Genomic DNA, 55,779 nt, shown 5'->3' with positions numbered 1-55,779 from the left:
GTTGTCATTGATGGGCCACCTCCGGTGATGGATGTTGGTGGGACAAGTGGCAGCGACCAGAAGCGATCCACGAGGAGTTCGACATGAGCGATGCCGCGCCCCCTCCGGTCACCATGCCTACCCGGCGCCAGCGTCCCCTCGATCCTCCGCAGGAGCTGGAGAAGTGGCGTGAGGAGGCCCCGGTCCGCAGGATGCGGTACGCCGACGGCCACCTCGGCTGGCTGGTGACCGGCTACGCGGCGGCCCGTGCCGTGATGGGCGACGGCCGCTTCAGCACGCGGCCCGAGCTCCACCATCCGACGACGCCGCAGATCGGACAGCACCAGGCCATGCGCCGACCGCCCGCGTTCTTCGTACGCCTGGACCCGCCCGAGCACACCCGCTACCGCAAGCTGCTGACCGGCCAGTTCACCGTGCGCCGCATGAAACTGCTGGAACCGCGGATCGCCGAGATCACGGCCTCCACGCTCGACGCGATGCTGCGTACCGGCCCACCCGCCGAGTTGGTGCGTGACTTCGCGTTGCCGATCCCCGCCCTGGTGATCTGTGAGTTGCTCGGCGTCCCGTACGCCGACCGCGAGAGCTTCCAGCGGCAGTCGGCGACGATCGTAGCGTTGGATGTCAGCACTGAGCAGAAGCAGCAGGCGATGAACGAGCTGAACGCCTACGTGCGCGCTCTGGTGGCCGACAAGCGGGCCCGCCCGGGCGACGACCTGATCAGCGGCCTGTCGTCCGGCGGGGAGCTCACCGAGGAGGAGCTGTCCGGCGTGGCCATGCTGCTGCTCCTGGCCGGACACGAGACGACGGCCAACATGCTCGCCCTGGGCACGTTCACCCTGCTCGGCAGTCCCGACCAGCTCTCCGCGCTGCGCCGCGACCCCGCCCTGGTGCCGGGCGCGGTGGAAGAACTGCTGCGCTATCTCACAGTGGTCGACTTCATGATCCGGACGGCGCTGGAGGACGTGGATCTCGGCGGTCACACGATCAAGGCAGGTGAGACGGTGACGGTTTCCCTACCCGCGGCCAACCGAGACCCGCTGCGGTTCGCCGATCCCGGGATCATGGACATCGCCCGGGACGCGACAGGCCATCTGACGTTCGGACACGGCATCCACCAGTGCCTCGGCCAGCAACTCGCCCGCAACGAAATGCGCATCGCCCTGCCCGCGCTGCTCGACCGACTGCCCGGGCTGCGCCTGGCGGTGCCTGCCGAGGAGGTGCCCATGCGGTCCGACATGCTGGTCTACGGCGTACACAAGCTTCCGGTGGCCTGGTAGCAGGCGCGGTCAAGGAAGTGGTCGTCCTTGACGGCCCGGAGTAGCGTGATTGCATGGAACAGCGAATCACTCTGATCACGCTGGGGGTCTCCGATCTCGCTCGCGCCAAGGGCTTTTACGAGGCCCTCGGCTGGCGGGGGCAAGAAGTCGAGGAGACCGTCTTCTTTCAGGCCGGCGGCCTGGGACTGATCCTGTGGGGCCGCGACAAGCTTGCGAAGGACTGCGGTCTGGAGCCTGGGCCGGCGGGCGGTTTCAGCGGGATCGCTCTGGCACACAACGTACGGTCCGATGCGGAGGTCGATGCTCTGCTGGCGGCAGTGGAGCGGGCTGGTGGAACCATCACCAAGCCCGCGGCCGTCAACGCCATCGGGTTCTACTCCGGTGCCTTCGTCGATCCGGACGGCCACGCCTGGGAGATCGCACACAACCCCGGGATCCCCCTCGCCGAGGACGGTTCGATCACCCTTCCTGACTTCCGCAGCCTCTAGAGATCTTCGATCGGCCGCGGGCCGGCCGGCACGATGTTCGAGCGCCGGGTTTCACCCGGCCTCGGATTTGGTGAGGTCGTCGTCCGAGTCGTATTCGTACGCTACGCGGACGGTCCCGTTGGAGATCCGGACATTCACCTCCACCTTCAACGGGAACCCACCTCTCTTGTGCGCCAGAAATGCTTCGTCGCCGGCGCCGCTCAACCGCCTGAGGACGTCGTCGCGCTCATGGACTCGGTAGGTCATCGCGAAGTCCGATGCCGCTTCATCGTCCTTGTCGGACAGCCCCTTGCACACATTCGGCGCCAGCTGAAGCGGGCAGCCGGTGGAGTCGACGGGCGACCTCTCGGACTGCAGCGCCGGCCGCCTCGCCGCCCAACCGCGAAGCCGTGGCCTCCTGCTCAGCACTGGAACGGAACCGGTCTCCACCTTGGTCGGTGAGCTCGGATCCGGTCCCGGGAGTTGAACGGTGTGGGTCTCAAAGGTCGAGGGACCGGCAGGTCCCGAGCGCCCAGAGGCCACGACCTGCAACCGCTTCCGTGCCTGCAAGCCGCCCCTCCACCGCGTAGTAGAGCGTCGCTCCGAGCGACCAGAGGTCCGACGCGGGTGCGGCCTTCGCGCCGCTCATCCGCTCTGGTGCGACGTACCCGAGGGTGCCGACCAACGAGCCGTCTTGAGTCAGTCCCCGGGTGGCCCCAATGATCCGGAGGCCGCCACCTCCTCGTCCAGCGATCTCCCCTCCACCAGGTGCATCACGATCCACGGCCGGCCGTCCTCTTCGAGCACATCGTGGACCGGCACGATCCCGGGGTGGTGCAGACCAGCGACGGCGCGTGCCTCCACCATCGCCCGCTCCCGCAGCGCCTCTCGCTCCGACGCGCTCAGGCTGGGGTTCGGGGTGCGGGAGGGGTAGCCGACGTCGCCGATCTGGTAGTGCCAGTTGGTGATGCCGAACCAGGTCATCCGGATCTCGCGGGGCATGCCGGGACGCGGACGATAGCTGTCGTCCGCCTGGGCGGGGGTCGCGGTCAGGGCGGCGACCATCGCGGTCACGGGCAGGCCGGCCAGGACGGCGCGGCGGGGGATGTCGTACATGGTGTGCCTCTCTTGCGAGAACCGGGGGGTTGCGGCGGGCATGAGGGGTCGGCGGCGCGGGCTCGCAGAGCCGGGCCGCAAGTGGGTAAGAAGGGTCAGCCGGCCTTGACGGCCAGGGCCTGCGCGAGCTCGACGATCTGCTCGGCGGTGTCGTCGCCTCCGAGCAGTTGGCGGACGTCGTGGTCGACGCGCGAGTCCGCCAGCGTACGGACGATGCGGTCGAGGTCGGACTGCGGCGCCAGGTGCGCATCGACGGGGGCGTCCCCGGCCGAGGTGTTGACCACGACCAGGGGTTCGGCCCGGCGCCGGGCCTCCTCGATGCCGGCGTGCAGGGCCGCCTCGCCCTCGGCGGTGGGAACGTAGCCGACCAGGACTGTCACGAGGGCCTCCGGACGAATCGCTTGATCAACGGCCAGGCCAGCAGGATGAGGATGACGGCGTAGACCGTGTAGGAGACGGGCCCGCCGAGCAGGCCCGACAGGTCTCCCCCGGACAGTTGCAGGGAGCGGCGGCCCTGGAGTTCGGCGCGGGGGCCGAGGATGACGCCGACGATCAGCGGCAGCACCGGCAGCCCGAAGCGGCGCATCCCGAACCCGAGCAGCCCGAGCACCAGCAGCAGGATCAGGTCGAACGGCTGGGCGTTGACCGCGTAGGCGCCCATGGAGGCGAAGAACAGGATGCCCGCGTACAGGTAGGGGCGGGGGATGCGCAGCAGCCTCGCCCACGCGGGCGCGAGGGGCAGGTTGAGGACGAGCAGCAGCAGGTTGCCCACGAACAGGCTGGCGATCAGCGTCCACACCAGGGTCGGCTGGCGTTCGAACAGCAGAGGGCCGGGCTGGATGCCGTACGACTCGAACGCCGCCAGCATCACGGCGGACACGGCCGTGGCGGGCAGGCCGATGGCCAGCATCGGCACCAGGGTGCCGGCGGCGGAGGCGTTGTTGGCGGCCTCCGGTCCGGCGACGCCTTCGATGGCGCCGTTGCCGAACTCCTCAGGCCGTTCGGCGAGCCGTTTCTCGGTGGCGTACGACAGGAAGGTGGGGATCTCGGCGCCGCCGGCGGGCAGGGCGCCGAAGGGGAAGCCGAGGGCGGTGCCGCGCAGCCAGGGCTTCCAGGAACGCCGCCAGTCCTCTGCGCCCATCCATGGCCGGCCGACCGGTACGATGGGGGCGGCCTTGCGGCGCAGGTGCGGCCACCCACAGCGCCTCGCCGACGGCGAAGATGCCGACGGCGACGACGACCACGTCGACGCCGTCGGCCAGTTGCGGGATGCCGAGGGTGAGCCGCTGCTGGCCGGTCACCCCGTCGATGCCGATCGTGCCGATGACCAGCCCGGCCAGCAGGTGGCGAGGGTGCCGGCGACGAACGAGCCGATGGCCGCGGTGGCCAGGGCCTGGGCGGCCCGTCCGGCTTTGGCCATCTTGTTGCCCTCGATCGAGGTGATGACCGAGGAGGACTCGCCGGGGGTGTTGAGCAGGATGGAGGTGGTCGAGCCGCCGTACATGCCGCCGTAGAAAATGCCCGCGAACAGGATGAACGCCTGGGTGGGGTCCATCCCGTACGTGATCGGCAGCAGCAGGGCGACGGTCATGGCGGGGCCGATGCCGGGCAGCACGCCGACGGCGGTGCCGGCGATCACGCCGATGAGGGCCACCAGGAGATTGCCCGGGGAGACGACGTTGGCGAACCCGTCGAGCAGGAGGCGCAGGTTGTCCATCACAAGATCCCCTGCAGCACGCCGGCGGGCAGGTTGACGCCCAGGCCGATCGCGAACGCGTAGAAAGTGATCAGCGCGAGCGTGCCGGCGATCAGCAGGCCGCGCACGTGGTGCCGGTTGCCCAGGGCGAAGGCCGATCCCCAGAACAGGATGGTGCCGCTGATCACCCAGCCCAGCCAGTCGATGAGGGCGGCGTTCAGCAGGAAGGCGCCGATCAGCAGCAGCACGGTGCGCCAGTCGATGCGGGTGGTCAAGTCGACGTCCTCGCCTGCCTCCGGCTCGCCGCGGCCGCCGCGGGCGACGTCGATGCCGTACGCGACGGCGACCGCGAGCAGGCACGCGCCCAGCAGGATCGGCACCGGGCGGGGGCCGATGGGGTCGTTGCTGCTGGTCAGATGGGTGATGCGGAGGGCATCGGCGATCACCAGCGCGCCGGTCAGGGCCAGGAGGGCGCAGACGCCGTACTGGGCGCGATCCCGGATCATGCCAGCCCGAGTTCGGACAGGATCGCCGCGACGCTCTTGTCCTGTTCGGCGAGGTAGGCGGTGAACTGGTCGCCGGGCAGGAAGGCGTCGGTCCAGCCGCGCTTGGTCAGCTCGCTCTTCCACTCCTGCGAGTCGTGCATCCGGGTGATGGCCTCGATCCAGGTCTTCTTGTCGGCGTCGCCGATGCCGGGGGGTGCCACGATGCCGCGCCAGTTGCTGAAGACCCGGTCGATGCCGGACGCCTTGAGCGTGGGCACGTCCTTGACCACGTCGATCGGCTCCGCGCTGGTCACCGCGAGGATGCGTACGGTGCCGGCCTCGACCTGGTCGAGGAACTCGCCGTAGCCGCTCGCCCCGAACCCGATCTTGTTGCCGAGGATCGCGGGCAGCAGCTCGCCGCCGCCGTCGTAGGAGACGAAGTTCACCTGCTTGGGGTCGATGCCGACGGCCTTGGCCAGCTGCATCGGCAGCAGGTGATCGGGGCCGCCCGGGGAGGAGCCGCCGCCGACGGTGACCTTCTTGGGGTCCTTCTTCCACGCCGTCACCAGGTCGCCGATCGTCCGGTACGGCGAGTCCTTGGAGACCACGATCGCGCCGGCTTCCTCGATGAGCTTGGCGATCGGCGTGGTCTGGGTGAGCGTGGCCGTGGATTTGGAGGCGTAGGAGGCGCCGACGACGCCCAGGCCCATGAGCATGGCCAGTTTGCCGTTGCCCTTTTCGTTGATCGTGCGTTGCAGGCCGACCGTGCCGCCAGCGCCGGGCAGGTTGAACACCTGCACCCCTGAGGCGATCTTCGTGTCTTCCATGACCTTGGCGGCCGTACGGGCGGTGGTGTCGTAGCCGCCGCCGGGGGTGTTGGGCACCATGCTGCGCAGCCCGCTGACGGGTTCACCGGCCGCGCTCGCGCTCGTGCTCGTGCCTGTTTGCTTGGCCGCGGTCGCTCCGCAGGCGCTGACCACGAGCATGGACAGCGCCGCCAGAGCGCCGAGGAGGGCGGTGATCCGATTTCTCACAGTGGTCTCTTTCGCATTGACAGGTGCAGCGCCATGATTATGCGAACCCGGCCGACAGGCCGTCTGCCTTGTGTGACCAGCGGAGATTGTGTTCTTTGTGTTCGCCGTCTACGGGGCGGCCATGCCGCGGGGATCGTAGGGGCTGCATCTGTGCGGCGGCCTATGCGTCCGATCGGTAAGTGTGCTGCTCCCATCCCGCAGGCCCGCGCCGTCCGGGACCGGCTTCCACGCCGCGCGCCCGGACGGAGAGACCTCGCGGCGCGAAAGCGGCAGGGAGTGCATCTGGAGGAGTTCACAAGCTGGGATGCCGGCCGCCAGTGGACAGCGGAACGGCTGCGATCAGCGTCCTCGCGGTTCCGCCATCAGCGCGCGCGCGGGTGGCGAGCATCGCCGTCATACATCGAGCAGTACTGAGTCATCATGCAGTCGACGGCCTCGTCGGCCTTGCGGCGAGGAGGAGCTTGATCATGGCCTCGCGCATCGCCGTTCTGGACGGCGAATCGCTGGTCGTCGGCCTGGCCGAGCAGGCGCAGCGTGCCCAGCAGGCGTTGGGCCACACCGCGGATGCTGGTGTCCAGCGCCGACGCGTTCACAGCATGAGCGGCCCGCAGGCGTTCTGCCGCTTTCGTCGCCGCCCCTGACCATGGGATCGGCGCCTTCCACGCCCTGCGCGAGGCACTCCTTGGCAACCCCTGCGTAATCCCCAGCACGCAGATACGTGCGAGTGGTCACGTGGGAGCGATCTGCTTCCCGAACTGCCGCTTGACTCTTCCTTCGCCATGTGTCGGCGAATGCCGATTAGTCGGAACAAGCGTCGTGGCATGTCTCGCGACACGCAAAAAACGCCAAAATCTTTATTCGACGAAACCCTCCTTTAAAGGTGTCGGATTTGACGTGTTGTTTGAGTTCATTGAGGTGAATGAGATAATCCTTGTGGGTATGTACGCTTCTGTCTGAATGCCTATCCAGATATGGGCATTGGATTTCGCGTCGATTTATCCATGAATGGAAACGAGAGCACGTGAATACTGAAATTCGGCAATTGCCGACGTCGCCCCGCACGCGTATCGCGAAGCTAGCTCTGGCCGCTGCGGCCACCGGCCTCATGCTCGTTCCGCTGAGCCAGGCAGTGGCGAGCGCGAGCACCGCCTCCCTCCAGCCCAACACCGGCCACGCCTCCTGCTCGCACGACCAGTGGGGCGTATGCGATGTCCTCTGGTGGGGCCGCGACGACAAGTCCGAGGACGACAAGAAGTTCGACCACGACAAGTTCGACCACGACAAGTTCGACCACGACAAGTTCGACCACGACAAGTTCGACCACGACAAGTTCGAGCACGACAAGAAGTTCAAGCGCGACAAGAAGTGGGAGCACGACAAGAAGTTCAAGCATGACCGGTTCGAGCACGACAAGAAGTGGGAGCACGACGAGTCCGAGCACGACAAGAAGTTCGACCGCGACAAGAAGTCCGATCGTTTCAAGGTCGACCACGTCAAGATCGACCACCTCAAGCTCGACCGCGACAAGAAGTTCGAGCACGACAAGAAGTGGGAGCACGACGAGTCGGAGCGCGACAAGAAGTGGGAGCACGACGAGTCCGACCACGACAAGAAGTTCGAGCACGACAAGAAGTTCGAGCACGACAAGAAGTTCGAGCACGACAAGAAGTGGGAGCACGACGAGTCCGGCCACCACGGTTGGTAGCCGTAGTGCACGGGTCGGACTAGGGTGAGAAGGCCCGCCAGGGGATGAGTTCGGCGACAACGCCCTCCCCGGAGGCCGAGGGCATCTCTTGGCACTGTGATCGGTGATTGAGCCGAAATCGCTCTCGGCCGCTCGAAAAAGCAGATGACAAATGCCGTGGCAAATTATTTTGCCCCGGCATTTGTCGCTTGACGTCATTCGACGTCAGCCGGAGTGCGGAGTACCAGCCCCCGCGACGACAACAGTGAGAGCGACTGATGGCGTGGCACAGCGCCAGGACCTCTGCGGCGTTCCCCCCGCGTCGAGCCTTGATGATGGCTGCCCTCAGATCGTTGAGGCGCTGAAACGAGAGCGGAGCCTCTGTCTCTTCCGCCGATGGGACGGCCACTTACCATCGGGTTGGTCCGCCAGTCGCCGCCGAACAATTCGAAGCCATCCGTCACATCGAGATGGCACTCCCCCGGCCGCCCCACCAAGCAGTCGGAAGCCGCCGAGACAGACTGGCCTGGCGGGAACGGATTGAGAATAATCATGGCCCGGGCAGTGCTGGAGGCAGGCGCCGCCTGGCGCGCCCAGGCGCGGCGCGCCACCGTACGCCCCGCGCCGCCGTCCCGCTCTGCGCGTGCGGCCTTGGGGCCGTTCTCGCGCGAGCGCAGTTGTAACCGAGCTTCAGGAGCAGGATCGCAGATATCGGTGACAACGAGAACCACCAAGAGCCGCGTGCAATCCATTCGCCCCGGCCGAAGAAGAAGACCGTGCGGCATCCGCGAAATGCTCAGCCTTAGCGACAGGCGTTGCAATCGTCGCACAAGGTTTTGATCCAGACTCGATCCCTGCCCTGACCGGGATTGCCGCAGTACTCACAGATCCTCGCCGACTCCTCTTCAGCAGCGCGTACGAGGAGTGTCGCCGCGTCGTCCTCCTGCTTGTACCGTTCCTGCTCGTGTGGTTCGGGCCACATGTCGCCCCCTTGGTGCAGGTGACGCAACAGGCCGGTTAGGAGGTAGATGCGCAAGGTGCCGTACTTCTCCTTGACCTGCTGGACGCTGTAGCTGGGGCTTACGGCCAACAGTTCCTCGTGCAGGCGTAGCAGCAACGGATGCCAGCCCGGTCCGATGCCGTCAAGGTGGGCGGGGATCTGATCCGACATGACTTCATGATCTGATGCAGCGGATCGGCTGTCGACAGGGCCAAGGGCCTAAACGTCCCCCGGCGACCCGGGGCCGCGCGAATGGCTCCCGAATCATCAACCCCGTCGCATTCCGACCGATGACATGTTCCGGATCTTTCTTTCCCTCTCCGAGCCGCAGATGGCAAGGCGAGAACCCAAGAGGCCCTCCATCCGTGTTCAGTGAGCCCGTTGCTGCCGCCTTCAACGGTGCTGCGCCGTCAGGGGCAGTCCTCGGCATAGTCGTGACCGCGCGGACAGCGAGGGTCCCAATGAACGCCGTAGTGCATTAGCGAGGTGGCCAGATCGGGGTGAGCGGCGGCCCACACGTCGTCGAAGAAGAACCACTGTCGGTAACCGAAGAAGTCATCCATATGGATCGACATCTGCGCCACGTGCTCACCTTGCCGGATGAGCGTGCGGTCCGGATCACGGCCGTTGGAGGGTTCGAACCCTTCCAACAAACGCAGAGCGGTCTCGTTCGCCTGCGGGTGAGCGTCACACGCCTCGGGTATCTCCTCTTCGAAGCTCGGCCACCGGTTGCAGCGCTCCAAGGCAGGCCTGATCTCGCTCTCGTCCCGGGCCACCAGCGCACGCAGGTGAAGCAACTCGCATGGCCACTCGTCGAGCCTTGCGTCGGCCGCTCGCAGAGCCTCGGCAAGCTGCGGTAGCCGTACACCGGGAAACGACTGCGGCGGGCAGTGTCCGATGCTGTCACTGCTCGCGTAGAAGGTCAGCACGACCGCGTAGGTCACTCCCTCGCCACCCTGCGGTGTGGATGTGAGAGCCTCGACTGGCACTGGCGGGATGAACACCTGGTCGGCAGAGGCGGCGTGAAGGCTCTCGGGTAACTCCCAGCCCTCGTGCAGGAGGTAAGCCCAGCGGTCAGGCTCGGACGCCACGAGAGCATCGTCGACAAAGAAATACGCCAGGTCGACCTCGTCATCATCGGTGAGCACCCGCACGCTGTGCTCGTCGACCCGCAACTCCTGCTCGACATAGAGGTGCTTCTCCAGCAGCTCGCGCAGCTCCCGCATGTTCTCGGGAGCGGGTAGGCCGGCCTCGAAGATCGTGTTGAGTCCGTAGACGTCTGCTCCGAGTTCACGCTCGATCCACTCGTAGGCGTCGCCTGCTCCAGCGTCATCCCACACCCTGCGGAACCAATCGAGGACCGTGGCATCGGGAAAGTGCCGCACCAGCTTGCCAAGCGGCCCTTCGTAGAAGCTGCGGTAGATGAAGAAGACCATGGCGCCAACCATCCCAAGTGCCGCCGACAAAACACGCTGAGGGTCGCGGATCGCCTGCGCGCAGATCATCGTTCCTGCCTGGCCGAATCGTCCCGTGGGCTTGTCCTCACCCAAACCGCATTAGCAGCTCGAATCTTGCCCGTCCCGATTGGTTCAACCGGAACCAACAGGCGCGGCTGATCTATCGGGAACGGCGTTGGAGGGCCCTGGATTGCAACTAGACCTGCAACTAAGCCGAGGATGCATGCCGTTTCAGAGGGTGGTCGCCTCTCATTCATGGTGATCAGGTCACCCGGCTTAAGATCGTGATCGACGACGGAATGACCAGCTTGCTGCGACGGTCTCGGCGAGGTGGTCCGTGTGCAGGGTCGTTGGATCCAGCTCGCCGAAAAGCGTGATCATGATGAGATCTGCTGCTGCGAAGATTTCCAGCTCATGAGGCGACGAATGGCCGCGGTGATTCTCCTGGTGACCGCATCCACGGTGACTGCGGGGCCGGCCGTACGGGCCGATGCCGTGATCGATCCGGCCGATGCTATTCAGCGCCAGCTCGTCCCGGGCCATGGGGTGAAGATCGTCCAGCGCGCCCGGACGAACTGGTTCGGCAGTTGGTTTGTCCACAAGCCGGTGAGCGGCGTCGTAGGGTTCGGCAAGGGCAAGATCGTGGCTACAGACCTGACGAACTTCAACCTGGGACGCCACGGTACCCGCAACATCTGCATCGGAAAGCGCGGCTACCAGTTGTACGCCGAGCCCGACCCCGACCGGCCGCTGCCGCCGGGCAAGAGTTGGGTCACGTACGAGTGGCCGTGCCAGCTCGTTCTGAAGTCCGGCCACCATGTCAGCCTCAGCGACCCGGCCACGCTCAGAGCAGTGTTGGCCACCACCGCGCGCAAGCGGCCCGCCGGGGTCTACGACGGTGTGCGCACCACCCTCTACGAGGGCACCATCACCTTCGCGCAACTCCACAAGGTGAACCCGGGCATGCGCATCGGCCTCCGCAGCAAGCCCACCGGCAAGTACGCCTCCTGGAAGGTGTCCTGGCGATTGTGGATCGGCCGTGACCAGCTCGTCCGCAGGGCGTGGAGCGCGTGGCGCGAACCGAACGACAGCCGCGACAGGTCCACCGGCGAACAGCCCTACCACGCCTTCGTGGAGGATCTCCGGTTGTCGGACTGGGGGATGACGGTGGACATCCAGCCCCCGCCCGCGGATGAGACGGTGTCGTCGGAGGAGTTGGATGACTGACCCGAACGTCACGCCTGCCCCTTGGTCGCTTCCGTGCGACGCGCACTGCGGCGGTGATCATCACGGGTGGGGCACGACTCCGCTGCTGAGGGCGTCGAACAGGAGCGCCATGCGGGCACGATGGTCGTCTGCGACGGTGTCGGCCGGTTCTCCGGCGATCAGGCGCCGGGCGGTCTCCATCGGCACTGCGGTGCAGCCGGCGACGAAGAAGGCGGCGAGCAGCGGGGCGTCGCCGTCGAAGACCGGGTCGTGTTCGAGCTCGCCGGCGAGGGTCCGTTGGAGGTCGGCGGCGATCTCCCTGGCGCGGGCGACCAACGCGGACGAGGCCGCGACGGTCCCGAAGAAGGGGACGGACCCGGCCGGACAGGGCGTGCCACTCCTCGAGGAGACGGAACGCCGTATCGCGCGAGGACTGGAGCACTCCGGCGTACGGGGCGCGGTCGCGTACCGCTGAGCGCAGGAGCCCGACGGCGTCGACCTCGCGGTCCAGCAGGAGGTCCCCCTTGCGCGGGAAGTGCTTGAAAACCGTCACGGCCGAGGCTCCGACCTCCCGCGCGACCTCGGCGACCGTGTCCAATCCGCGTTCGAGGAACAGCCGGGTCGCGACCTCCGAGATCTTCGCGCGCTGACGGTAACGTACTGGCCGGATAGCGGGCTCCGCAGGTCACCTTCACAGGCGTGGAGACCACCCGCAGGGCCTGAGCGGCCCAAGGGCATGCACGAGGTGGCGGTCAGCCGCGGGCGAGGACGGCGCGGGCGGCCGAGAGTTGCCGGTCCTTGGCCTCCTGGAGCGCATGGAACTCGGCGGGGCGAGCTGCGACGGCAGCGTCCTGGATGCGTTGCTCCGCGGCGGACCAGATGGAGACGAGGTCGGTCTTCGCCTTGCACCCCACGTCCGCCTGCGCCGCGCGGATCTCCTCCTGGGAGGCGGGGCCGTCCGTCATCCAGCGCCGGTCGGTGATGGCGGCGAGCGGGTCGGCGTACTGCCGGCCCTGCTCCTGCATGCACGTGCTCCAGGCCCGGAAGACCTGGACGACCTCCGGATCCCGCTGGGACCGCTCGAAGGTCTCCGAGATGAGCCTGTTGAACAGGGCCCCGTCCACCTGCGAGGTGCCCTGCTCCAGGTGGTTCCGCGCCTGTTTCAGGCAGCCGTCCTTCTCGCCGTACGCGGCCTGCCTTTCCTTCGCCGACAGGCTTCGCATACGGCTGGCACGTGCGGCGGCGCGCCGGGCCACGGTGGGGCGGTCCGGCGGGGTGTGATAGCCGAAGAGGCGAGCGATCTCCGGTTCGACGACACCGTAGCGGCGGCGGTTGGCCGGCTCGACGTCCTCCGCCGCGCTCTGCGGCAGCACCTGCCACGCCATGCCCCGCCGCCGCATGCAGTCGCGGATGAGGAGCTCTTCGGCGCCCTCAAGGATGCCGATGTCCGACGGGGAGAGGTTGTACCGGTCGAAGGGGATCGAGAGCTCGCGCGCCTCCACCCCCGGTGGCGGCACCGGAACCCGCGGCTCCGTCGCCGCCGCCGTCGAACAGGCGGCTGTCGCCGCGGTCAGGAGCACCCCGACCGCTCCCCACAGCCGAACAGACACGCTGATTCCTCCGATGGGCCGCGGGGCGGGGTGCCGAACTCGACGTCCGAGAAGTCGGTGTCCTGCGAGCGGTTCAGGGCCTTACGGCCTGACGTACCTGATGGAGCTGGTCTTGTTGTCGAACCCGTTGTTCGTCAGGTCGCCGTCCGAGGAGTCCGGCCTTGCCGCGTAGCCGTACGCGCCGGAGCAGTTGGCGGAGTTGTAGAACTGCACCCTGGCGGCGCTGTTGTTCCGCATGGAGCTCGCCTTGTTGTTCACTCTGAGCACGTCGTAGCACAGGCCCCAGCCCTCGAACATGAACTCCTCTTCTGCGCCCTTGAACTTGTCGTGCTCGTACAGGCAGAAGGCCAGCTCGCAGGAGCTCACCGCCGGGTCCACCTCGGCCTGCGCGGTGGAGCCGGCCCCCACCAGGCTGACCAGGGTCAGCGCCACGACACCGGCGCTGCGCACCCTCGCTCGCTTCATGCACACCTCATTCTCGTGGGACCGAAATCGTTGTGATCATAGTCAGGTACATGCCGGAAAATTCCACGAATTCGGTTAAGTGATGAGCATGCGCCGCGCTAGTACTCCAGCCGCACCTAGCGATCTTTGAGCTGTTGCCGCTGGTAGTCCCACCTCGTGTGCACGGCCAACGGGTCACACCCACGGGCGTGGGGACCACCCTTCTAGGCGGTCACAGGGAGGAGCCCCAACTGGGGCCTGTGGGGGGTGATCCGGCGCCGGTGGCGGCCCAGGCGAGAACGGTCTCCTGGTCCCGAGAGGCCCGTCACCGCGTTTCCGCTGGTGACGGGCCCCTTCCCGCTGGTGTGGCAGGTGCAAGGTTCGAACTTGCGGGTCAGCTCAGTCGACGGTGATCAAACCCCGCTCGTAGGCGCGGATGAGGCGCCGGGGCACGAGCAGCCGCCGCCCGTTCACGGTGACCGGGACGAGGTCGGGCGCGGTCGCCTTCCACTGGCTGCGGCGGTGCCGGGTGTTGCTGCGGGAGGTCTTACGCTTGGGCACGGCCACGGCTACCAGCTCGCCTTCGTGACACCCGGCAGCTCGCCGCGGTGGGCCATCTCCCGGAAGCGCACCCGGGACAGGCCGAACTTGGTGAGGTGCCCACGAGGACGGCCGTCGACGGAGTCGCGGTTGCGGACGCGGGTGGCGCTGGCGTCGCGCGGCTGGCGGGCCAGTGCCCGGACCGCTTCCGCCTGCTCCTGCGGTGTGCCGGTGCGGATGATCTCCTTCAGCTCGGCCCGTCGTGCGGCGTAGCGCTGGACCACGGCCTTGCGCCGTTCGTTCGCGGCGATCTTGCTCTTCTTGGCCATCAGACCTTCTCTCCTCTTGCACGGATCTGGGCGACGGCCTTGTCGATGCCGATCCTGTCGATGGTCTTGATCGCGCGGGCGCTGAGGGTGAGCCGGACGTGGCGGCCTTCGCTCTCAAGCCAGTAGCGGCGCTGCTGGATGTTGGGGTTCCAGCGCCGCCGGGTGCGCCGGTGGGAGTGGGAGACGTTGTTGCCGAAGACCGGCTGGACGCCGGTGAGCTGGCAGTGCGCGGACATCAGGTCCTCCCGTAACGCTGGTTGAACCGCTCGACGCGACCGGCGGTGTCCAGGACGCGGCTGCGTCCGGTGTAGAAGGGATGGCTGGCCGAGGACACGTCGACGTCCACCACCGGATAGATGTTGCCGTCGGTCCACTCGATCGTCTTGTCGCTCGTGATCGTGGAGCGCGTGAGGAAAGCGAAGTCCGCGCCGGGATCGCGGAAGACGACCGGGCGGTAGTCGGGGTGGATGCCCTGCTTCATCGTTCCTCCCGGAAGAGCACGTGCCGGCGGATGGTCGGGTCGTACTTGCGAAGGGTGAGCCTGTCGGGGGTGTTCCGGCGGTTCTTCCTGGTCACGTAGGTGTAGCCGGTGCCCGCCGTCGACCTGAGCTTGATCACGGGGCGCACCTCATTTCTGGCCAAAACGGTTCCTTTCCACTTGCGGCAGTATGCCATGATAACGAAAACGGTTTTCATACCTACAACTGGAGGCTCCGTGCAAACCCCGGTCGTCCTCGTCGCGGGCCTGCATGCCACGGCTCGCACCGCCACCGTCGAACAACTGCTCGCCGAGCATCCCGGCTCGCTCGCCGTCCACCACGACCTGGGCCAGGTCACCCACGGGCGCGTCCGCCGTAGCGTTCGGGACAGGACGGGCGTGCTCGACACGGCCGAGGTGTGGCTCGCGCACGGCTGCGTCACCTGCACGGTGCGCGAGGATCTGCTGCCCCAGCTCGTCATGCTGGCGAGCGGCGCGACGCTGCTGATCGTGGACCTGTGGGACCCTGTGGAGCCCCGCTCGGTGGCCGAGGCGATCGACTGCGACGAGGCCCGGGAGACCCTGCGGCTCGCCGCCGTACTCACCGCGCTGGACGCTGCGGCCCTGCCCGATGACATCACCCGCGGCGAACGCCTCAGCGAGGTCGGCAGGCCCGCGGCCGCCGGCGACCAGCGTTACCTGGCCGAGGTGCTGGCCCGCCAGCTCGAATACCCGACCGCCCTGGTGCTGCACGGCGGCGACGAGGACGACCACGAGCTGTCCCGCACGGTACTCACCCACCTCGCCCCCTTCACCCCGGTCCACACCGTCGAGGCCCTGCCTCCGGTCGCCGGCGCCCGGATATGCGCCGGCGAACTGGCCGAACGCGTGGACCCCGCCACCGCCCAACTGCCCGGCGACACCCAGACCGACGAGATCGTCACCGCCGTCTGGCGCAGCCGCCGCCCGCTGCATCCGGCCCGCCTGTTCGAGGCCGTCGACGAGCTGGTGACCGAGTCGGTACGCTCGCGCGGCCGCTTCTGGCTGGCCAACCGCCCGGGCGAGCTGCTGGCCTGGGACGCCGTGGCCGGCATCGTCTCCGTCGAGGCCGCGGGCCCCTGGCTGGCCACGCTGCCCCGAGCCGCCTGGGACCTGGTCTCCCCGGCCCGCCGTCTGGCCGCCGACCTGGACTGGGACCCCGAGTGCGGCGACCGCATCCAGCACCTGGTCTTCACCGGCCCCGATCTCGACGCCGCCCGCTTCCGTACGCTCCTCGACTCCTGCCTGCTCACCGAGGAGGAGGAACAGGCCGGAGAGGACGCCTGGAGCCGCTACGACGACCCGTTCGCCCCCATCCTGATCAAGGAGAACGCATGAAGACCCGCCGCGCCCCGCGTAAGAAGCCCAACCCGCTCCTGCGCGTCGACCGCATCGACTACAAGGACACCGCGCTGCTGCGCAAGTTCATCTCCGATCGGGGCAAGATCCGCAGCCGCCGGGTCACCGGTGTCACCGTGCAGCAGCAGCGCCTGATCGCCAGGGCCATCAAGAACGCCCGCGAGATGGCCCTGCTCCCTTACGCCTCACGCCCCAGCGCATGAACAAGCCCGTTTCCGTCGCGCTGGTCGGGGGCCTGTACGGCAGTGCCCGGGTCGCCGCGGTCGATCGGCTGCTGCACCGCCACCCGGGAGCCGTCGCGGTCCATCACGCCATCGCCGCGGGTCCTCGTTGCTTCGATGGCCGCTGTCCTATTTGTGCTGCCGCCCCAAGCCGCGCAGGGTCTCCTGGAGGGACTCTTCTGTGGTGCCGCGCCAGGCCACGAAACCGTCGGGTCTCACCAGCACGGCCTCATCCACGACGTCGAGGTCGTGGTTGAGCAGGTCCATACCGAGTGACGTGGCCACCGGCGACCATCGGCGGTCGCCCAGCCCGGCGAACAGGGTCCAGCGCGAGCCGACCAGGTCCAGCGTGGAAGCCCGGCCGGTTCCGGCGGTGTACACCCAACGGTGCGGGAATCGGCAGCCGGGACGGATGACGTCGTCCAAGACATCTGATTCGGAGCTGTCACGCGAGTGGTAGGCGTAGAACATCATGCCGCGCAGGTAGTCGACGGCGATCTTCTCGTACAGGTCGTTCGGGTCCTCCTCCAGCGACTGATAGCCCTGATGCATTGCACGGGAGAGGGCCAGGGACGCCTCGGCGGCGGCACGGCGTTCGGCCTCATAGGTGTCCAGGAGCGCGGAGGTGAATCGCCCGTGCAGGACATCGGCGATTTTCCAGGCGAGGTTGTGGCCGTCCTGGATTCCAGTGTTCATGCCGAGCCCGCCCGCCGAACTCTGTACGTGGGCGGCGTCGCCGGCCAGGAAGACCCGGCCCTTTTGAAAGGAAGAGGCCAAGCCGATGGCGGCCTCCCAGGCATTGACCGCGTGCAGCTCGACCGGGATCGTCTCATCACCGATCGCGGCCCTCAGCAGCGCAATGGTCATGGCCTCGGTCAGATCCGCCGGATGATCGGGTTTGCCGGGATAATCCATGATGTGCGAGGACCACTGATCCCGCCCGTTCTTCGACATCAACGTGGCGTACACCTGCTCGTTGCGCACGAAGCACATGTTCGTTCCCCACTCCCGCAGGACCGGCCCGAGATCGGCGCGGAAGAACGCGGTGTTGAGCCGCCCGATGGCCTCACGGTCGGGCATAGTGATCCCCAGAAGTCCGCGCACGTCGCTGTTCGCCCCGTCCGCGCCGACGACGTAGCCGGCCCTGACCTCCCACTTCTCGCCCGTGGCGACGTCGACAACCCGCGCGCGCACATGATCGGCGTCGGGCACGAGGCCGACCAGCCGGGCGCCGAACTGGACGGCACCGCCGCGGCGGTGCAGTTCGTCCAGTGCCAAGCGCTGTACCTGGTCGTGGGTCATGACAAGGCGTGGATTCACCGGGCTGCAGGTTTCAAGCCTCCTGGAGTACCGCGGTGGCAGCCCTCCTCGGTGAAGGGTGTTGCCGAGCCCTCGGTCTTTGAAGACCATCCGCATCGGCGTGCCACCCTCCCAGCCGACCTTCTCCAGCGCCGGCCCAAGGCCGACCGAGCGGAACACCTCCAGCGTGCGCAGGCTCGTGCTCGCCCGCGGCACCGCCGAGATCGCGTCCCGCTTCTCGATGACCAGAGACCGGACGCCCCAGTGGGCCAGGAACAGCCCCGTCGACAACCCGACCGGCCCGCCGCCCACCACCAGCACCGGCACATCCTCAGTACGCATCGCCTGCTCCCTGGTCGATTTTCCGGGGTGACTGGCGACCACTCTGCACGCTCAAGTCGACTTGAGCGCAACATGGAGCCATGACAGACGAGCGCTACTCGATCAGCCACGTCGCCCGCTGCTTCGACGTGCCGGTATCGACGCTGCGTTACTACGACGAGCTGGGGCTTCTCCCCGCCGCCGAACGACGTGGGAAGGTGCGCCACTACGGCCACGCTGAACTCCGCCGGCTCGCGCTCATCCAGCGCCTGCATCAGCGCGGTCTGGTCAGCCTGGCCGACACCGCCACCCTGATCGCCGAAAGCCCGGCAGCGGATCAGCCCTCAGGCCGTGAGGTCCTGATCGCCTCAATCGGGGCGATCAAGAGCCGGATCGATGACCTGCAGGCCGCCCAGCTGCTCCTGGAACACCTGCTGACCTGCCCGAGGACAGACCCGGTCCGAGAATGCGCCCACCTCCGCACCGAACTCGGCCAAGCCGTCGACCACGCACTCGCCGCGCTCGCTGCCTCGACAGAGCAACGGCGAGGCCCGGTACAAGGCGGCCGCCGCCGGCCGCCGACATCGATACGGCGACGCCAAGGCCCCCAGCCACCGCCCAAAAAAGGCACGTCAGACCCCAAGAGCACGGCTTAGCGTGCCCGGCGGCGTCGCACCAGTTCGGCTTCCGCGACGGCGGCGGCGACCCTATGGACCACGGGAAAGCCGTGATTCCCAGCTGTCTGGAACGCCGAAAGACGGCCCGACGGCGGCTGGAGACGTTCTTCGGAGGCGGTCCATCGCTGCCATGGCAACCGCTACTCTGCTACCGCGTTCCAGCACGAGCGCTCGCGCCAGGCGGGGAGGACGATGACGCAGCCGAGCACGGCGGACCTGCCAGGCCAGGAGGACCACTTCCCGCCGCATGTCAGGAAGGACTCCGCTGGGATCCGGCTGCCATGGGCGTTCATCGCTCTGGTGGCCCTGCTGGTGGTGGGCCGGTTCGTGCTGGCGCCGTACCTGACAGATCCGGCGTTGCAGACGTGGGCGACGGTGTTCGTGGCGGTGTGCGTGCAGGCGCTGCCGTTCCTGGTGTTCGGGGTGGCGCTGTCGGCGGCCATCACCGCGTTCGTACCCGCGTCGTTCTGGACCAGGGCGCTGCCACGGCGTACCTATGCGGCGGTGCCCATCGCCGGCGTCGCCGGGGCGGTGCTGCCCGGCTGCGAGTGCGCGTCCGTGCCGGTGGCCTCGGGGCTGATGGCCCGGGGCGTGGCTCCGCCCGCGGCCCTGGCATTTCTGCTGGCCTCGCCGGCGATCAACCCGGTGGTGCTGGTGGCCACCGCGGTGGCCTTTCCGAACGACCCTTCGATGGTGGTCGCGCGGTTCGCCGCCTCGCTGGCGGTCGCGGTGCTGGCCGGGTGGATCTGGGCGCGGTTCGGGCGGGGCGAGTGGCTGCCGACACCTCGTCGCACGGCCGAGGCCGGGCAGAGCAAGGTGAACGCCTTCCTGGACGCGATGCGCCACGACCTGATGCACGCCGGCGGATTCCTGGTGGTCGGCGCCCTGGCCGCGGCGACCCTGAACGTGGTGATCCCCCGGACGTGGCTGACCACGGTGGCCGGAGTACCGGTCGTGTCCGTGCTTGTGCTGGCCCTGCTGGCGGTGCTGCTGTCGATCTGCTCGGAGGCCGACGCGTTCGTGGCGGCCTCGCTCACGGCGTTCTCCCCGACGGCCAAGCTGGCATTCCTGGTGGTCGGGCCCATGGTGGACCTGAAGCTCATCGCGCTCCAGGCGGGCACCTTCGGACGGGCTTTCACCTGGCGTTTCGTGCCGCTCACGCTGGTCCTGGCGATCGGCGTCAGCTTCGTCTCAGGCTGGGCGCTGCTGTGAACCGCCAGACGCAGGGGGCTCTCCTGGTGATCCTCGGCGCCGTGCTGTTGACCATCTCCGCGTTCTCCACGACGTACGTCAACTACGTCAAACCCGGCTTCCGGCCGCTGCTCGTGGGAGCCGGTGCGGTCCTGGTGGGTCTGGGCCTGCTCTCTGTCGTCCAGGGCTGGCTGGGCAGGCCCGGCGCCCACGGCCACGTTCCGCGGGTGGCGTGGTTGCTGGCCGCGCCCGTGTTCGCGATCGTGATGATCGCGCCTCCCGCACTCGGCTCGTTCGCGGCCAGGCTCGACGACGGCGCTCCCGCGCCATCCCGTACTGCAAGCTACGGGGCGCTCGGCCGGGGCGGGGTGACGGAGCTGACGCTGGGCGAGTTCATCGGGCGGGCCTACGCACCGTCAGGTTCCTCGCTCACGGGCAGGGAGGTCAGGCTGACCGGCTTCGCCGTACCGTCCAAGACCGGCTGGTACGTCACCAGGATGCGGATCAACTGCTGCGCCGCCGACGCGATGGCCTTGGAGGTCGCCGTGCACGGCGTGCCCTCGCCCGAGGAGAACGCCTGGGTGCGGGTCACCGGCACGTGGATCCCGTGGAAAGGGGGCGTTCCCGATGACTACGAACCGCCGGCTCTGAACGCCACCGGAGTCAGCGCCATCCCGCAACCAGCGGAACCTTACGAATAATTCCCCATGAAGAGCCTGCTACTCCTCCTGCTCGGCGGAGCACTGTTGAAGATCTCCGCCTTCTCCACAGACTTCACCAACTACGTCAAGCCAGGTTTCCGGCCTCTGCTGATCGCGGCGGGCGCGGTGCTGGTCATCCTGGCAGTGGCCACTCCGATCGAGGAGCGCCGCAAGAGCATCCGCTCCACGCGGCAGGCGCGTCTCACGCACGCCCGCCTCGCCGAGGACGCCCACCTGGCACAGTTGACCGGCCGCGAGCCCGCCACCCCTGGGCAGGCCTGCTCACCCGGCCACGAACACGGGGAAGGCGGCAGGGTGGCGTGGCTCCTGACGGCTCCGATCGCCGCGATCTTTCTGATCGCTCCGCCCGCCCTCGGCTCGTACGCCGCCCAGCAGGCCCCTCCACCGCCCCCGCCGACCCTCGTGAACGTCCAACCCGTCAAACCGCTCAAGAGCGACCGTGTGAACGTACTGAGCCTGGCCGAATTCGCTGACCGGGCCTGGTACGAGCCGAGCGGATCGCTCGCCGGCAAGACCGTCCGCCTGACCGGGTTCGTCTTGCCGTCTCCCGACAAGGGCGAGTGGTACATCGCTCGCATGCGGATCAGCTGCTGCGCCGCCGACGCCCTCACCATGAAGGTCATCGTCAGAGGAGCCCCCGCCCCGGCAACAGACACCTGGGTACGGGTCACCGGCACGTGGATCCCCAGGAAGGGCCGGCCGTCGGACACGTACGTACCGGCGGTGACGGCTTCCGATGTCCACCCGGTATCCCCGCCCACCGAGCCGTACGAGTAATGAATACGGTTATCGTTTATACCTGAACACGAGCCTCTGGATCGGAGATCGGGATGCGAAAACGAGCCGCGATCATGCTGGCGACGCTCTTGGGAGTGCTCCTCGCGGGGTGCGGCGGCCAGGAACCCCCAGGCGGGAACGACCGGCAGCTGACCCTGGCCGCCCCGCGCGACCTCGTCGCCGGCCCCGCGGATCCGTACTACACGCACCAGACGTTACGCGTGTGGGAGCCCTTGGTGACCGTCGATGACAAGCTGAGGCCCGTTCCGGCGCTGGCAACCGGCTGGGACAGCGCGGACCGGGGGCGGCGCTGGACGTTCACGCTGCGCGACGGCGTACGGTTCAGCGACGGCACCCCGTTGACCGCCGATTCGGTGGTCGCCAGCATCAAGCGGTTCCTGCGGATCGCGCCCCGCCAGTCGGCGTTCTTCAGCCTGGACGCCGGTATGGAGGCGGCGTACGGCAAGCTCGGCGAGGTCCGGGCCGAGGGCGGCAAGGTGACGTTCGTCCTGGACCAGCCGGTGGCCGACCTGCCGAGCAGGCTGGCGGGCTTCTACAGCATGGTCCAGTCGCCGAAGGCGTTCACGTCCTCGGGCGACTTCGCCGGCAAGCCGGTGGGGACGGGGCCGTACACGCTGGTGAACTGGGTCAAGGGGCAGCGGGCCGAGCTTGCCGCCAACCCGCACTACTACGGCGCCGCCCCGGCCTACAAGAAGATCGTGGTCAGGGTGATCCCGGACGCCAACGCGCGGATCGCGGCGTTGCGTGCCGGCGAGGTGGACGGGCTGATCGACAAGGGCGCGCTGCTGCCGGGGCAGGTCGCGGCGGTCGCCGGGGACTTCCGAGTCGTTCGCAGCCCCTCGGTGCTGACGCACTACCTGACCTTCAACGCCTCGCGGAAGCCGTTCTCCGATCCCCGCCTGCGCGAGGCGGCCGACCTGGTGATCGATCGGCAGGCCATCGCCGGCAAGCTTCTCGCCGGCACGGCCCGCGCGGGTGCCGGGTTCCTGTCGCCGGTTTTCGGCGACCTCGCCGAGCCGGGCTCAACCGTGCGGTACGACCCGGGCAAGGCTCGTGAGCTGGTCACCACCGCAGGAGCGCCTGCCGAGCCGGTGAACATCCTGATCTCCTCGGCCGAGACCGGCCAGTTCCCCTACACCGACATCGCCGAGGTGCTGCGCGCGGCCTTGGAGCAGGCGGGCCTGCCCGCGAAGGTGACCGTGGCCGAGGCCACCAAGTCCGTGATGGAGGCCGGGGACTACGATCTCTTCCTCAGCGCGTACAGCGTGCCCAACGGCGACGCCGACTACCTGTTCCGCCGGTTCCTGCGCTCCGACGCCTCCTGGAACGTGGAGCGCAAGCTCGGCTACCGCAACCCCGAGTTCGACGACCTGATCGACCAGGCCGCGACACAGACCGACCCGGCCCGGCGGCGCGACCTCTACCACCGGGTCCAGCGGCTGCTCGCCACCGACCGCCCGATGATCCCGCTCGCGTACCAGGACAATCCCATCGTGACGACGAGTAAGGTCGGCGGGGTGGCGCAGAGCGTGGCGTACGTGGTCGATCTGGGCAAGCTGGCTCCCCTGAGGTGACGGCCACCGTCCTGCGGCGCGCCGCCGAGCTCGTGCTCGTGCTGCTGGGGCTGTCGGTGCTGGTCTTCCTGCTCACCTCGCTCGCGCCGGGCGATCCGGCCGAGGAGATCCTGCGGCGCGGCGGCATCCAGCCGACGGCGCGCAGCGTGGCGGCACTGCGCGCCGAGCTCGGTCTCGACCAGCCGCTGTTCACCCAGTACCTGCGATGGCTGCTCGCCGTGCTGCGCGGCGACCTGGGACACTCCTACACCGACCGCTCCCCCGTCGCCGCCGAGATCCTCTCGCGGGTTCCGGCGACACTGCGGCTGGCGGGAGCGGCGGCGGTGGTCGCGGTCGTACTCGCCGTGCTCGCCTCCATCAGGGCCGTCTTCAGACCGAGGGCCTTCGACAGCCGCGCCATCGTGCTCGCGACGGTGGCGATCGCCGGCATCCCGCCCTACATCGTGGGGATCCTGCTGATCAGCGTCGTCGCGGTCGGCTTGCGCGCACTGCCCACGGGCGGGGCGGACAGCCCCGGCGCCGTGGTGCTCCCCGCCGTCACCCTCGGCCTGGCGGGCGCCGCGACGCTGCTGCGGCTGCTCCGGGCCGACCTGGCCCAGGCCTTACGGCTGCCGTTCGTCAAACTCGCCACCGCCAAGGGGGTGCGGTCCCGGCGCGCGATCATGGTGCACGCGCTCCGCGTGGCCGCGCCGAACGCCATCACGGCGGCCGGTACGGTGCTCGCGGAGCTGCTGGCCGGCGCGGTGGTGGTGGAGACGCTGTTCTCCTGGCCGGGCGTGGGGCAGCTCGCGGTGTCGGCGATCAGGCAGCGGGACCTGCCCGTCGTGCAGGCGTACGTGCTGGTCGTCGCGGTCGCGACCGTGCTGGTCCTGGCCCTGGTCGAGCTCTGCCTGGCGGCCTCCGACCCGCGGGTGCGCCACCGATGACCGGCCGCGCCGGCACCGCGCTGCTCGCCCTGGTCGTCCTGTTCTGCCTGCTCACCCCCACGCTGTCCGGGTACGACCCGTACCTACCCGACCTGGAGGACGCCCTCCTGCCGCCGAGCGCCGAACACTGGCTCGGCACCGACCAACTCGGCCGCGACCTCCTCACCAGAACCGCCGCGGCCGGCCGCACCTCCCTGATGTTCGCGCTGGCCATCACGACGATCACCACGGTCCTCGGCACATTGTTCGGCACCGCGGCGGGGCTCGCCGGTGGCCTGCCTGACCGGCTGCTGCGTCTGGCCGCCACCACGGCGCTCGCCCTGCCCGGCCTCACACTGGCGCTCGCGCTGGCCGGCGTGCTGCCGCCCGGGTACGTCACCGTCCTGGCCGCCCTCGTACCACTCGGCTGGGTCAACTGCGGCCTCGTCGCCCACACGGCGACCCGGCGGGTGGCCTCCTCCGACTACGTCCTGGCCACGCGGGCCATCGGCGCCTCCCCGCTCTACCTGCTCCGGCGTACCATCGGGCCGCACATCGCAGGCCCCGTCCTGACCGTCGCCACCGCGGACTTCGCCAGGACGCTGATCGCCGTCACCTCGCTGAGTTTCCTCGGCATCGGGCTGCCACCACCCGAGACCGACTGGGGCGGCATGGTGAGCGAGGCCACGCCGCTCCTGGTCGCCTCGCCACGCCTGGCGATCGCGCCCGCCCTCGCGCTCGCCATCACCGGACTGGCCGTCGCGCTCGTCGCGGACGCCCGTCACGAGCCGGGTCAGAGCCCCGATTGAGGATTATTCGGCCGCTGCCGGATCAACTGGGTCATTATCCGGTCAATAGAGCACAAATAACGGAGGCGGTCACATCATCCGGGTACGTCCTGCTACGTCAGGCCTGGTTACCCAACGGAGGGCAGCACCATGACAACTGCCGCCGATCCGCAAGTCCACAGCAACGAGGAACACCAGCATGGCCCCACGTGCGGGCACGTGGCCGTGCCACATCAGGGCCACGTGGACTACGTCCACGACGGACACCTGCACCGCCTGCACGATGACCACGCCGACGACTGCACTCCTCATGGCCACAGCACCCACACCGACCACGATCATCGACATGGGGCCGAGTGCGGCCATGTCGCGGTGCCGCACGAGGATCACATGGACTACATCCATGACGGCCACCGTCATGCGCAGCATGAGGACCACTGGGACGAGCACTGAGCATCGCCGTGTGGTGAAGCGTGGAAACCACTCAGGGGAACGATCGCCCTTGATACCGTTCCTCCTCGTCCCCCTCGGCCCAAGTCCTCAACGCCGAGGAAGTCGCTGATCAGCACCGATCATCGAGCGTGAACAGCGGGTCGGGAGTGGCGGTCATGAGGTGGTGCACCGCCAGCAGCACGCCGGCTGAGCCGCTCCACAAATCTGCGCTTAGTTGCAGGAATCTGTCACCGACGAAGCGGACCCCGTCATCGCTGGGGATCGCGTACTTGAACAGCGCGGCACCGGACTTGATCGCCTCGCCACGCAGGTGGGGGTCGCCAAGGAGATCCGCCGACTGCGAGAGAGCGAGCGTCAGCCCGGCCAGGCCCTGGAACAGGCCCACGCCGACGGTGAACCGTACCGTGCAGTAACGCAGGCAGCGAGCGAGCACATCGGCGAGTTCGGCGTCCTCGACGACGGTGAGGTATCGGGACAGGACTGACGCATAGCCCGCGCTTCCGGCGAAGAGATAGGGCATGTTGCGCGAGTCGGCGGCGGACACCCTGAACCCCAGCGCCTCGGTCTCCACTGGAAGCTGGTGGCGTAGCTCGTCGCGGAGCAGGCCGAGACCGCGCTCCAGCGGCTTGCGGTCACCGGTCAGGCGGGCCAGGTAGTAGAGGGCGAGCGCGATGCCCGGGCGGCCGCCCACCAGGCCGGAGGCGTCGTCGGAGGCGAGCTGCCGGGTCAGCGCCTCGCCGTCGGGGATCGCGGTGAGGATTTCCCTGGCCTGGGTGAGCCGGCGGCCGTCGCCGGTGTGACCGTAGAGGGACATGTGTGTCATGGCGAGGCCGGCCGCGCCGCCGCCGAAGGTCGCGCAGGCGCGGCTCAGCGGATGCCGGTCTGCGACCGCGAGCAGTTCCTCGGCGGCGTCCAGTTCGCCCAGCTCGGCCAGCACCCAGGCGATGCCGGCGTTGCCGTACAGCAGTCCCGGCGGCGTGGAGTGGCGCTGCGCCAGCGACTCGTCCCGCAGCCGCACGACGACCTCCGGGTCGACCCCGCGCTCGGTAACGTGCAGGGCGTGCAACACACCCGCTGTCCCGTGCGCCACGCACCGGGTGTTCGAGGAGAACCCGGCCGGTGTCGTCGGGTAGACCCAGCGCGGATTGCCCGGCTGCGCCATTGCCTTGATCGCGTCGGTTGTCTGGTCGCGCAGCCAGCGCAGTGATTCCAGCGGCTCGCGTTCCACCGCGTCCGGCGCGGGCAGTCTCGGCCGTGTGGGGCGTCGATGGAAGCGCGTCACCCTGGCCCAGAGACGGTCCGGCACCGATGCGAGCGCTGCGAGGTCGTGGCGCATGTGGTCGAGGACTTCTGGTGCGCGTGTGACCACCTGGTGCAGCGGGAACACCAGCATCTGCGCCACGGCCGACAGGGCGTACGCGTCGAGGGCGTGCAAGGCCGTGCCGGTGGGCCGCTCGCCCTCATACGCCTCGCGCGGAAGATAGCCCGGTGCTCCCAGCGGCGTGACGACTTGGTCCGTGATCGGGCGGGCGGCCTCGAAATCCACCAGCCTGACCCTCTGCTGGTCGTCGACGAGGATGTTCCTCGGGTTGACGTCGACGAACACGTACCCGAGCTCGTGCAGCGTCGCGATGGTCTCCTCGACCTGGCCGAGGATGTCCAGGCACTTGCGGTAGTAGTCGGCGAACGCTGTCCGGGGCTGCCCGATCTTGATCACCGGAGAGTTCGCGACGACCCACTTGTTCAGCATCGTCCCCGAAACCAGCTCGGTGACCAGGTAGGTGTTCTCCCAGTGCGCGAAAAGCTCGATCGGTTCCGGGCATACCCCCGGGTGCCTGCGGTGCAGGGTCCGGAGAGTGTCGTATTCCTGTTCCAGCCGCCGTTGTGCGTCCCGTGCGTCCGCGTCGTACCCGGTGTGGGCCCATGCCTCCTTGATGAAGACCTGCCGGCCGTCCGCCGCGCGGGCACGGTAGGCGCCGCCTGCGTTGCTGTGCTGGAGGACCGCTTCGAAGGTGTAGCCGCCGAATCCGACCGGTTCGTCGGCGTCTTCATCGTGGCGCGGGGCTGCGAACGGGTCGGTCACACCCGGCGGGAGCACGAATTCCGGTCGCCGCTCGTCCGGGATCTCCCGGCCGGCGGCGTCGAGCAGGGTGAGCTGCCGGGTGCCGTCGGCCTGCAGCTGGGATCGTTCGCGGAACGAGCCGTACCGGTAGGAAACGCAGGACGAGGATCCGAAACGCCGGTCGCTGCGGATGTACGGTCCGGTGAAGCCGGCGAGATCCTGGTCCAGCCGGATGAGCAGCTCGCGGGCGACCTCCGTGGTCGGCGGGTACACGGCGCAGAACTTCCCGCTCTGCGCGCGGTTTCCGTGCTTGTTGTGGACCCAGAGGAAGAACGACTTCCCGCCCAGATGCTTGAACGGCACGGAGAACTCGACACAGACGGTGGCGACGATGTCCAGAACCCGCTGCGCGTTCTCGATGGCGCTGGAGACGTGGATCTTCCACCCCTGGTCGGGGAGCATGACGCCGGGCGGGGTCCATTCTGTCCAGATGTCCCTGCTCGATTGGTTCCAGGTCGCCGGCACCACGGTGGGCCGGTACGGGACGCCCGGATGGACGAGGTCAAGGGGTTCGTAGTAATCCGCGTGAGCCAGGGCGAACGCAAGATGCTGCAGCATGGTGGCATTCCTCTCCTTCAGAGCCAACCGCGTCGAACCGCCGCGACGCCTGCCTCGAACCTGCTGGACGCCTCCAGCCGCGCTGCCAGCCGGGCGATCCGCCGCCGCAGGTGACGTACCGATACTCCGAAATGGCGAGCGGCCACCTCGTCGGTGTTGCCCGACGCGAGGAGCTCGAGCAGCCGACGATCGTCGTCGGTCAATTCCGGTTCCCGAGGGATGTCCTGGAGATCCGGGGGCAGCTCACGGGCCTCGTCCCAGAGCCGGTCGAAAAGCCGCAGGAAGCCGGTCAGCAAGCCGACCTGACGTACGACGAGCGCGCCCTGTCCGTGGTTCTCCGGGTCGATGGGCACGACGGCCACCTGCTCATCCATGACGATCAACGGGTCGAGTCGCCGATCGCTCACGCGGATCAGTGCCCCCGCGGTCATGAGCCGGTGCAGATAGGTCCGATTCTGCTCATCGTCCAGCACTGATCGCTCGTGGATCAGCCGCAGGTCGATCCCCCTGCGCAGGCGCAGATCGAGTGCCCGGCCGACCTCCGGTCGAGGCTGGCCCTGCAGCACGCAGTACATGCTCACCCGGGTCAGAGACGACAGCTCATGAAGCCGCTCGCGCACGTCCCGCATGCCGTCGATCCTCTCGACCCCCGGTCCACCGCCGCGCAGCCCTGCCGGCCCTCGCCCGTCCAGCACCGAGAGCGCGCCCAGTTCGGTTCGCAGTCCCGCTACCTTGCGGTACTTCCGCAGCAGCTCATCTTCTTTACGCTCGATGAGCTGCCTCAGCGACGCGGTGGGATCGCCGGCGACGACCCCGGACGGCGCGGCCGGGTGCGTTCGAGCGACGCCCAGGTCGACGAGGTGAGCCAGGGCATTTCTGAGATCGTCTTCCGCCGCGCCGACCTGGGTCTCCAGGGTCGTCAGGTCGTGCTCGGGCTTCTGCAACAGTGCGCGGTAGGTTCGTTCCGTCAGTTCGTCGAAACCGAGATCACGTAACGTCATGACGCCGGTGTCGTTGGCCTTACTCACGTAACCCCCATGTATACCGATGAGCCCCCTCATCGGTATAGGCGTGACTCGCCGTTCCACCGTGTTCCATCGCCGTGCCGCCGCTCGTCACACGTCGTCTGCGAGCGTCAATCCGGTATGTCTGGCGATGAAAGCGAGGGCGGCGGCCGTCGTCCAGAGCTCTTGCTCGCCGCGGGCTCCTGTATGGCCCGCGCCCTCCACCACGTAGTGCAGGACCGGGCCGCCCGTCGTCGCGTGCTGCAACTGGGCGGCCATCTTGCGGGAGTGCAGAGGGTCCACGCGCGTGTCATTGCTCCCCGCAATCAAGATCATCGCGGGGTGGCGACGCCTGGCGGACACGTTGTGATAGGGCGAGTAGCTCAACAGCACCTCGAGCCCCGCCGGCTCGTCCGGGGAACCGTACTCCTCGCGCCACGCCTTGCCCAATCCCCAGCGTTCATAACGGATCATGTCGAACGGCGCGCCCGCGCACCCCACGACCGCGTACGCCTCGGGCCGCTGAACCGCGGCCGCCATGGCCAGGAGGCCGCCATTGCTGCCACCGAGCAGGGCCAGCTGGTCCCGCCGCGTCCAACCGTGCCGGACGAGCCAGTCACCGGCCGCGTGCAGATCCGCGAGGGCATTCCCCTTGTTCGCCCCACTGCCCTCCTGGTGCCATCTGCGGCCCCGCTCGCCGCCGCCTCGAATCCCGGCGACCGCGACATACCCGCCACTGAGGACCCACGACAACAGGTCGGGCTGGAATGACGGGCGGGCCGGAATGCCGAAGCCGCCATAGACGGCCAGAAGGGTGGGGCGGGGACCCTCCGCGCCACACCCGGCCAGGATGGTCAGCGGGACCTCGGTCCCGTCGGCCGAGTGGTAGACGTGGCGGCTGACCTCGACGTCCGGACGTGCCGGCGCCCCGTCGTACGGGGTCACGCGACCGGAACGCACCTCCAGCCGCCATGCCGACGGCGGGGTGTCCCAACCGGCATAGGTGAGGGCCAGGACGGCCGGATCGTCCGTCGGCCTGATCGAGCTCACCGTCCCGTCACCGGGCAGCCTGACCTCAGTGAGCGCGGAGCCCGTCGTCGCGTCGTGAACGGTCATCCGGCTGACGCCGTCCCGGTTGCGCAACGTGACCAGTCGTTGGCCTCGCTCGGTGCGGGCGAGGGTCACGCCGGCCAGGACGTCGGAGGTGTTCTCGGGGAGGAGGATCCGCCAGGGTCCCCAACCGTCGCCGGCCCGGTCCGCGACGAGCACTTGCCCGAAACCGCCGACCGTCGAGACCGAGGCCACCAGCCGGTCGTCGTCGTCCACCACGGCGACGGCCGAGGATCCGGCCTCCAGCGGTAGCGGCCGGAGGGGGCCGCCCGCTCGTACGTCGGCGACGCTCATCCGCGTGTCGCGCGCGGTCCCGTCCCGGATGCTGATGATCAGCCAGCGGTCGCGCCAGAGCGCCACGTGGTAGCGCGTGGTCGCCGCCTCATCGCCGATGACGAGCTCGTCCGCGGTGACGTCGCCGCGGACCTTGTGGTGGTAGACGCCCGTACCCGGCCGGTCGAGGTGGCCGCGTGTGTAGAAGAACGCCTGTTCGTCCGCGCGCCACTCGACCGGGGAGTACCGGGTCCCGCACACGACCTCCACGATGCGTCCGGTGGTCACGTCCACCAGCGACATGGGGGTCCGGTCCTCGGCACCCGCCACGAGGACCTGGATCGCGACGAGGCTTCCGGCGGGAGACGGCTGCCAGCTCGCGACGGTGGCGTGGGGATGAAGGTCGGTCACACCCACGACCGTCCGCCATCCTGCCCGCTCCCGCACCTGTAGCGTCCAGCGCCCGTCGGGTTCGAAGGGGCCGGCTCGGAACCTGCGGGAGCCCGCGATCTTGGTCGGCGACCGCGACGGCCGGGGGGCGAGGTCGCGTAACATCCGGCTCAGCCGTCGCCTGCCCGGCAGCCGCTCCAGATAGCCGACGCTGAGCGCCTGCTGCTCCCGCAGCCATCGCCGGGTGTCCTCGGAGTCCGGGTCCTCCAGCCAGCGGTACGGGTCCACGACGAGATGCCGGTGACAACGCTCCATCACCGGATCCCGCCGCGCATCCGGGTATCTCACGAAGGCACCCCCGCCGTCGTATCAGCGGGAGAGTCGCCCGCGCGCGTACGGCCCCGCCGCACGGAGACCAGGAGCATGGTCACCGCGACGAGGGCGATGGCCTGGCACAGCCAGATGCCGTTGCGCACGCCGAACTGCTCCCCGAGCACACCGCCCAAGAGGGCGCCGATGGCGCTCGCGAGCGTCACGACCGAGGTGAGCAGCGTGGTCATCCGGCCGAAGTACTCGTCCCCGATGTCGTCGGACAGGATGGTGATGAGCGCGAGGTTGCCCGCCGCCCCGAAGAACACGGGCAGCCCGATGCCGACCGTGACCAATGCCAGCACCGCCCAGAGCGGCCCGCCGGCCAGCGGCAACGCGAGGGTCGCGAGAACGGCGGCCAGCGAGCACGTCAGCAGGAGGCGACGCGGCGACTGGCCGCGCTCCAGCAGCTTGGGCGCCGCCAGCGAGCCCACGGCGCCCAGGAGCGTGGCGGCCACCATGGGGGCGCTGTACAGGGCAACGGGAAGGTGCAGCGTGTCCAGCATGAACAAGGCACGCTGGGCGAGCGTACCCTGGGTCGCCACGTTGAGCAGGAACGCGTAGGCCGCGAAGGCGGACAACAGCGGGTGCGCGCGGATCACCGACACCCCGGCGCGCATCTCGCGGAGGATCCCGGCCCTGGGTTCGGGTTTGCTCGACCGCCGATCCGGTGATCGCAGGGCCCGCAGGCACGAGGCGCTGAAGGCGTAGGTCAACGAGTCCAGGAAGAACAGCAGGGGGGCACCCAGCGTCGCCAGCAAAGGACCGGCGATCGTGCCTGCGACAGCACGCGAGATCATCTCGGAGGACTGCAGCCGTCCACGCGCCGCCCCCACGTTCTCCACATCGTCGAGGCTGCGCAGATGGGTGAAGTACAAGGCGAAGACGACGATCTCCGCCAGGCCGATCAGGAAGCTCACCGCGCACAGCCATGCGATCGTCAGCGCGCCGGTGAAGGCCGCGGCGGCACAGGCGAGCAGCACGCCGCCGCAGAGCAGGTCGATCAGCACGAGCATGCGGCGCGGCCGGATGATCCGATCCGCCAGGACACCGCAGATCGGCCCGAACAGCAAGGCCGGCAGGGTCGTGCTGACCACGATCAAGGAGATTTCCCGCGGGGTGGCATGCAGGTTGATCACGGCGACCACGGACGAGGCGGTGGCGGTGAGGCTACTGCCGAAGACCGAGGCGGCCTGCCCTGCCAAGTAAAGCCGAAGGTCGGAAACACGCTTGAAGTGCACCATGGTCAGAGCTCGCCATTCTTTCTTTTTGACTTCGTACGGCAAGAGCGATTTGAAAGGCCGGGCGCGGGAGCCGACGACTCCCACGCCCGGGCGATTTAGTTCTCGTTCGAGCAGTGCGACCAGCTCAGCGTGCTGATGGGAGCGTCCTCTTCGATGCCGGAGTCGCCGGCGTCGATGCTGGCCTGCATCTGCAGCTTCAGCACGTCGTTCATCCTGTGATCCTTTCGATCGGTCGGATGCCGTGAGCCTCTTTTTGAATTCACGGCACTTGCCAATCATCATCACCGGCGCCCGGTGCGCGGCGGAAGAGTTTTTCCGGTCAGCAAGCGGACATGAGCCATGTCATTTTCCGGACCTGCGGCCCGGCCGAACCACCGGCTAATGTGAAATTCGTGGTCGATACATCGGTTGCCAATAAAGTCGAAAATGCAATCGTCGTTATCGGCGCCGGTCTCACCGGCATGTCGGTCGCGATGATGCTCGCCCGGCACGGGCTGCCCGTGACGGTCATCGAACGTGACGAGTGCGCGGCGTTCGGCCGGCGCGAGGGATATCCCGCCCTTCGCGCCGGAGCGGCACACGCCCGGCGCCCCCACCAGCTCATGGCGGGAGCACGGGACATCCTGCGGCGGTCGCTGCCCGACGTGACACACAAGGTCTACGAGCTGGGCGCCCGCGACGCCGTCGAACATCCCGGCGAGTCACCGGCCGCCTTCATGGCCCTTCGCCGTGCCTTGCTCGAGCGGGCCCTCCTCACCTGTGCGCGGGACCTCCCCACCCTGACGCTTCGGTTCGGCGAGCGGGTGCTCGACGTGGTGACCGCAGATGAGCCCGGGGCGCGGGTACGCGGCGTGCGTACCACGAAGGCCGCCCTTCCCGCCCGGCTGGTCATCGATGCGACAGGTGTCCACGCACGGCTCGCGCCCGCCGCGCCGTACGTCAGCATGAGATCGCACCTCTACTACACCTCCCAGCCCTTCCGGCTGACCGACGAGGGATTCGCCGCCGCGCAGGACGCCGTCGCGCTGTGGAGTCCTGCTCCGTCCAGGGATGTCGTGCACGTCCGGCTGTTCGTGCACGATCCGCCTTTCGCCTCGGTCCTCGTCGCCCTACGCGGCGACCGGCATCCACCCGCCCGGGAAGTCATGCTCGAGTCGTATCGTGCGGCTCTGGCGTCCGAGCGGCTGCGATCGTGCCTGCGGGACGCGGTTCCGCTCGCGCCGATCCAGGATTTCGGATTTCTGAAGAGCAGGATTCGCCTGTTCACGTTCCCAGGGCCGTGCGGGCTCCACCAGATCGGAGACGCGCTGGCGGCGCTGAATCCGCTCACCTCGCGAGGCGCGGGGCTCGGCCTCGTCCAGGCGGAGCTGCTGGCCGAGGCCATCGCCCGCGACCCAGGCGACTTCGCGGGTCAGCGAGCGGTCATGATGCGCGCCTATCACGACTGGGTCGCACCCCATTGGGCGATGGGCGTGGTCCAGGGATTTCTCCGGCCGGACGCGGAGCCGCCGCCGGAGGTGGCCGAGCTCATCGCCGCGGCTCGGCGCAGGTGGAACCGGATTCGCGAGATCCGCCGGGCCTGGCACGCGCCGTCGGCCGACAGCACGGATCGGACGCGGCTGAAGGACCACATGCGGACAGCCCTTGAGGTCCTGGCGCTCCAGGCTCCGCCATCCGTACTCGATTCTCTGCCCGAACTAGCTGAAAGGTGAGCGCCATGAGGGCTGCCTCGCATGGACATACGCCGGCGTTCTGGTCCGGCGTGACGATCACAACGGTCGGGGTGCTGTTACAGCTGCCGAGCTACTTCATGGCCCGTGACATGCGCTATCACATGGCCGGCATGCCGGTGACGACGGAGATGGCCATCGGCATGATCCTGCTGTTCGTCGGCGTCGGCGTCACCGCCTACAGCCTGTTCCCGCGGTCGAGGGGCAGGCGGCCCGATCTGAGTAGGGTGAGCATCACCCCTCTCGACGACGCCCGGATCAAACCCGCTCACATCGGGCTGCTCCTGGTCATGGCGGCCGCCATCACGATCGATGTGATGAAGCCGACCGCCTTCGCGTTCCTCGTTCCCGGCGCCGCGGCGGAGTACGGGCTGCGCGGACCGCTGAACCCGACGGCCGACGCGCTGCCGGTCGCCCTCTACCCGCTTGCCGGGGTCACCGGCATCATGATCGGCTCGTTCGTCTGGGGCTGGCTGGGCGATCGCATCGGGCGGCGCGCGTCCATCCTGCTGGCGGCGATCATCTTCATCGCGACGTCGACGTGCGGCACGATGCCCGAATTCTGGATGAACCTAGTCACCTGTCTCGCCATGGGCCTCGGCGTCGGCGGCATGCTCCCCCTCACCTTCGTGCTGCTCACGGAGACGGTGCCGAGAAAGCATCGCGGCTGGATGATCGTGCTCATCGGCAGTGACATCGCCGGCGCGTACATCATCGTGAGCTGGCTGGCCTCCACCTGGGCTGCGCCCGAGGCATTCGGCTGGCGCCTGCTGTGGCTCGTCGGCCTTCCCACCGGTCTCATCCTGCTGCTGCTGAACCGCTGGATTCCGGAGTCGCCACGCTTCCTGATCATGCACGGCCGGGACGAGGAGGCCAGGGCGGTCATGCGCAAGTACGGCGCCACCATCGTCGAGACGCAGTCGGAACTCGCCGTCGAGCGGGACCTGAACCAGGGCGTCCGGCTGGTGTTCAGCAAGCCGTTCCTCGGCCTGACCGCCGTCGTGGTCCTGCTGGGGTTGAGCGTCGGCACCACCCAGTTCGGCTTCCAGCAGTGGATGCCGTCCAACCTCCAGCGGCTCGGCTTCTCCGAGGTGAACGCGAGTGAGATCCTCCGTAACGCCGCGATCATCGGCTTCCCGTTCAGCGTGCCGATCGCGCTGCTGTACGGGTTCTGGAGCAGTAAGAAGACCGTCATCCTGATGATCGCGCTGATGGGCGGATCGCTCGCCACCTTCGCTGCGCTGGGCGATCAGGTGGCCGCCAACCGCGGCCTGCTGTATGTCCTGCTCGTCGTGCCGGTGTGGGGGATCAGCATCCTGAACGCCGTGCTCGCCGCCTACACCGCCGAGATCTATCCGACCGTGATCCGCGCCCGCACCAGCGGTCTGTCCGCGGGCGCGACCAAGGCCGGCGGGGTGCTGATCCTGACCCTGGTGATCATCGCCGTCGCGGTCCCCTCGGTACGGGTGACCGCTGCCGTCGGCGTCATCCCGATGGCCCTGGCCCTGATCGCCCTGATCGCGTTCGGCCCGGAGACTCGGCACAAGCAGCTCGAACGGATCACGGCCGAGGAACTGCTGTCGTCCGCCGACCGGTCCGGTACCTCACGGGCGGCCGCGGTCGGCGACTAGTGTTCCGTCAGAGGGAGCATCGCGGTGAGCAGCTCGGCGGCCTTGCGGACATCGGCGTCCAGCGGGCGATCGGGATCGACCGCAGGGATCGCCTCGACCAGGGCGTCGAGAAGCGCCGCGCAGCCCGGAGCCGTGGGGCGGCGGGCGCCGACGTGCGCCGCCTGCCGCAGCCCCACCGCCAGCGACCCGCAGAGCAGCCGCAGCAGGTCGGCCATGTCGTAGGCGCGAAGGGCGGCCTGGGTGCCGAACGGCACCACGTCCTGGTTGTGCAGGTTGGTCGGCAGGCTCTGCATGCTGGCCGGCACGGCGGCGCGGCGGAGCTCGGCGACGAACGCGGTCGTGGCGAGCTGTACCCCCTGCATCCCGTGCTGGCGGCCGGGCCCGGCGGCGAGCATCGGGGGCAGGCCACCGTTGCGGGCCGGGTCGACGAGGAGGTCGAGCTGCCGCTCGGCGAGGTTGCCGAGCTGAGCGGTGACCATCGCCAGGACATCGGCGGCGAACGCGGCCGGCTGTCCGAAGAAGTTGCCGCCGTGCACCACCAGGTCGTCGTCGGGGAAGAACAGCGGGTTGTCGCTGACGCCGGACAGGTCGGCCGCGACGACGCCGTCCACGTACCGCAGGGCGTCCTCGGCGGCGCCCAGCAGCTGCGGGGAGCAGCGGATGCTGTACGGCTCCTGCAGCGCGCGCGTGCCGGCCGGGACGATCCCGGCAAGGGTCTTGCGCATGCCGTCGGCGACGTCGACCGCGCCGGGATGGCCATAGGCGTCGAGTAAGCGTGGGTTGAGGAAGCCCGGGTCGCAGCCGAGCGTGTCGACCAGCAGACAGGTGAGCGCCTGCACCGCGCGGTGGGAGGACCGGACGCTGTCCAGGGCCAGCGCGGTCGCGGCGGTGGTGAGGGACGTGCCGTTGACGAGCGCGAGGGCGTCCCGGCCGTCGAGCGTCAACGGAGTCAGCCCGGCAAGGCGCAGCGCCTCGGCCGCGGGCATCCGCCGGCCGTCGAGATACGCCTGTCCCCGGCCACGCAGTGCCTGGGTGGCATAGGCGAGCGGGATCAGATCCCCGCTCGCGCCGACCGAACCGTAGCGTGGGATCGCCGGGACGAGCGTCGTCGCGAACATCGCGGCGAGCCCGTCCACCACATGCGCCGAAACCCCGGACACCCCCTGTGCGAGAGACCACACGCGTACGAGAATCGCGGCCCGGCTCACGTCATGGGCCAGATCCGGCCCCTGCCCGGCACCGAGGTGGGCCAGGGTGTTGTCACACTGGTCCGCCTCCTCCTCCCGGCCGGCGAACCCGACCAGGGCCCCGAAGCCGGTGGTCGCACCGTAGACCGGACGTTCCTCCTCCCGCACGTCGCGGAGAAAGTCACGGCCGCGCTCGACGCGGTCGCGAACGGCCGCGTCGACCACGACGGACACCGGTGCCGCGGCTCGGTGCAGGTCGGCTGAGCGCAGCGGAGCGCTGAGGTTGATGGTGCCTTCGACGGCGAGCATGCCTGGACCATAGACAGCTGATTCTCAGAATCCTCTGAGAATTCGTCCGTAGCTTCCGGATCATGGCGCATGACTACCTGATCATCGGGGCCGGACCGGCCGGGCTGCAGCTCGCCGCACTGCTCGAACATGGCGGTCACGACTATGTCGTCCTGGAACGCGGAGCCGGACCGGGCACCTTCTTCACCCGGTTCCCGCGGCACCGCCGGCTGATCTCCATCAACAAGGTGCACACGGGGTACGAGGACCCGGAGCTGCGGCTGCGGATGGACTGGAACTCGTTGCTGAGCGACGATCCTGAGCTGCTGTTCACCCGCTACAGCGAGAAGTACTTCCCGCAGGCCGACGATCTCGTGCGCTACCTGTCCGACTACGCGGCGGCGACCGGCGTCCAGGTGCACTACGACACCGATGTCGTCCGGATCAGCCGGGACGACAAAGGGTTCACCGCCACCGACCGCAGGGGACGCTCGTGGCAGGGCCGGCGACTGGTCATGGCCACCGGCGTCTCCCAGCTGTACGTCCCGCCGATCCCCGGCATCGAGCACGCCGAACGCTACGACACGTTCGAGACCGACCCGGCGTCCTTCGCCGACCAGCGGGTCCTGGTGATCGGCAAGGGCAACTCGGGGTTCGAGACCGCCGATGCGCTTATGGAGCAGGCCGCGGTCATCCACGTCGCCGGGCCGCACTCCGTCAGGATGGCCTGGCAGTCGCACTACGTCGGGCACCTGCGCGCGGTGAACAACAACTTCCTCGACAGCTACCAGCTGAAGTCCCAGAACACGGTCCTCGACGGCACGGTGGAGAGCATCGAACGCCGTGACGACGGCCGCTACCGGGTGATGTTCCGCTACGCCCGCACAGTGGAGGCGCTGCGCGAGCTGTTCTACGACCGGGTGATCGTGTGCACCGGTTTCCGGTTCGACGCCTCGGTGTTCGACAACGGCTGCCGGCCCGCGCTGGTCATCAACGACCGTTTCCCCGAGCAGACGCCGGCGTACGAGTCCGTCAACGTGCCCGATCTGTACTTCGCCGGCACGCTCACCCAGCAACGCGACTTCAAGAAGGCCACCAGCGGGTTCATCCACGGCTTCCGATACGGGGTGCGCGCACTGCACCGGATCCTGACCACCCGCCACCACGGCGGGACCTGGCCGGCCGAGCAGGTCGAACCCACCCCGGACGCCATCAGCGACGCGATCATCGCCCGGGTCAACCGTTCCTCGGCGCTGTGGCAGCAGTTCGGCGTGCTCGGCGACGTGATCACCGTGGACGGCGCCACCGCGCTGTACCAGGAGGAGGTACCGGTCGCCTACGTCGCCGACGGCGGCCTCGGCCGCGCCCGGCACACGTTCGTCGTCACCCTGGAGTACGGCGAGGACCACGACGCCGTCGACCCGTTCGACATCTCGATCCCGAGGGTCGTCGAGAACGACGCCGCCAACGCCCACGACGCGAGCTACCTGCACCCGGTGGTGCGGCACTACCGGGACGGCGCGCCGGCCGGCGTCCACCACCTCGCCGAGAACCTGGAGAACCATTGGAACCTGCCGGAGGTGCACCAGCAGCCCCTGGCCGTCTTCGTCAAGGAATGCCTTGCCGACGCCGGCTGAGCCGTACCCGCGGTCCGTTCTGGACCTTCTCGTCGCGGCCGGGAACCGGCCCGTCTTCGAGCACGGCGCCCGCGCCGTCACCGGCGCGCAGTTGCTCGGCCTCGTGCGGCGGATGGCTGCCGGGCTGCGCGCCGCGGCCGTCGGGCCGGGGGACGGCCTGGCCATGCTGCTGGGCGTCACCCCCGAGGCGTTCGCCGCGACGATCGCCGGCTACGTCGTGGGAGCTCGGGTCGTCGGTGTGCGGCCCGGGCTGTCCGACAGCCAGTTGCGCCACGTGCTCCACCAGGACATCGCCGCGGTCGTGACCGACGCGGCCACCAGGCCGGAGCACGCGCGGCGCACGCTGACCGTCTCCGAGCTGCTGGCCGCGTCCGACGAGGACGGTCCGCTGCGCCTGTCGGGCCAGCCGGAGGACGTCGCCCGGCTCGTCTACACCAGCGGCAGCACCGGCACACCCAAGGCCTGCGCACAGACCTACGCCGCCATGAACGCGGCGTGGACGGCCCGCCCGGCGGCGTGGCCGCCGGCGATCCGCGAACTGGCCTCCCGGCTGCAGCGCTACCTGGTGTTCGGGTCGCTGAGCAGCCAGGTGATGATGGAGTACGGCGTGCTCACGCTTGCCGCGGGCGGGACCATGGTCGTCGCCGACCCGCCCGCGTTCCCCGACGCGATCACCAAGTATCGGGCCTCCGCCAGCGTCATCACCGTGCCCCGCCTGTACGGACTCGTCGCCGCGCAGCGCCGCGCCCCGGCCGACCTGAGCAGCCTCCGGGCGCTCATGGTGTCCGGGTCGCCGCTGGATGCCTCCCGGCTCCGCGAGGCACTCGACGTGCTCGGCCCCGTCGTGTTCCAGGGCTACGGGCAGACCGAGACCGGCACGATCTCCATGGCCACGCCGTCGGACGTCCCCCCGTCGGTCGGGTTCCCACCCGACGTCATCGACATCGTGATCCGGGACGCGGACGGCAGACCGGTCCCAACCGGCGTCGACGGCGAACTGTACGTCCGCACACCCGCGCAGGCCATCGGGTACTGGGCCGAGCCGACGGAGACCGCGGAGGTGTTCGTCGACGGGTGGGTGCGCACCCGGGACCTGGGCCACTTCGACGACGATGGGCGGCTGTACCTGGCCGGGCGGACACGGGACGTCATCATCGTCAACGCGAACCTCTACTACGCCGGCCCGATCGAGCGGGCCCTGGCCGCTTCCCCTGACATCGCGGAGGCGTACGTGGTCGGCGCCCCGGACGAGGACACCGGCGAGGCGGTGCACGCATTCGTGGTGCCGGTCGCGGGCCGTACCCCCGACCTTGGTTCGCTGCGGACGCTGGTCGGCGAGCGGCTCGGCGGCGCATGCGTCCCGGCGACCATCACCGTCATCGACGAGGCGCCACCGGCGCCGAACGGCAAACCGGACAAGCGCCTTCTGATGGCCGCGATACCCCGAGCCGAGGACAGCGCTCCTTGATGACCGTCCGGCGAGCAAGGGAGAGCGGCCGCGGAAGCCGCGGTGGAAGCGCCCAGGTGGCCGAGGACCTCTTCCGGCCACGCCGCGGGCGTGCCAGGGGCGTCATCGTCAAGACCGTCGTGCCGATCGTGAGCCAGCGTGTACTGGATCGCGTGGCCGTCATCGGCTTGTAAGAAGTGATGCGGAGCAGCGCTTCTAAGGTGGACGGCATGATCCCAGTACGAACGGCGGCCGCCACGGCGGCACTTGCCCTGCTGGTGACCGGGTGCGGCGGGCCAGGACAGGACCAGGCAAGTGACACCGCGTCGGCCTCTGCGCCCTCCGCCCCGATGGCGTCACCATCGACCTCCGCGACGCCCGCGCTGACAACGTCGCAGGAAACTGCGGACAAGACTTCCGTACCCGCCACGCTGAAGTTCTCCGCCCGGACGCTGAACGGTGCGACCTTCCAGGGCACGAGCCTGGCGGGGAGGCCGGTGGCCTTCTGGTTCTGGGCGCCGTGGTGTCCCAAGTGCCTTTCTGAAGCGCCCGCGGTCAAGACCGCGGCCGGCAAATACAGCGAGGTCGCGTTCGTCGGAGTCGCGGGGTTGGACACCGAGGCGGCGATGAAGGAATTCGTCCAGCGCACCGGAACCGGCAACCTCGTGCACCTGTCAGACGTCAAGGGCGCGGTCTGGACGAAGCTGGGTGTCAGTGAACAATCCACGTTCGTGTTCATGAAACCGAACGGCTCCACCAAGAGGGCCTCGGGCCCGCTCAGCCAGGACAAGCTGGACGAGCACCTCCGCGAACTTCTTGGCCGGTAACTCGGCCATGTCCTCTTCCAGTCCGCAGGAGCGTGCATGAGCGTCGCGGATCTGCCGCTCGCCCTGGCACTCACTGCCGGCACCGTGGCCGCGTTCAATCCGTGCGGCTTCGCCATGTTGCCCGCATACCTCACCCTGCTGATCAACGATGAGGAGACCGCACGCCGCGGGCCCGTCGGACGGGCGCTGATGCTGTCGGCGGCTATGACCGCCGGATTCGTCACGGTCTTCGGCCTGTTCGGCCTCGCGGTCACCGCGCTGGCGGTGTCGGTGGGCGGCTATCTGCCGTGGGCGAGCCTGGTCATCGGAGTGGTCCTGGTCGGGCTGGGCCTGCGGTTGCTGTCCGGCCGTGAACTGCTGCTGAGCCTGCCAGGGCTGGCCACCGGCCGCCCCACCACCTCGCCGCTGTCCCTGTACGGCTACGGCCTGTCGTATGCGCTGGCCTCCCTGTCCTGCACGGTCGGGCCGTTCCTCGCGGTCACCTCGGCCTCCCTGTCCGGCGGCGGGCTGCTCGGCGGCGTGGCCGCTTTTGCGACCTACGCGCTCGGCATGGGCCTGGTCATCGCCGTGCTGTCGCTGGCGGTGGCGTTCGCCCGCGCCGCCGTGGTCACCAGGCTGCGGCGCCTGCTGCCATATGTGTCCAGAGCCAGCGGCGGCCTGCTCACCCTGGCCGGCCTGTACGTCGTCTATTACGGCTGGTACGAGCTGCGCGTCTTCGCCGGAGGGTCGACCGACGACCCGATCGTCAGCACCGCGACAGCCGTCCAGGCCACCATCTCCGGCTGGCTGGCAGGACTTGGCACCGGCTGGATTGTCGTCGCGCTCGCTTTGCTCGTCATCGGGGCGCTCGCGCTGCGCAAGGCGCGACGGCGCGATCGGGCCACTGGCTGATGCCGCAGCGCGGCACCAGGGACGTCCGCTGGACCGGCGAGTGAGGGCCCCGTCGGACCTGCGCCTGCCGCCAGGACAACGGCCGTTACCGCGTGCGCACACGATGCCTTTGGCAGGGTCGTTCCGCCGAGCTTGTGGCGTGGGCTCCTCCGACAGTTGATCATGTTCGGGGTATCAGACACCCTCGCATCCCATCCGGGCACGTACGGCGGCGGCCCATGTTCCGATGCGCGGCGGCATCCCGGTCGCCACCATCGAGCCATGAAGGCGATCGTCCAGACCCGTACCGCTCGACCGACGCCCCGGCCGAGGCTCGCGCCACGCCTCCGCTCCTGTCCTACAACCCGGATGGCGCCATCATCCAGGCGATCAACCCGCCCAACGTTCCACCCTGATCATCAATCAAGGAGACGCTCATGAACCCGTCCACTCGCCCCCCGCGCTGATCCCCGAGCATCTGCGAGGCAGCCCGCCGATCCCTGGCGCAGCCGTCGATGCAGTCGCCCTCTCTTCCCAAACGGGATGACATCGACGGCTGGCTGCGGCTGGTCGAGCAGTACGACGGCTACATCCGCACCTGGATCGAGGACCACGCCCTTCCGTCTCCCGTCGCCGTCCAGGACACCCACATCGCCGGTGTCCACACCTACATCCTGCGCCCCGAGAGCACTCCCGCCACCGACGAGCGGCCGGTCTACCTCGACATCCACGGCGGCGCCCTCCTCTTCGCAGGCGGCGACCTGTGCGCCCGCTCCGGCAGCGACACCGCACTGAACACCGGGATGACTATCTGGAGCGTCGACTACCGGATGCCGCCGCGCTGGAGGACTGCCTGGCCGTCTACCGGGCCCTGCTGGAGGTCCGCGACCCGGCCGACGTCTTCGTCGGCGGCGGCTCGGCCGGCGGCAACCTCGCCGCCGCACTGCTGGTGCGTGCCAAGGACGAAGGGCTCCCAATGCCGGCGGCGCTGGTGTTACGGTCGCCGGAGGTCGACCTCACCGAGTCCGGCGACAGCTTCATCACCAGCATGATTGAGCTGATGGCTCAGGATCGCGATCGTGCCGCAGAGGAACGTGTACGCCATCGCCACCCCGATTATCTGCGCCAGGCTGGCGCCGTAGCAGCCGAGGAAGATCGAGCCGATCCCGAAGGCGATCAGCGGGCCGATGACGGCCGCACCAGCGAGGATGCCGTACGTCGTCCGCAGCGGCAGGTGCGGTGCGGCCTGCGCGAGCACGGTGGTGGCCAGGTAGCCGGCAAGGCTGCAGACGATCAGGAAATAGAAGATGCCCGTACCGGTGGAGTCTCTGCCCGACACCGGGCTGACGTCGTCCATGAGCATCGGCAGCTTGACCTGTGTGGCGACTGATGAGCCGACTTGAGAGGACCGACGAGGAGGCCGCCAGACTGATGCGTGACCTGATCGATGAACTAGTGCTGTGACCGGAAACGATCAACGGGTTGGCGCGTAGAACGGTCCTGCCGGTTGGATGGTGCTGATCACGTTCGATCGGCAGTCGGGCGGCCAGGTGACGCAACCGGTCAAGGGCCGCAGGCTCACGGATCAGGAAGGGCAGAAGCTGCAGCGGATCGTGCGGCGCGGCACGATGAGCCCGGTGCGCTTTCGGCGGGCGATGATCCTGCTGGCCTCGGCCGGCGGCAACACCGTCCCGGTCATCGCGCGGCTGGTGCAAGCCGATGAGGACACCGTGCGCGATGGGATCGACCGCTACAACGAGATCGGGCTGGCCTGCCTGGACCCTCAGTGGGCGGGAGGCCGTCCCCGCCTGCTGAGTCCTGACGACGAAGCCTTCGTCGCCGCGACGGCCACCACCCGACCTGCCAAGCTCGGCCAGCCCTTCACCCGCTGGTCCATCCGCAAACTCCTCGACTACCCGCTTCGCCTGCCCGGCCGGGCCATCACCATCGGCCGCGAGGCGTTACGCACCCTGCTGGCCCGCCCGGGATCACCTTCCAGCGCACCAAGACCTGGAAGGACTCACCCGACCCCGACCTCGACGCCAAACTGGACGAAATCGAGTACGCCCTGACCCACCGGCCCGAACGCGCCTTCGCCTTCGACGAGTTCGGCCCCTTGGGCATCCGGCCCACCGCCGGATCCGGCTGGGCACCTGCGGGTAAGCCGGACCGGCTGCCGGCCACCTACCGCCGCACCCAGGGCGTCACCTACTTCCACGGCTGCTACTCCGTCGGCGACGACCTGCTATGGGGCGTCAACCGAGCCCGCAAGGGCATCAACCCCACCTGGGCCGCGCTGAAATCCATCTGTGCCGCCCGGCCGGACGGCGCCTCGATCTACGTCATCCTGGACAACCCGTCAGCGCACAAGAACTGGCGTATCCGCGCCTGGGCCGAGAAGAACAAGGTCAGGCTGCTGTTCACGCCGACCTACGCGTCCTGGGCCAACCCGATCGAGGCGCACTTCGGACCGTTGCGCCAGTTCACCCTGGCCAACTCCGACCACCGCAACCACACCGGCCAGACCCGGGCCCTGCATGCCTACCTGCGCTGGCGCAACGCCCATGCCCGCCACCCCGATGTGCTGGCAGCCCACGCCGTCTCCGCTGGGGCGGCCGGCCCCTCGCACCGGCCGCCTGAAAATCCTCACCCAACCTGGTGATCGTCTCCGCTCACAGCACTAGGCGCGCCGGTGGTCGCCGCTCGCGCCGTCGATGAGCTCGCGCACGATGTCCATGTGGCCGACGTGCCGGGCGGTCTCCTCGATCATGTGGATGAGCACCCAGCGCAGCGTCATCTTCTCGCCGCGCTCGTTGGTGCCGAGGTCCTCGAGGCCGAACTTCTCGATGACCTCGTCCGAGGACGCGCGGGCGCGGGCGTAGAAGGCGAGGACGTCGGCCGTGGTCTCGCCGGGGTCGACGCGCAGGTCGGCGTCCTCGTCATCGTCGTCGAACGGGAGTTCCTCGTGCTCCTGCCCGAACGTGTCGGCGAACCACCAGTACTCGACGGCCGCCAGATGCTTGACCAGGCCCAGGAGGTTCGTCCCGGACGGGGTCATGGAGCGTCGCAGCGCCTCGTCGTCCAGGCCTTCGATCTTCCACAGCACCGCGTCGCGATGCCGGTCCATGCTGGCCTGGAGGCTTTCCTTCTCACCGCCGGTGAACGGGACTGTTTTCATGCCCGGAACGTAACAGCTGCCCCGCCACTCGGGCTAAGCGGTGGGCCACTCGGCACACCCGCCATGGACCTCGAACGGCGTGTCATCAGACCCGGTGAACGTATGTGGTCAACGCACTAGCGGAGACGTACAGCCGCCAGGTTCGGGTTGTCGAAGTTGATGCGGGTGCTGACAGGGATCTTGTGCGCGTTGGAGGAGACGGTCACGACGCGGTCGGGGATGTGCGGCAGCAGCAGGTTGGTCAGGGCGAAGTGGCCGAGATGGTTGGTGCCGAACTCCTTCTTGCCTGACCGGTTCACAGGCGAAGGTGAGACGGTGGCAGCAACGTGTCACGGCGACGCTCCGTAACGCTAAAGACGCAATCTGCTATGCACGGATGATCGCCATAAGTCCCAGTTAGGACATATGTTCAAGTTTTTGGTTCAAGAGCAAGATCCAATGACTGTTCCTCATCAGCGCTTCTGGTTGTCGCTGGTCAGCCCGCCGTTTGGCGGGAGTAGCGGTCAGCGCGAGGCTGCCGGGGCGGTCTGTCCGACGGCCTGTGCGTTGTGCGCAGGGCTACGTGGTGCGTTGGCGGCGGAGGGCCGGCAGGGCCAGGAGGACGCCCAGGACGAGCACCGCGGCGACGACGAGCAGGATGCCGCCGAAGCCGAGCCCGGTGAGAGCACCGGTGAGCTGCGGGCCCAGGCTGGCGCCGATGAACATGCTGCATCCGTAGAGGGCGACCGCCGCACCGCGTGCGTGTGGGGCGTTGGCGTTGATGGTCTCGACGACGGCGGGTGCCGCTGCCGCGACGGCGGCCACGAACAGCAGCAGGGCGATGGCCAGCGGCACGGTGTGGCCGCCGAGGAAGGAGCCTGCGGCGACGGCGAGGGCGGCCAGGGCGAAGGCGAGGACCGCACGCAGGGGCGCGAGGATCCGTTGGAGCACGGGGGCGAGCAGGGGGACGGCGACCAGGGCGGGCAGTGCGCTGGCCCGCAGGGCGAGGATCGCGGAGGAGTTACCGGCGATACTCGGCGGTCCGGCGATGGCCACCGCCGTGTACAGGGCGACGAAGGCGGACATCAGGGCGACGGTGGACAGGTACAGGGCGCCCAGCCGAGGCTGTCGCAGCAGCCGTGGCATCGCCGCGAATGCCTGAAGCAGCCCGACGCCGGTGCCGTGGCGCGGGGTGGGTCGCAGCACTCGGCGCACCGGAGTCAGGCTCAGGGCCATCAGGGCGGCGCCGAGCCAGAAGACCGCGCGCCAGCCGATTCCGGCCGCGACGGCCTGGGCGCCGATCTGCATGACGACGGCGGCGGCGAGCATGCCGCTGGTGATGCAGGTGAGGGCAGTGCCGCGGCGCCGCGGCGCGATGTGGTGGACGACGTAGGAGAGCGCGGAGGGTGCGAAGGTCGCGGCGGTAAGTCCCTGCAGGCTGCGCAGGGCGATGGCCGCGGGGAGGTTGGGGGCGGCGCTGACCGCGGCGGTGGATGCCATGGCGGCCACGAGCCCTGCGATGATCACGGCGCGTGGTCCGTAGCGGTCGGAGAGCGGACCGGAGAGGAGGAATCCGGCGGCGTAGGCGAAACCGAACGCGGTCGCCGTCCAGGTGGCCTGCCCGGGTGTGGTGCCGAGCGCGGTGGCCATGGGGTGCAGCAGCGCCAGGACGGTGTACATCTGGCCGACCATCAGGACGCCGAGCGCGGTCAGCAGGACGGTGGTCGGGGCGGCCGGGGCCCAGCCCGGCGGTTGGTCGGGCGTGCTGCTCCTGGCTGTGCGCCTGGGGCTTGTGGTGGGGTGGGACATGGGAACTCCAGAAGGGGCGTCTGGTAGCGGCCCCGTGTGTTTGCACGCGACACGATCGGCCGGTGGCGGTGGGTGCCCCCGGCCGGGGGACGACGAAGGGGGATGCTCAGGCAGTCGGGGTGTTCAGCACGTACTCGCGCGAGGCGTGGACCTCGCGGCGCAGGGCGGACAGATCGACGTCGAGGACGTGGCCGTTCCATTTGCGGGGCTCGCCGTTGATGAGGACGGCGCTGATGTTGCGGGCGTCGGAGCCCAGCACGACGGTGCCGATCGGGTCGTTGAGCGGCATGTTGTTGAGGTCCTCGGCCTGGATGACCAGCAGGTCGGCCTTCTTGCCCGGGGTGAGTGAGCCGGTGACGGCGGCCAGGCCGTTGGTGCGGGCGCCCTGGAGGGTGGCGAAGTCCAGGACGTCGTGGGTGGTGATGCGGTGGGGCTGCTGGTCGGTGCCGTAGGCGGCGTTGACGGCGCGCATCCGCTGGATGGCGTGCAGGGCCCGCATCTGCGTGAACATGTCGCTGGCCAGAGCGACTTCGACGTCGATGCTCAGTCCGGGGCGGATGCCGACGGACAGGGCCTCGTCGGCGGCGGGGATCGCGGTCTCCAGGCCGATCTGGGCGTCGGAGGTGGGGGCGAGCGCCACGGTGGTGCCGGTCTCCCCCATCGCCTTCCATGCCTCGGGGGTCAGTCCGGTGGCGTGGATGAGGGTGACGTCCGGGCTGAGGATGCCGTCCTTGGCCCAGCGCAGGACCGCCTCGGAGGAGGACGTGCCGAAGACGGCGTCCACGCTCACTCCGATGCCCAAGTCCTTTGCGACGCGGGCAAGTTCAGGACCGTAGGCGAGCGCCGGTCCGGCGATCTCGTCGGTGGCGAGCGTCGCCAGGCGCAGGGTCAGCAGCTGGTCGTCGCTGCTGAAGTACTGGTCCTTGATGCGCGTCAGATCGCCGGGCCACTGCCGGGCCCAGTCGCCGAAGTGCGGGCCCATGGAGGCGTGTACGCCGCGGATGCCGGTGTCGCGAAGGGCCTCGATGGCGGCGTCGGAGTGCTCTCGGGTGCGGGAGTTGTGGGAGAAGTCGAGCATGGTCGTGATGCCGCTGTCGATCGCGGTGAGGGCGGCCAGTCTCGTGCCGATGTACATGTCCTCGGGCCGGTAGACCGTGGCGTAGCCGGCCAGCGTGGACATGACGTAGCCGCCGAGGTCGTCGACGTCCGGCATGATCCTGCGCAGCTGAGCCTCCCAGGCGTGCCGGTGGGTGTCGACGAAGCCGGGGCTGAGGATGGTGCCGGTGGCGTCGACGACCACGGCGTCGCCGGCGCTGAGGTGGGGGCCGACGGCGGTGATGGCGTCGCCCTCGACGAGGAGGTCGCCGCGGTCGATGACGCCGAGGTCGGGGTCCATGGTGACGATGGTCGCGCCGGTGAACAGGATGCGCCGTTCATCTGCGGGGCGGCGCCGGAGCTGTTCGAGGACGGCGGCGCTGGTGGTGTCGTTGACGTTCATGAGGTGTCTTCTTTCTGTACGTTGGAGAGGGAGTGGTGGGCTGCCGGGGTGCCGGTGCTGCTCGGCTTCCAGCCTTGGTCGCCCGGGCTACGGCAACCAGGCCGCCGTTTCCCCAGGTTCGCGCACCCAGGATCAGGACGTGTACGGGCACGGTCATGGAGCCGGTCGTCTGTGGGCTGCACAGGGGCCGGGTCGCTGTGTTTGCCACACGGCATCTGCCGACTGGCGGGTCAGCTCAGCTTCATGACGTAGCCCGCGTGGTGCAGTTCGTCGCCCTTGAACTCTCCGTAGGCCCAGAAGCCGAGGTCGTCCAGGTAGTCGATGCGGTCGCCGTCGATCCAGACGCCGACCCGTGGGCTGCCGGTCAGGTCCGGTGCGGCCGGGATGCCCGCCTCGGGGGCGGTGGCCCGGCCGGGGGGCGTCGGTGCCGGCCCACAGGACGGGCCTGCCGGCCGCGACCAGTGCGCGGACCTGCTCCGGCCGGGACATGAGGGTGGCTACCGCGCTCGGCACATCGGCGGCGAGTTCGTCGGGCACCACCAGAAAGTCGGTGGTGTTACCCGGGGTCAGCGTCGCGACGTACTCCGAGCGGCGGCCGCGTCCGCCGGCCAGCGCGACGGTGTCCACGACGGCGGGGACGACGGTCATGCCCGTGCAGTCGACGACGATGGCATTGTCGTCCTCCGCCGCGGTGACGATGGCGGGGCCGACCCCCACGATCAGGGAACCGACGAACAGGATGTCGGCACCGGTCACGGTCCCGATCAGCGGGTCCATCGTCACGATCCGGGCGTTGGTGAACAGGACGGGACGGCCACCGTCGTTCGCGACGATCTCGTCGAGGGCCTTCGGGTTCCAGCTCACGGTGTCGGTGATGGTCATGGTGCTCCTCAGGTGAGTTCGGCTCATCGGTCTGCCCGACGCACGAAGCGAGCGCCGGTGCTGCTACGAGGAGATGCTCGGCAGTCGCAGCAGCTGCGTGACCATCAGGTTCGTCGCGCGACGGAATCGGAACCAGGCCGCCGTATCCCCAGGTGCGCGGCCCCCATGGTGGGCCCGCCGGCCCGCAACGGGGCCCCAGGGGCGGCTCGGACGGGCTGCCGGTGCGGAGAGGAGCCAGCATCGAGTGGTGGTGATGTCACAGCCACAGCGGGAGGGACGTGGTCACGACCCTCGCACGTTCCGGGTTCGCCGCATCCGGGGGACTCGCCTGTTTCGGCACCTGATTTCGCTGCGCCGTTCCGCTCGCGACGGTGGGTGCGCCGCCCCCAGGAAGCCCGCACCTGGGGAGACGGCGGCCTGGTTGCCACCGGCCGCCGGGCCAACCATGGAGCCATGACCAGCAACGACACGCCCCGCGACCCCCACCCGTACGTCGGGATGTGGGTGACCGCGGACGGATTCATCCGCCAGGAACTGCTGCCGGACGGCCGCTACGACGAGGCCCGCGGAAATCGTCAGAGCGCCTATACCGGCCGCTACACCGTCACCGGCAACCACATCGACTACGTCGACGACACCGGCTTCACCGCCACCGGCGACATCCGCGACGGCGTTCTCTTCCACGAGCACCTGGTGCTCTACCGCGAGGGCGACGAGCGCGCCCGGCAGGGAGGCATCCTGCCGCGCGGCTGACAGGTCACGCGGAATTCTTGTCGGAGCTGTTCGTTCCAGGCACTGGCGCCGGGAACGGGATGCCGACGGTGCGGGTTGCAGTACGCCAGCCGGCAAAACAGCTCAAGCCGCATGTGCGCATTCGAACGTCCGGCGATGTCCGTGTGGCGACTCCCGCTTCAGGCCATGGAACAACGGCTCGGCCATGGCTCGATGCGATAAGGGTCCGCGATCCGCGCACCGCCGATCTGTGCAGCAAAATCACGATCGCGGCCGCATTCAGCGCGGCGGCGATCGCCTTTGCTATCGATCACCCCGCCACGTCGATGTCAGCGAGATCATCGTCCGTTCCACCGCCGGCCAGGCCCGAGCCGTTCGCCGTCCCCACCGCTCCGAGCGATGGGCGGTGTCATCAGCTCGGGGCCGATTCTCCTTGGTGGTCGTGGGCCCATTTCGTATGCGCGCAAATAGGAAGTCAGGTGTCGCTGAGAGCCCAGCCGGATTCTTCCTGCACCACCTGTGCGGATTCCCCTCGGTCGGCGCGGGGCCGGAGTTCGGCGAAGGCAGCCGCGGTGGCACTCGCTGGCTCGGCCTGGTAGACGACCAGCTGCTGGTGCGGGGCATCGTTGACGGTGAAGGCCGAGAACTGGATCTCCAGAGCGCCGACCTCGGGGTGTGCGAGGTTCTTCGCCTGCTGGGTCTTGCCCTGCACCTCGTGCCGTGCCCACAGTTTGGCGAATTCGGGGCTCTTCGCGCAGAGCGTGTCGACGACTTCGTTGATCCGCGGGGAATCGGGGTCGTATCCGTAGGCCGCGCGCAGTTCGGCCACGCACGAGTTCGCGGCCTTGTCCCAGTCCTGGTAGAAGGTGCGCCCGGCCGGGTCCAGGAAGACCATGCGGGCCAGGTTGTCGAACCGCTGGAATCCGCTGTGCAGGGCCGCGGCGAGCGCGTTGTGCGCCAGGATGTCCAGGGCCGGTCCCAGGATGAAGGCGGGGGTGTCTGGCCAGCTGTCGATCAGCTGCAGAAGCTGGGGGCTGACCCTGTCGTGACCGGCGGGAGCGCTGCGGCGCTCCTGGGGTGCCCGGGTGAGTCTGCGCAGGTGGTCGTGTGCCTCGTCGTCGAGGTGGAGGGCGGCGGCGATCGCGTCGATCACCTGGGGCGACGGGCTGGTCTCCCGGCCCTGTTCCAGGCGCATGTAGTAGTCGGAGCTCACGCCCGCGAGCATGGCGACCTCCTCGCGGCGCAGCCCCGGCACCCGCCTGCGCCCGTGCTCCGGCAGGCCCACGTCCTGCGGCTTGAGGGCTTCGCGCCGTGCTCTGAGGAAGTCTCCCAAAGGAGTGCTGTCGCTCATGACTCCAACCTAGTGGAGGGGATGCCGGCCGTCGGTGGACGGGACATCCAAGCGTCCGGCCATGCCGCACCCGCGGGGTCGGCCGTTTACAGGATTCAGGCCGCAGGGCCCGGTCCGAGGTGCCCGGCGTGATCGGTACCTCACCGCGCAGACCCGGCATGCCCCGCCGGAAGGCCATCGGCACTCCCGCCTTGGCCGGGTGAGGCGGCCGAGGCACAAACGGAGCAACTCTCCCGGCTCCACCGGCTGGATCATGGCGTCATTCTCCTTCGCGTCCACCCGGGGTGGGGAGCGGTGGACGTAGCCCTGGCACACCCAGGAAGCGCGGGGCTGGGCCGGGTCCTCTCACAGCCGCGAGCGCGTATTCAGTCGGAGACGGCGCCCGTCGCCGTGTCCTGTGCGGGCACGGGGCCGGCACTGAGCGAGCCGAGCAGGGCGAGGGCGTCGGCGGAGGTGGTGCCCGGTTCGGCTTGGTAGACGACGAGCTGCTGGGCGGGGGCACTGTTGACGGTGAAGGACTCGTAGTGCAATTCCAGGTCGCCGACCTGGGCGTGGTGGAAGAGCTTGGCCTCGCGGGTCTTGCCGCGCACGTCGTGGCGCGCCCACAGAACGCGGAAGTCGGCGCTTTTCATGGACAGTTCGCCTACGATCTGGCTCAACCGCGGGTCCTCGGGGTCGATACCGGCCGCCCGCCGCAGTGTCGCCACGGCCGACTCGGCGGCCCGGCCCCAGTCGCGGTAAAAGTGCCGCGCGGCCGGGTCCAGGAACGTCATGCGCAGCAGGTTGTCGGAGTAGGTGAAGCCGGCGTACAGGGCGCCTGCGAGCCGGTTGCAGGCCAGGATGTCCAAGGCGGGGCCCAGGACGAAGGCGGGCGTCTCGCTCCACGTGTCGAGGAGTCGCCGCAGGTGCGGGGCGACACGTTCGACGCGCGGCGCGCGGCGCGTACGGCGGGTGGCCGGGGTGGCCACGCGATACAGGTGGGCCACCGCTTCGTCGTCCAGTTGCAGGGCTCGCCCGACGGCCTCGAGTATCTGCTGCGACGGGTGCCGTTCGCGGCCCTGTTCCAGGCGCATGTAGTAGTCGGAGCTCACCCCGGCGAGCGTGGCGACCTCTTCACGGCGCAGACCGGGCACCCTGCGACGACCGGAGGTAGGAATTCCCACGTCTTCGGGGCTCAGTCGGGCACGCCGTGCGCGGAGGAAACCTCCCAGCGCGTTTTCGGCGGCGGGGTCCTTGTCTGTGTCCATATGTCGAGGCTAGGGCTCCGCACTGCCTTGTCGTGGGGGCGAAGGGGGGCGCACTTCACCTAGGAACAGCGCACCCTGGACAACCGCGACCTCGTTCATCTGACGATGGCAGCGGTTGCAGCCCATTCAACGGATTCGGGGCAGTGCCTTGTCGGGATGTGCGGCATGTACATATAGCTGTCGATGCCGTACCAGCTCCGGACCGTGGTGTCCTGCCAGGCCCACCCCCCCAATTCCCACGTGCCTGAGGCGAGCTCTCGGATCGGTCGTTCTCGATGGGTGCGGCCGTTCAGACCGAAGTCGATCCACGTGGTGGACACCTGGCCGCGAAGCCCTGGCCATCCGGCCACCAATCAAATACTCGTCACCGTCATGGAGCACGCGGGATCGGGAGCCAAGGTGGCCATGACGCGAGCTGCCCGTGTTGGCCGCGACGCGTCGCGTCATGACCCCACGGCACTTGATCCTTTCGGAACACATTGGAACCGATCGGTGAACCTCGTAGACAGCCGGACACAAAGCGAGAGGCCCGTCACCGCGTTTCCGCTGGTGACGGGCCTCTTCCCGCTGGTGTGGCAGGTGCAAGGTTCGAACTTGCGTAGGCTGAGCCGACGGTTTTACAGGTCTTGGGCCTCCGAAGATCCACCGTTCCCGTTCGACCTGGTAGACCGCTTGATCGACTGTCTGAAAACAGACTTGCGCGCTTGCCGTGCCCTACGCGTGCCCCCTCGCCCCAAGTACGCAGCCTTAGCCCTTTCGATGGAAGGCCACCACGTAGCCGACCTCCGGCCGGCCCGAGCCATTACATGCACGACACCAGATCACTTGATCTAGCGTGTCCCAGCCGGAGCCGCCGCAGTCTTCGCACTGCTCTTGCGCGCCCGTGTGTTCGGTTCTCGCCATGATTGCCTCCTCAGATTGCCTCTTGCTGCGTGATGGCGCTGGGATCGTGGCGTTCCATGTCTCGCGCCCACCGGCTAAGCATGGACCGCGAATAGCCCGTGAGCTCCTCGATACGCCTGTAGGGCACGCCAGCGCTGACTGCCTGCTCCACGAGAGGACGAAGAAGTGCATCCATACCGGCGAGCTGACTAAGCATCATGCGCCTTACTTCGCCAGGGGCGACAAGAGCAGCAACGGCGTCAGCACGCATCTGTTCAGGGGTGCTGGAGCGCTCTGGATCGCTCGTGTCCTGTACTTGCATGTATGTGGGAGTGAGAGACGTGCCCTCCGCCCTCTCCCGGTCTCTTCGCCGCTGACGTCGGCCCATGTCCTAACCGTAGGTGCTGCGTCTCACTTGAGACAGTATCGCGGGAGTAAGACAAGCGACCCCGCAAGCGTTCAGCTCGCCCCGACACCTTGATGATTCAGCCCTCCAGAGGTCCCGTTCCTGATTGCCGAAAGACTGCGACCTTCTGCCTGCCCAGTCTGCGGTTCCAGATCCCCCACTGGTGCACAGCTTTCGGCTACGACCGTTGCCATCTTCGCGGGATGCATTGCCGAATTGCCATTGTGAGTATCAAGGCGGCGGCTGCGCCGCCGCGCCCGCGCGGCCCTTCCCGCGCTGCGCGTGCGGCCTGGGGGCCGTTCTCGCGCGGGAGCCGCGCGGCTAACCGACTGCCCCTACCGCGAATGTTCCTTCGACCACGCGCGGTGCCGAATTCTACCGATGCCAACGACCATGAGCGCGACGACTGCGAGCGCGAAGAACGATAGAAGATGCCACATCGGCCAGGCCATTCTGGGCGTAGCGAACACGAAGCCTATTCCGGCTCCGAACCACCCCATCTGGAAGCACCAGATCGCTGCCGCCACGCGGAACCAGATCGAGCGCTTGAACTCATCCACGCGGCGCAATCTTCCATGGAACTCCCACACCGGGCAAGAGCGTGCCTCCGGCGGGGACTCAGCTCCGGGATGATCTCGAACGGTACCCAACCGGATCAGTGGCTGAGGTGAGCCTGATCTTCCCGCCTGCCACGTCCAGGCAGAGCCCAGCAGACCAAGGCCCTGGGGCCAAGGTCGTTCTTCCAGTGGGGAGCTCCAGCCTTGACCCCAGGGCCTTGGCCCGCTGCCTTACAGGTGGACGAGGCAGACGGGAAGATCAGGCAGGGGAGGACGTGAAGGAGACCACGTGCCCTACACGTGCCCTACGCGACGGAGACGCAAGGGGAGTCACGGGGAATCGTGGGCAGAAACGACGAATGGCCCCCGACCGCGTTCTAGCTGGTCAGAGGCCATTCCTCTTGGTGTGGCAGGTGCAAGGTTCGAACTTGCGTAGGCTGAGCCGACGGTTTTACAGGGCGTACCCGCTGCGGGTCTCTACGGTCCCCTGACCTGCTCCCCTGCCGTCTCTTCGTCGGCATCACCTGCAATGCATTCCGGACATATTCCGGATCTTGGGAAGCGGGGAGGGTGGTTCCAAGCACGATCCTGATCATCTTGTGCGCCGCAACCGAGGATGGGAAAGCTCGTTGAGTACGTCCCACGCGTAGGCTCTCTCGTCTCACGGGTCTACATGGAGGGCGGAGTAGTGAGGTTGTTCAGATCACGTAGGTCATCGTGCCGGTGTAGACCGCAATGGCCTGCGCTCGTGACGGAGATGAACGGCTATGTCGTGCCCTGTTTACCATCTGAGCATGGCAGCCTGATTACCGCCTTAGGTGATTTCTCCGCCCGGTGTGGTGACTGTGGTGCGACGTATCCGGGCAACTTCGTCCTCGACCCGGAAGCTCCACCACCGTTTGCCTGGGCGCGTGAGCCTAGGAACAGTCTGTGTTCCTGTGACCCGCGGTGGCCGCAGCTGATGGTCATGCTTCACGGACAGTGGTATCTCGGCTACCCAGGCTCAGAAGGTGAGGTCGTCGTCAATGGCGCGGAGGAGGGAGCCGGGTGCCGTCAGTGCGGTGCCGATTTCCTCGGCGAAATGGTGATTGACCTCGACGACGAGTCACACCTTGTAGATCCGGACGCAACAGGCCTTGCGTAATGCCTTCCTGGATTAGGCCTTCACTGCAGTAAGCGTCCCGTAGCTGCACGAACGCATCTCTTCGCTGTCTGATCGTCCCGTCGCCGTCGTCCCACCCGGCAGGGAGGCTGGCCCTTGGTCTGCTTGGGCTTGTCCTGGGGCGACGGCGACGGGACGATCAGGTGTAGGACGACGCTGAAGGTGTCCACGTAGGCGACATTCGCGCTGTCTATATGGACGACAAGGAAGACCCCGCCAGGCTGGTGCCGGACGGGGTC

General features: G+C 68.5%; 54 protein-coding genes and 5 pseudogenes. 23 read left to right on the top strand and 36 right to left on the bottom strand.

The window, feature by feature from the left end; all coding sequences use genetic code 11:
- Nucleotides 1–83 precede the first annotated feature (83 nt).
- Entirely contained in the window at nucleotides 84–1,277 is a 1,194-nt protein-coding gene (locus ACIBI9_RS57065) for a cytochrome P450 (protein ID WP_397235808.1), read from the top strand.
- Nucleotides 1,278–1,330: 53 nt separating this feature from the next.
- Complete coding sequence (locus ACIBI9_RS57060) at nucleotides 1,331–1,765, top strand: VOC family protein (protein ID WP_397235807.1); 435 nt, start codon at nucleotides 1,331–1,333, stop codon at nucleotides 1,763–1,765.
- 51 nt (nucleotides 1,766–1,816) lie between these two features.
- Here ACIBI9_RS57060 and ACIBI9_RS57055 read toward each other — a convergent pair whose 3' ends face one another.
- From ACIBI9_RS57055 to ACIBI9_RS57015, 9 genes and pseudogenes are all read right to left on the bottom strand, one after another.
- Entirely contained in the window at nucleotides 1,817–2,062 is a 246-nt protein-coding gene (locus ACIBI9_RS57055) for a hypothetical protein (RefSeq protein ID WP_397235806.1), read from the bottom strand.
- Between the two features lie 381 nt (nucleotides 2,063–2,443).
- A complete protein-coding gene (locus ACIBI9_RS57050; RefSeq protein WP_397235805.1) occupies nucleotides 2,444–2,860 on the bottom strand; it encodes a hypothetical protein in 417 nt (138 codons plus the stop codon).
- 95 nt (nucleotides 2,861–2,955) lie between these two features.
- Nucleotides 2,956–3,240 (bottom strand): hypothetical protein, encoded by a 285-nt coding sequence (locus ACIBI9_RS57045; protein WP_397235804.1) that lies wholly within the window; start codon nucleotides 3,238–3,240, stop codon nucleotides 2,956–2,958.
- A complete protein-coding gene (locus tag ACIBI9_RS57040) occupies nucleotides 3,237–4,001 on the bottom strand; it encodes a tripartite tricarboxylate transporter permease (protein WP_397235803.1) in 765 nt (254 codons plus the stop codon). The genes ACIBI9_RS57045 and ACIBI9_RS57040 overlap by 4 nt, the downstream gene beginning before the upstream one ends.
- A 103-nt stretch (nucleotides 4,002–4,104) precedes the next feature.
- Nucleotides 4,105–4,161 (bottom strand): annotated as a pseudogene (locus tag ACIBI9_RS57035) (hypothetical protein); the annotation flags it as partial.
- The gene (locus tag ACIBI9_RS57030; RefSeq protein ID WP_397235802.1) at nucleotides 4,158–4,577 is read right to left on the bottom strand and encodes a tripartite tricarboxylate transporter permease; all 420 of its coding nucleotides are present in this window, start codon (nucleotides 4,575–4,577) and stop codon (nucleotides 4,158–4,160) included. The gene ACIBI9_RS57030 and the pseudogene ACIBI9_RS57035, both read right to left, overlap by 4 nt.
- A complete protein-coding gene (locus ACIBI9_RS57025) occupies nucleotides 4,577–5,062 on the bottom strand; it encodes a tripartite tricarboxylate transporter TctB family protein (RefSeq protein WP_397235801.1) in 486 nt (161 codons plus the stop codon). Before ACIBI9_RS57025 ends, ACIBI9_RS57030 begins: the two co-directional genes overlap by 1 nt.
- Nucleotides 5,059–6,075, bottom strand: coding sequence for a Bug family tripartite tricarboxylate transporter substrate binding protein (locus tag ACIBI9_RS57020; RefSeq protein ID WP_397235800.1), 1,017 nt, complete (start codon nucleotides 6,073–6,075; stop codon nucleotides 5,059–5,061). Before ACIBI9_RS57020 ends, ACIBI9_RS57025 begins: the two co-directional genes overlap by 4 nt.
- A 362-nt stretch (nucleotides 6,076–6,437) precedes the next feature.
- Entirely contained in the window at nucleotides 6,438–6,668 is a 231-nt protein-coding gene (locus tag ACIBI9_RS57015; RefSeq protein ID WP_397235799.1) for a hypothetical protein, read from the bottom strand.
- A 512-nt stretch (nucleotides 6,669–7,180) separates the two neighbouring features.
- Here ACIBI9_RS57015 and ACIBI9_RS57010 point away from each other — a divergent pair.
- Complete coding sequence (locus tag ACIBI9_RS57010) at nucleotides 7,181–7,780, top strand: hypothetical protein (protein ID WP_397235798.1); 600 nt, start codon at nucleotides 7,181–7,183, stop codon at nucleotides 7,778–7,780.
- A gap of 781 nt (nucleotides 7,781–8,561) precedes the next feature.
- Here the strand turns inward: ACIBI9_RS57010 and ACIBI9_RS57005 are convergent.
- Complete coding sequence (locus ACIBI9_RS57005) at nucleotides 8,562–8,930, bottom strand: hypothetical protein (protein ID WP_397235797.1); 369 nt, start codon at nucleotides 8,928–8,930, stop codon at nucleotides 8,562–8,564.
- 239 nt (nucleotides 8,931–9,169) lie between these two features.
- Complete coding sequence (locus ACIBI9_RS57000; RefSeq protein WP_397235796.1) at nucleotides 9,170–10,309, bottom strand: hypothetical protein; 1,140 nt, start codon at nucleotides 10,307–10,309, stop codon at nucleotides 9,170–9,172.
- 237 nt (nucleotides 10,310–10,546) lie between these two features.
- Between ACIBI9_RS57000 and ACIBI9_RS56995 the strand changes: the two genes are divergently transcribed.
- Nucleotides 10,547–11,443, top strand: coding sequence for a hypothetical protein (locus tag ACIBI9_RS56995; protein WP_397235795.1), 897 nt, complete (start codon nucleotides 10,547–10,549; stop codon nucleotides 11,441–11,443).
- A gap of 60 nt (nucleotides 11,444–11,503) precedes the next feature.
- Here ACIBI9_RS56995 and ACIBI9_RS56990 read toward each other — a convergent pair whose 3' ends face one another.
- From ACIBI9_RS56990 to rpmG, 9 genes and pseudogenes are all read right to left on the bottom strand, one after another.
- Nucleotides 11,504–11,758: a hypothetical protein gene (locus tag ACIBI9_RS56990; RefSeq protein ID WP_397235794.1), complete on the bottom strand. Its 255-nt coding sequence runs from the start codon at nucleotides 11,756–11,758 to the stop codon at nucleotides 11,504–11,506.
- A 184-nt stretch (nucleotides 11,759–11,942) separates the two neighbouring features.
- A pseudogene (locus tag ACIBI9_RS56985) lies at nucleotides 11,943–12,059 on the bottom strand (TetR family transcriptional regulator); the annotation flags it as partial.
- Between the two features lie 115 nt (nucleotides 12,060–12,174).
- Complete coding sequence (locus ACIBI9_RS56980) at nucleotides 12,175–13,032, bottom strand: hypothetical protein (RefSeq protein WP_397235793.1); 858 nt, start codon at nucleotides 13,030–13,032, stop codon at nucleotides 12,175–12,177.
- Nucleotides 13,033–13,113: 81 nt separating this feature from the next.
- A complete protein-coding gene (locus ACIBI9_RS56975) occupies nucleotides 13,114–13,497 on the bottom strand; it encodes a peptidase inhibitor family I36 protein (protein WP_397235792.1) in 384 nt (127 codons plus the stop codon).
- A gap of 378 nt (nucleotides 13,498–13,875) precedes the next feature.
- The gene (gene rpmF, locus ACIBI9_RS56970) at nucleotides 13,876–14,043 is read right to left on the bottom strand and encodes a 50S ribosomal protein L32 (protein WP_397235791.1); all 168 of its coding nucleotides are present in this window, start codon (nucleotides 14,041–14,043) and stop codon (nucleotides 13,876–13,878) included.
- Nucleotides 14,044–14,045: 2 nt separating this feature from the next.
- Complete coding sequence (rpsN, locus tag ACIBI9_RS56965; protein ID WP_397235790.1) at nucleotides 14,046–14,345, bottom strand: 30S ribosomal protein S14; 300 nt, start codon at nucleotides 14,343–14,345, stop codon at nucleotides 14,046–14,048.
- Complete coding sequence (rpmB, locus tag ACIBI9_RS56960) at nucleotides 14,345–14,581, bottom strand: 50S ribosomal protein L28 (protein WP_397235789.1); 237 nt, start codon at nucleotides 14,579–14,581, stop codon at nucleotides 14,345–14,347. Before rpmB ends, rpsN begins: the two co-directional genes overlap by 1 nt.
- The gene (locus ACIBI9_RS56955; RefSeq protein WP_397235788.1) at nucleotides 14,581–14,826 is read right to left on the bottom strand and encodes a type B 50S ribosomal protein L31; all 246 of its coding nucleotides are present in this window, start codon (nucleotides 14,824–14,826) and stop codon (nucleotides 14,581–14,583) included. The genes rpmB and ACIBI9_RS56955 overlap by 1 nt, the downstream gene beginning before the upstream one ends.
- Nucleotides 14,823–14,987, bottom strand: a complete 165-nt coding sequence (rpmG, locus tag ACIBI9_RS56950; RefSeq protein WP_185055367.1) for a 50S ribosomal protein L33 — start codon at nucleotides 14,985–14,987, stop codon at nucleotides 14,823–14,825. Before rpmG ends, ACIBI9_RS56955 begins: the two co-directional genes overlap by 4 nt.
- A gap of 73 nt (nucleotides 14,988–15,060) precedes the next feature.
- On the opposite strand from rpmG, the gene ACIBI9_RS56945 reads away from it, so the two are divergent.
- Nucleotides 15,061–16,200 carry a CobW family GTP-binding protein gene (locus ACIBI9_RS56945; protein WP_397235787.1) on the top strand — a complete coding sequence of 380 codons (1,140 nt, stop codon included), beginning with the start codon at nucleotides 15,061–15,063 and terminating at the stop codon, nucleotides 16,198–16,200.
- Complete coding sequence (gene rpsR, locus ACIBI9_RS56940; RefSeq protein WP_397235786.1) at nucleotides 16,197–16,424, top strand: 30S ribosomal protein S18; 228 nt, start codon at nucleotides 16,197–16,199, stop codon at nucleotides 16,422–16,424. The genes ACIBI9_RS56945 and rpsR overlap by 4 nt, the downstream gene beginning before the upstream one ends.
- A 147-nt stretch (nucleotides 16,425–16,571) precedes the next feature.
- Here the strand turns inward: rpsR and ACIBI9_RS56935 are convergent, their stop codons facing one another.
- Nucleotides 16,572–18,068: an FAD-dependent monooxygenase gene (locus tag ACIBI9_RS56935; protein WP_397235785.1), complete on the bottom strand. Its 1,497-nt coding sequence runs from the start codon at nucleotides 18,066–18,068 to the stop codon at nucleotides 16,572–16,574.
- Nucleotides 18,069–18,163: 95 nt separating this feature from the next.
- Between ACIBI9_RS56935 and ACIBI9_RS56930 the strand changes: the two genes are divergently transcribed.
- From ACIBI9_RS56930 to ACIBI9_RS56900, 7 genes are all read left to right on the top strand, one after another.
- Nucleotides 18,164–18,718, top strand: a complete 555-nt coding sequence (locus tag ACIBI9_RS56930) for a MerR family transcriptional regulator (protein ID WP_397235784.1) — start codon at nucleotides 18,164–18,166, stop codon at nucleotides 18,716–18,718.
- A gap of 213 nt (nucleotides 18,719–18,931) precedes the next feature.
- A complete protein-coding gene (locus tag ACIBI9_RS56925; RefSeq protein ID WP_397235783.1) occupies nucleotides 18,932–19,951 on the top strand; it encodes a permease in 1,020 nt (339 codons plus the stop codon).
- A complete protein-coding gene (locus ACIBI9_RS56920) occupies nucleotides 19,948–20,631 on the top strand; it encodes a TIGR03943 family putative permease subunit (protein ID WP_397235782.1) in 684 nt (227 codons plus the stop codon). Before ACIBI9_RS56925 ends, ACIBI9_RS56920 begins: the two co-directional genes overlap by 4 nt.
- A gap of 6 nt (nucleotides 20,632–20,637) precedes the next feature.
- Entirely contained in the window at nucleotides 20,638–21,429 is a 792-nt protein-coding gene (locus ACIBI9_RS56915) for a TIGR03943 family putative permease subunit (RefSeq protein ID WP_397235781.1), read from the top strand.
- 53 nt (nucleotides 21,430–21,482) lie between these two features.
- Complete coding sequence (locus ACIBI9_RS56910) at nucleotides 21,483–23,024, top strand: ABC transporter substrate-binding protein (protein WP_397235780.1); 1,542 nt, start codon at nucleotides 21,483–21,485, stop codon at nucleotides 23,022–23,024.
- Nucleotides 23,021–23,950, top strand: a complete 930-nt coding sequence (locus ACIBI9_RS56905) for an ABC transporter permease (RefSeq protein WP_397235779.1) — start codon at nucleotides 23,021–23,023, stop codon at nucleotides 23,948–23,950. Before ACIBI9_RS56910 ends, ACIBI9_RS56905 begins: the two co-directional genes overlap by 4 nt.
- Nucleotides 23,947–24,738, top strand: a complete 792-nt coding sequence (locus ACIBI9_RS56900) for an ABC transporter permease (RefSeq protein WP_397235778.1) — start codon at nucleotides 23,947–23,949, stop codon at nucleotides 24,736–24,738. Before ACIBI9_RS56905 ends, ACIBI9_RS56900 begins: the two co-directional genes overlap by 4 nt.
- A gap of 69 nt (nucleotides 24,739–24,807) precedes the next feature.
- Here ACIBI9_RS56900 and ACIBI9_RS56895 read toward each other — a convergent pair whose 3' ends face one another.
- The 5 genes from ACIBI9_RS56895 to ACIBI9_RS56875 form a co-directional block, all read right to left on the bottom strand.
- Nucleotides 24,808–25,146: a hypothetical protein gene (locus tag ACIBI9_RS56895; protein WP_397235776.1), complete on the bottom strand. Its 339-nt coding sequence runs from the start codon at nucleotides 25,144–25,146 to the stop codon at nucleotides 24,808–24,810.
- A gap of 133 nt (nucleotides 25,147–25,279) precedes the next feature.
- Nucleotides 25,280–27,850, bottom strand: coding sequence for a class III lanthionine synthetase LanKC (gene lanKC / locus ACIBI9_RS56890; RefSeq protein WP_397235775.1), 2,571 nt, complete (start codon nucleotides 27,848–27,850; stop codon nucleotides 25,280–25,282).
- Nucleotides 27,851–27,867: 17 nt separating this feature from the next.
- Complete coding sequence (locus ACIBI9_RS56885; RefSeq protein WP_397235774.1) at nucleotides 27,868–28,851, bottom strand: TrmB family transcriptional regulator; 984 nt, start codon at nucleotides 28,849–28,851, stop codon at nucleotides 27,868–27,870.
- A 114-nt stretch (nucleotides 28,852–28,965) separates the two neighbouring features.
- Nucleotides 28,966–30,975: a prolyl oligopeptidase family serine peptidase gene (locus ACIBI9_RS56880; protein ID WP_397235772.1), complete on the bottom strand. Its 2,010-nt coding sequence runs from the start codon at nucleotides 30,973–30,975 to the stop codon at nucleotides 28,966–28,968.
- Nucleotides 30,972–32,201 carry an MFS transporter gene (locus ACIBI9_RS56875; protein ID WP_397235771.1) on the bottom strand — a complete coding sequence of 410 codons (1,230 nt, stop codon included), beginning with the start codon at nucleotides 32,199–32,201 and terminating at the stop codon, nucleotides 30,972–30,974. The genes ACIBI9_RS56880 and ACIBI9_RS56875 overlap by 4 nt, the downstream gene beginning before the upstream one ends.
- A 371-nt stretch (nucleotides 32,202–32,572) precedes the next feature.
- Here ACIBI9_RS56875 and ACIBI9_RS56870 point away from each other — a divergent pair, with 371 nt between their 5' ends.
- A complete protein-coding gene (locus ACIBI9_RS56870) occupies nucleotides 32,573–33,952 on the top strand; it encodes an FAD-dependent oxidoreductase (protein ID WP_397235770.1) in 1,380 nt (459 codons plus the stop codon).
- A 5-nt stretch (nucleotides 33,953–33,957) separates the two neighbouring features.
- Nucleotides 33,958–35,601 (top strand): MFS transporter, encoded by a 1,644-nt coding sequence (locus tag ACIBI9_RS56865; protein WP_397235769.1) that lies wholly within the window; start codon nucleotides 33,958–33,960, stop codon nucleotides 35,599–35,601.
- Here the strand turns inward: ACIBI9_RS56865 and ACIBI9_RS56860 are convergent.
- Complete coding sequence (locus ACIBI9_RS56860) at nucleotides 35,598–37,097, bottom strand: aromatic amino acid ammonia-lyase (protein WP_397235768.1); 1,500 nt, start codon at nucleotides 37,095–37,097, stop codon at nucleotides 35,598–35,600. The genes ACIBI9_RS56865 and ACIBI9_RS56860 overlap by 4 nt on opposite strands.
- 62 nt (nucleotides 37,098–37,159) lie before the next feature.
- Here ACIBI9_RS56860 and ACIBI9_RS56855 point away from each other — a divergent pair, with 62 nt between their 5' ends.
- The 5 genes and pseudogenes from ACIBI9_RS56855 to ACIBI9_RS56835 form a co-directional block, all read left to right on the top strand.
- Entirely contained in the window at nucleotides 37,160–38,713 is a 1,554-nt protein-coding gene (locus ACIBI9_RS56855; protein WP_397235767.1) for an NAD(P)-binding domain-containing protein, read from the top strand.
- Nucleotides 38,697–40,181, top strand: a complete 1,485-nt coding sequence (locus tag ACIBI9_RS56850; protein ID WP_397235766.1) for a class I adenylate-forming enzyme family protein — start codon at nucleotides 38,697–38,699, stop codon at nucleotides 40,179–40,181. The genes ACIBI9_RS56855 and ACIBI9_RS56850 overlap by 17 nt, the downstream gene beginning before the upstream one ends.
- A gap of 209 nt (nucleotides 40,182–40,390) precedes the next feature.
- The gene (locus ACIBI9_RS56845) at nucleotides 40,391–40,987 is read left to right on the top strand and encodes a TlpA family protein disulfide reductase (RefSeq protein ID WP_397235849.1); all 597 of its coding nucleotides are present in this window, start codon (nucleotides 40,391–40,393) and stop codon (nucleotides 40,985–40,987) included.
- Between the two features lie 36 nt (nucleotides 40,988–41,023).
- On the top strand, nucleotides 41,024–41,878 hold the full coding sequence (locus ACIBI9_RS56840) for a cytochrome c biogenesis CcdA family protein (protein ID WP_397235765.1): 855 nt from the start codon (nucleotides 41,024–41,026) through the stop codon (nucleotides 41,876–41,878).
- Nucleotides 41,879–42,620: 742 nt separating this feature from the next.
- Nucleotides 42,621–42,836: pseudogene (locus ACIBI9_RS56835) on the top strand (alpha/beta hydrolase fold domain-containing protein); the annotation flags it as partial.
- 15 nt (nucleotides 42,837–42,851) lie between these two features.
- Here ACIBI9_RS56835 and ACIBI9_RS56830 read toward each other — a convergent pair.
- Nucleotides 42,852–43,214: a hypothetical protein gene (locus ACIBI9_RS56830; RefSeq protein WP_397235851.1), complete on the bottom strand. Its 363-nt coding sequence runs from the start codon at nucleotides 43,212–43,214 to the stop codon at nucleotides 42,852–42,854.
- Between the two features lie 154 nt (nucleotides 43,215–43,368).
- On the opposite strand from ACIBI9_RS56830, the pseudogene ACIBI9_RS56825 reads away from it, so the two are divergent.
- Nucleotides 43,369–44,497: pseudogene (locus ACIBI9_RS56825) on the top strand (IS630 family transposase).
- A gap of 40 nt (nucleotides 44,498–44,537) precedes the next feature.
- Here the strand turns inward: ACIBI9_RS56825 and ACIBI9_RS56820 are convergent.
- From ACIBI9_RS56820 to ACIBI9_RS56800, 5 genes and pseudogenes are all read right to left on the bottom strand, one after another.
- A complete protein-coding gene (locus tag ACIBI9_RS56820; RefSeq protein ID WP_397235764.1) occupies nucleotides 44,538–45,035 on the bottom strand; it encodes a DinB family protein in 498 nt (165 codons plus the stop codon).
- Nucleotides 45,036–45,172: 137 nt separating this feature from the next.
- A pseudogene (locus tag ACIBI9_RS56815) lies at nucleotides 45,173–45,313 on the bottom strand (oxidoreductase); the annotation flags it as partial.
- A 280-nt stretch (nucleotides 45,314–45,593) separates the two neighbouring features.
- Complete coding sequence (locus ACIBI9_RS56810; RefSeq protein ID WP_397235763.1) at nucleotides 45,594–46,823, bottom strand: MFS transporter; 1,230 nt, start codon at nucleotides 46,821–46,823, stop codon at nucleotides 45,594–45,596.
- Between the two features lie 106 nt (nucleotides 46,824–46,929).
- Complete coding sequence (locus ACIBI9_RS56805; protein WP_397235762.1) at nucleotides 46,930–48,321, bottom strand: amidohydrolase family protein; 1,392 nt, start codon at nucleotides 48,319–48,321, stop codon at nucleotides 46,930–46,932.
- Nucleotides 48,322–48,551: 230 nt separating this feature from the next.
- A complete protein-coding gene (locus ACIBI9_RS56800; protein WP_397235848.1) occupies nucleotides 48,552–48,635 on the bottom strand; it encodes an Atu4866 domain-containing protein in 84 nt (27 codons plus the stop codon).
- A 1,021-nt stretch (nucleotides 48,636–49,656) separates the two neighbouring features.
- Here ACIBI9_RS56800 and ACIBI9_RS56795 point away from each other — a divergent pair.
- Entirely contained in the window at nucleotides 49,657–49,956 is a 300-nt protein-coding gene (locus ACIBI9_RS56795; protein WP_397235761.1) for an Atu4866 domain-containing protein, read from the top strand.
- A 454-nt stretch (nucleotides 49,957–50,410) separates the two neighbouring features.
- Here the strand turns inward: ACIBI9_RS56795 and ACIBI9_RS56790 are convergent, their stop codons facing one another.
- The 3 genes from ACIBI9_RS56790 to ACIBI9_RS56780 all read right to left on the bottom strand — a co-directional run bounded on the left by ACIBI9_RS56790 (nucleotide 50,411) and on the right by ACIBI9_RS56780 (nucleotide 54,381).
- Nucleotides 50,411–51,286: a helix-turn-helix transcriptional regulator gene (locus ACIBI9_RS56790; RefSeq protein WP_397235760.1), complete on the bottom strand. Its 876-nt coding sequence runs from the start codon at nucleotides 51,284–51,286 to the stop codon at nucleotides 50,411–50,413.
- Between the two features lie 365 nt (nucleotides 51,287–51,651).
- Nucleotides 51,652–52,533 (bottom strand): helix-turn-helix transcriptional regulator, encoded by an 882-nt coding sequence (locus tag ACIBI9_RS56785; RefSeq protein WP_397235759.1) that lies wholly within the window; start codon nucleotides 52,531–52,533, stop codon nucleotides 51,652–51,654.
- Nucleotides 52,534–54,156: 1,623 nt separating this feature from the next.
- Nucleotides 54,157–54,381 carry a hypothetical protein gene (locus tag ACIBI9_RS56780; RefSeq protein ID WP_397235758.1) on the bottom strand — a complete coding sequence of 75 codons (225 nt, stop codon included), beginning with the start codon at nucleotides 54,379–54,381 and terminating at the stop codon, nucleotides 54,157–54,159.
- 1,209 nt (nucleotides 54,382–55,590) lie between these two features.
- Between ACIBI9_RS56780 and ACIBI9_RS56775 the strand changes: the two genes are divergently transcribed.
- Nucleotides 55,591–55,689 carry an MYXO-CTERM sorting domain-containing protein gene (locus ACIBI9_RS56775; protein ID WP_397235847.1) on the top strand — a complete coding sequence of 33 codons (99 nt, stop codon included), beginning with the start codon at nucleotides 55,591–55,593 and terminating at the stop codon, nucleotides 55,687–55,689.
- Nucleotides 55,690–55,779 lie beyond the last annotated feature (90 nt).

This window comes from Nonomuraea sp. NPDC050451 (assembly GCF_044458585.1).
The sequence above is the reverse complement of the archived record's forward strand: the minus strand, read 5'-3'. Positions and strand labels throughout refer to the sequence as shown.

Bases quoted from the DNA above. Each gene is read 5' to 3' on its own strand.
- ACIBI9_RS57065 (WP_397235808.1), top strand. From the start codon at position 84: ATGAGCGATGCCGCGCCCCCTCCGGTCACCATGCCTACCCGGCGCCAG.
- ACIBI9_RS57060 (WP_397235807.1), top strand. From the start codon at position 1,331: ATGGAACAGCGAATCACTCTGATCACGCTGGGGGTCTCCGATCTCGCT.
- ACIBI9_RS57050 (WP_397235805.1), bottom strand. From the start codon at position 2,860: ATGTACGACATCCCCCGCCGCGCCGTCCTGGCCGGCCTGCCCGTGACC.
- ACIBI9_RS57040 (WP_397235803.1), bottom strand. From the start codon at position 4,001: ATGGGCGCAGAGGACTGGCGGCGTTCCTGGAAGCCCTGGCTGCGCGGC.
- ACIBI9_RS57030 (WP_397235802.1), bottom strand. From the start codon at position 4,577: ATGGACAACCTGCGCCTCCTGCTCGACGGGTTCGCCAACGTCGTCTCC.
- ACIBI9_RS57025 (WP_397235801.1), bottom strand. From the start codon at position 5,062: ATGATCCGGGATCGCGCCCAGTACGGCGTCTGCGCCCTCCTGGCCCTG.
- ACIBI9_RS57010 (WP_397235798.1), top strand. From the start codon at position 7,181: ATGCTCGTTCCGCTGAGCCAGGCAGTGGCGAGCGCGAGCACCGCCTCC.
- ACIBI9_RS57005 (WP_397235797.1), bottom strand. From the start codon at position 8,930: ATGTCGGATCAGATCCCCGCCCACCTTGACGGCATCGGACCGGGCTGG.
- ACIBI9_RS56975 (WP_397235792.1), bottom strand. From the start codon at position 13,497: ATGAAGCGAGCGAGGGTGCGCAGCGCCGGTGTCGTGGCGCTGACCCTG.
- rpsN (WP_397235790.1), bottom strand. From the start codon at position 14,345: ATGGCCAAGAAGAGCAAGATCGCCGCGAACGAACGGCGCAAGGCCGTG.
- rpmB (WP_397235789.1), bottom strand. From the start codon at position 14,581: ATGTCCGCGCACTGCCAGCTCACCGGCGTCCAGCCGGTCTTCGGCAAC.
- ACIBI9_RS56955 (WP_397235788.1), bottom strand. From the start codon at position 14,826: ATGAAGCAGGGCATCCACCCCGACTACCGCCCGGTCGTCTTCCGCGAT.
- rpsR (WP_397235786.1), top strand. From the start codon at position 16,197: ATGAAGACCCGCCGCGCCCCGCGTAAGAAGCCCAACCCGCTCCTGCGC.
- ACIBI9_RS56930 (WP_397235784.1), top strand. From the start codon at position 18,164: ATGACAGACGAGCGCTACTCGATCAGCCACGTCGCCCGCTGCTTCGAC.
- ACIBI9_RS56925 (WP_397235783.1), top strand. From the start codon at position 18,932: ATGACGCAGCCGAGCACGGCGGACCTGCCAGGCCAGGAGGACCACTTC.
- ACIBI9_RS56915 (WP_397235781.1), top strand. From the start codon at position 20,638: ATGAAGAGCCTGCTACTCCTCCTGCTCGGCGGAGCACTGTTGAAGATC.
- ACIBI9_RS56910 (WP_397235780.1), top strand. From the start codon at position 21,483: ATGCGAAAACGAGCCGCGATCATGCTGGCGACGCTCTTGGGAGTGCTC.
- ACIBI9_RS56900 (WP_397235778.1), top strand. From the start codon at position 23,947: ATGACCGGCCGCGCCGGCACCGCGCTGCTCGCCCTGGTCGTCCTGTTC.
- ACIBI9_RS56895 (WP_397235776.1), bottom strand. From the start codon at position 25,146: ATGCTGCGCATGACGGTGGCCGTCATGGATGTAGTCCATGTGATCCTC.
- lanKC (WP_397235775.1), bottom strand. From the start codon at position 27,850: ATGCTGCAGCATCTTGCGTTCGCCCTGGCTCACGCGGATTACTACGAA.
- ACIBI9_RS56885 (WP_397235774.1), bottom strand. From the start codon at position 28,851: ATGACGTTACGTGATCTCGGTTTCGACGAACTGACGGAACGAACCTAC.
- ACIBI9_RS56870 (WP_397235770.1), top strand. From the start codon at position 32,573: ATGAGCCATGTCATTTTCCGGACCTGCGGCCCGGCCGAACCACCGGCT.
- ACIBI9_RS56865 (WP_397235769.1), top strand. From the start codon at position 33,958: ATGAGGGCTGCCTCGCATGGACATACGCCGGCGTTCTGGTCCGGCGTG.
- ACIBI9_RS56860 (WP_397235768.1), bottom strand. From the start codon at position 37,097: ATGCTCGCCGTCGAAGGCACCATCAACCTCAGCGCTCCGCTGCGCTCA.
- ACIBI9_RS56855 (WP_397235767.1), top strand. From the start codon at position 37,160: ATGGCGCATGACTACCTGATCATCGGGGCCGGACCGGCCGGGCTGCAG.
- ACIBI9_RS56845 (WP_397235849.1), top strand. From the start codon at position 40,391: ATGATCCCAGTACGAACGGCGGCCGCCACGGCGGCACTTGCCCTGCTG.
- ACIBI9_RS56840 (WP_397235765.1), top strand. From the start codon at position 41,024: ATGAGCGTCGCGGATCTGCCGCTCGCCCTGGCACTCACTGCCGGCACC.
- ACIBI9_RS56830 (WP_397235851.1), bottom strand. From the start codon at position 43,214: ATGGACGACGTCAGCCCGGTGTCGGGCAGAGACTCCACCGGTACGGGC.
- ACIBI9_RS56820 (WP_397235764.1), bottom strand. From the start codon at position 45,035: ATGAAAACAGTCCCGTTCACCGGCGGTGAGAAGGAAAGCCTCCAGGCC.
- ACIBI9_RS56810 (WP_397235763.1), bottom strand. From the start codon at position 46,823: ATGTCCCACCCCACCACAAGCCCCAGGCGCACAGCCAGGAGCAGCACG.
- ACIBI9_RS56805 (WP_397235762.1), bottom strand. From the start codon at position 48,321: ATGAACGTCAACGACACCACCAGCGCCGCCGTCCTCGAACAGCTCCGG.
- ACIBI9_RS56795 (WP_397235761.1), top strand. From the start codon at position 49,657: ATGACCAGCAACGACACGCCCCGCGACCCCCACCCGTACGTCGGGATG.
- ACIBI9_RS56790 (WP_397235760.1), bottom strand. From the start codon at position 51,286: ATGAGCGACAGCACTCCTTTGGGAGACTTCCTCAGAGCACGGCGCGAA.
- ACIBI9_RS56785 (WP_397235759.1), bottom strand. From the start codon at position 52,533: ATGGACACAGACAAGGACCCCGCCGCCGAAAACGCGCTGGGAGGTTTC.